60 protein-coding genes (1 of these 60 running past the window's edge) are annotated in these 57,671 nt (G+C 37.7%); 11 read left to right on the forward strand and 49 right to left on the reverse strand.

Annotated elements, in window-relative coordinates; all coding sequences use genetic code 11:
* Positions 1–247: 247 nt before the first annotated feature.
* A complete protein-coding gene (locus U9M49_RS15225; RefSeq protein WP_095370448.1) occupies positions 248–1,198 on the reverse strand; it encodes an NAD(P)H-dependent flavin oxidoreductase in 951 nt (316 codons plus the stop codon).
* Between the two features lie 82 nt (positions 1,199–1,280).
* Between U9M49_RS15225 and U9M49_RS15230 the strand changes: the two genes are divergently transcribed.
* Positions 1,281–1,811 carry a gamma carbonic anhydrase family protein gene (locus U9M49_RS15230; protein ID WP_307314825.1) on the forward strand — a complete coding sequence of 177 codons (531 nt, stop codon included), beginning with the start codon at positions 1,281–1,283 and terminating at the stop codon, positions 1,809–1,811.
* Between the two features lie 8 nt (positions 1,812–1,819).
* Here U9M49_RS15230 and paaX read toward each other — a convergent pair whose 3' ends face one another.
* The 13 genes from paaX to U9M49_RS15295 all read right to left on the reverse strand — a co-directional run bounded on the left by paaX (position 1,820) and on the right by U9M49_RS15295 (position 13,514).
* Positions 1,820–2,704, reverse strand: a complete 885-nt coding sequence (gene paaX / locus U9M49_RS15235) for a phenylacetic acid degradation operon negative regulatory protein PaaX (protein WP_095370450.1) — start codon at positions 2,702–2,704, stop codon at positions 1,820–1,822.
* 71 nt (positions 2,705–2,775) lie between these two features.
* Positions 2,776–3,552 carry an enoyl-CoA hydratase-related protein gene (locus U9M49_RS15240; protein ID WP_095370451.1) on the reverse strand — a complete coding sequence of 259 codons (777 nt, stop codon included), beginning with the start codon at positions 3,550–3,552 and terminating at the stop codon, positions 2,776–2,778.
* A 295-nt stretch (positions 3,553–3,847) separates the two neighbouring features.
* Positions 3,848–5,053: a thiolase family protein gene (locus U9M49_RS15245; RefSeq protein WP_307314830.1), complete on the reverse strand. Its 1,206-nt coding sequence runs from the start codon at positions 5,051–5,053 to the stop codon at positions 3,848–3,850.
* Position 5,054: 1 nt separating this feature from the next.
* Positions 5,055–5,924 carry a 3-hydroxyacyl-CoA dehydrogenase gene (locus tag U9M49_RS15250; RefSeq protein WP_095370453.1) on the reverse strand — a complete coding sequence of 290 codons (870 nt, stop codon included), beginning with the start codon at positions 5,922–5,924 and terminating at the stop codon, positions 5,055–5,057.
* An 81-nt stretch (positions 5,925–6,005) separates the two neighbouring features.
* Entirely contained in the window at positions 6,006–7,523 is a 1,518-nt protein-coding gene (locus U9M49_RS15255) for an aldehyde dehydrogenase family protein (RefSeq protein ID WP_322910080.1), read from the reverse strand.
* Between the two features lie 17 nt (positions 7,524–7,540).
* Entirely contained in the window at positions 7,541–8,314 is a 774-nt protein-coding gene (locus U9M49_RS15260; protein WP_095370455.1) for an enoyl-CoA hydratase-related protein, read from the reverse strand.
* A gap of 14 nt (positions 8,315–8,328) precedes the next feature.
* A complete protein-coding gene (locus tag U9M49_RS15265; protein WP_095370456.1) occupies positions 8,329–9,105 on the reverse strand; it encodes an enoyl-CoA hydratase/isomerase family protein in 777 nt (258 codons plus the stop codon).
* On the reverse strand, positions 9,102–9,407 hold the full coding sequence (locus U9M49_RS15270) for an EthD family reductase (protein WP_095370457.1): 306 nt from the start codon (positions 9,405–9,407) through the stop codon (positions 9,102–9,104). The genes U9M49_RS15265 and U9M49_RS15270 overlap by 4 nt, the downstream gene beginning before the upstream one ends.
* Before the next feature lie 15 nt (positions 9,408–9,422).
* Positions 9,423–9,923 carry a 1,2-phenylacetyl-CoA epoxidase subunit PaaD gene (gene paaD / locus U9M49_RS15275; protein ID WP_224934585.1) on the reverse strand — a complete coding sequence of 167 codons (501 nt, stop codon included), beginning with the start codon at positions 9,921–9,923 and terminating at the stop codon, positions 9,423–9,425.
* A gap of 31 nt (positions 9,924–9,954) precedes the next feature.
* A complete protein-coding gene (gene paaC, locus U9M49_RS15280) occupies positions 9,955–10,764 on the reverse strand; it encodes a 1,2-phenylacetyl-CoA epoxidase subunit PaaC (protein ID WP_322910081.1) in 810 nt (269 codons plus the stop codon).
* A 1-nt stretch (position 10,765) separates the two neighbouring features.
* Positions 10,766–11,104 (reverse strand): 1,2-phenylacetyl-CoA epoxidase subunit PaaB, encoded by a 339-nt coding sequence (gene paaB, locus U9M49_RS15285; protein ID WP_095370460.1) that lies wholly within the window; start codon positions 11,102–11,104, stop codon positions 10,766–10,768.
* A 13-nt stretch (positions 11,105–11,117) separates the two neighbouring features.
* Positions 11,118–12,068 carry a 1,2-phenylacetyl-CoA epoxidase subunit PaaA gene (gene paaA / locus U9M49_RS15290; protein WP_322910082.1) on the reverse strand — a complete coding sequence of 317 codons (951 nt, stop codon included), beginning with the start codon at positions 12,066–12,068 and terminating at the stop codon, positions 11,118–11,120.
* A gap of 120 nt (positions 12,069–12,188) precedes the next feature.
* A complete protein-coding gene (locus U9M49_RS15295) occupies positions 12,189–13,514 on the reverse strand; it encodes a phenylacetate--CoA ligase family protein (protein WP_095370462.1) in 1,326 nt (441 codons plus the stop codon).
* Between the two features lie 492 nt (positions 13,515–14,006).
* Between U9M49_RS15295 and U9M49_RS15300 the strand changes: the two genes are divergently transcribed.
* Positions 14,007–14,252, forward strand: a complete 246-nt coding sequence (locus U9M49_RS15300) for a ferredoxin (RefSeq protein ID WP_095370463.1) — start codon at positions 14,007–14,009, stop codon at positions 14,250–14,252.
* 310 nt (positions 14,253–14,562) lie between these two features.
* On the opposite strand, the gene U9M49_RS15305 is transcribed toward U9M49_RS15300, so the two are convergent.
* From U9M49_RS15305 to U9M49_RS15330, 6 genes are all read right to left on the reverse strand, one after another.
* Complete coding sequence (locus U9M49_RS15305) at positions 14,563–15,240, reverse strand: hypothetical protein (RefSeq protein WP_322910083.1); 678 nt, start codon at positions 15,238–15,240, stop codon at positions 14,563–14,565.
* Positions 15,183–15,950 (reverse strand): hypothetical protein, encoded by a 768-nt coding sequence (locus tag U9M49_RS15310; protein WP_322910084.1) that lies wholly within the window; start codon positions 15,948–15,950, stop codon positions 15,183–15,185. The genes U9M49_RS15305 and U9M49_RS15310 overlap by 58 nt, the downstream gene beginning before the upstream one ends.
* A 281-nt stretch (positions 15,951–16,231) precedes the next feature.
* On the reverse strand, positions 16,232–17,215 hold the full coding sequence (locus tag U9M49_RS15315; protein ID WP_095370465.1) for an ABC transporter substrate-binding protein: 984 nt from the start codon (positions 17,213–17,215) through the stop codon (positions 16,232–16,234).
* A gap of 15 nt (positions 17,216–17,230) precedes the next feature.
* Complete coding sequence (locus U9M49_RS15320) at positions 17,231–18,541, reverse strand: NtaA/DmoA family FMN-dependent monooxygenase (RefSeq protein WP_095370466.1); 1,311 nt, start codon at positions 18,539–18,541, stop codon at positions 17,231–17,233.
* A gap of 239 nt (positions 18,542–18,780) precedes the next feature.
* Positions 18,781–19,686, reverse strand: a complete 906-nt coding sequence (locus U9M49_RS15325) for an ABC transporter ATP-binding protein (RefSeq protein ID WP_289432908.1) — start codon at positions 19,684–19,686, stop codon at positions 18,781–18,783.
* Positions 19,687–20,364 carry an ABC transporter permease gene (locus U9M49_RS15330; protein ID WP_095370468.1) on the reverse strand — a complete coding sequence of 226 codons (678 nt, stop codon included), beginning with the start codon at positions 20,362–20,364 and terminating at the stop codon, positions 19,687–19,689.
* A gap of 145 nt (positions 20,365–20,509) precedes the next feature.
* On the opposite strand from U9M49_RS15330, the gene U9M49_RS15335 reads away from it, so the two are divergent.
* Genes U9M49_RS15335 through U9M49_RS15345 form a run of 3 tightly spaced genes read left to right on the forward strand, consistent with a single transcriptional unit; the run spans position 20,510 to position 22,917 of the window.
* Positions 20,510–21,217, forward strand: coding sequence for a response regulator transcription factor (locus U9M49_RS15335; RefSeq protein ID WP_095370469.1), 708 nt, complete (start codon positions 20,510–20,512; stop codon positions 21,215–21,217).
* A complete protein-coding gene (locus U9M49_RS15340; RefSeq protein ID WP_322910085.1) occupies positions 21,214–21,492 on the forward strand; it encodes a hypothetical protein in 279 nt (92 codons plus the stop codon). The genes U9M49_RS15335 and U9M49_RS15340 overlap by 4 nt, the downstream gene beginning before the upstream one ends.
* A gap of 27 nt (positions 21,493–21,519) precedes the next feature.
* Positions 21,520–22,917 (forward strand): HAMP domain-containing sensor histidine kinase, encoded by a 1,398-nt coding sequence (locus U9M49_RS15345; protein WP_322910086.1) that lies wholly within the window; start codon positions 21,520–21,522, stop codon positions 22,915–22,917.
* A gap of 94 nt (positions 22,918–23,011) precedes the next feature.
* Here the strand turns inward: U9M49_RS15345 and U9M49_RS15350 are convergent, their stop codons facing one another.
* Together U9M49_RS15350 and U9M49_RS15355 are read right to left on the reverse strand one after the other, a co-directional pair.
* On the reverse strand, positions 23,012–23,773 hold the full coding sequence (locus U9M49_RS15350) for a TerC family protein (RefSeq protein WP_095370471.1): 762 nt from the start codon (positions 23,771–23,773) through the stop codon (positions 23,012–23,014).
* A gap of 390 nt (positions 23,774–24,163) precedes the next feature.
* Positions 24,164–25,846 (reverse strand): hypothetical protein, encoded by a 1,683-nt coding sequence (locus U9M49_RS15355; RefSeq protein WP_095370472.1) that lies wholly within the window; start codon positions 25,844–25,846, stop codon positions 24,164–24,166.
* Positions 25,847–25,976: 130 nt separating this feature from the next.
* Here U9M49_RS15355 and U9M49_RS15360 point away from each other — a divergent pair, with 130 nt between their 5' ends.
* Entirely contained in the window at positions 25,977–26,681 is a 705-nt protein-coding gene (locus tag U9M49_RS15360; protein ID WP_322910087.1) for a polysaccharide deacetylase family protein, read from the forward strand.
* A 185-nt stretch (positions 26,682–26,866) separates the two neighbouring features.
* Here U9M49_RS15360 and U9M49_RS15365 read toward each other — a convergent pair whose 3' ends face one another.
* The 3 genes from U9M49_RS15365 to U9M49_RS15375 form a co-directional block, all read right to left on the reverse strand.
* Positions 26,867–27,823 (reverse strand): hypothetical protein, encoded by a 957-nt coding sequence (locus U9M49_RS15365; RefSeq protein WP_322910088.1) that lies wholly within the window; start codon positions 27,821–27,823, stop codon positions 26,867–26,869.
* A 229-nt stretch (positions 27,824–28,052) separates the two neighbouring features.
* Positions 28,053–28,970 (reverse strand): macrolide 2'-phosphotransferase, encoded by a 918-nt coding sequence (locus U9M49_RS15370; RefSeq protein WP_322910089.1) that lies wholly within the window; start codon positions 28,968–28,970, stop codon positions 28,053–28,055.
* 13 nt (positions 28,971–28,983) lie between these two features.
* The gene (locus tag U9M49_RS15375; protein ID WP_307314868.1) at positions 28,984–30,447 is read right to left on the reverse strand and encodes an Msr family ABC-F type ribosomal protection protein; all 1,464 of its coding nucleotides are present in this window, start codon (positions 30,445–30,447) and stop codon (positions 28,984–28,986) included.
* 390 nt (positions 30,448–30,837) lie between these two features.
* On the opposite strand from U9M49_RS15375, the gene U9M49_RS15380 reads away from it, so the two are divergent.
* Positions 30,838–31,221: a nuclear transport factor 2 family protein gene (locus tag U9M49_RS15380; RefSeq protein WP_307314869.1), complete on the forward strand. Its 384-nt coding sequence runs from the start codon at positions 30,838–30,840 to the stop codon at positions 31,219–31,221.
* 32 nt (positions 31,222–31,253) lie between these two features.
* On the opposite strand, the gene U9M49_RS15385 is transcribed toward U9M49_RS15380, so the two are convergent.
* Positions 31,254–31,778, reverse strand: a complete 525-nt coding sequence (locus U9M49_RS15385) for a dihydrofolate reductase family protein (RefSeq protein ID WP_307314872.1) — start codon at positions 31,776–31,778, stop codon at positions 31,254–31,256.
* 177 nt (positions 31,779–31,955) lie between these two features.
* Between U9M49_RS15385 and U9M49_RS15390 the strand changes: the two genes are divergently transcribed.
* The 3 genes from U9M49_RS15390 to U9M49_RS15400 all read left to right on the forward strand — a co-directional run bounded on the left by U9M49_RS15390 (position 31,956) and on the right by U9M49_RS15400 (position 34,510).
* A complete protein-coding gene (locus tag U9M49_RS15390) occupies positions 31,956–32,369 on the forward strand; it encodes a VOC family protein (RefSeq protein WP_095370479.1) in 414 nt (137 codons plus the stop codon).
* A gap of 418 nt (positions 32,370–32,787) precedes the next feature.
* The gene (locus U9M49_RS15395) at positions 32,788–33,318 is read left to right on the forward strand and encodes a TetR/AcrR family transcriptional regulator (RefSeq protein WP_322910090.1); all 531 of its coding nucleotides are present in this window, start codon (positions 32,788–32,790) and stop codon (positions 33,316–33,318) included.
* Between the two features lie 67 nt (positions 33,319–33,385).
* Entirely contained in the window at positions 33,386–34,510 is a 1,125-nt protein-coding gene (locus U9M49_RS15400) for an MFS transporter (RefSeq protein WP_322910091.1), read from the forward strand.
* 693 nt (positions 34,511–35,203) lie between these two features.
* Here U9M49_RS15400 and U9M49_RS15405 read toward each other — a convergent pair.
* The 8 genes from U9M49_RS15405 to U9M49_RS15440 all read right to left on the reverse strand — a co-directional run bounded on the left by U9M49_RS15405 (position 35,204) and on the right by U9M49_RS15440 (position 42,991).
* The gene (locus U9M49_RS15405) at positions 35,204–35,581 is read right to left on the reverse strand and encodes a hypothetical protein (RefSeq protein ID WP_322910092.1); all 378 of its coding nucleotides are present in this window, start codon (positions 35,579–35,581) and stop codon (positions 35,204–35,206) included.
* A gap of 36 nt (positions 35,582–35,617) precedes the next feature.
* Positions 35,618–36,313, reverse strand: coding sequence for a hypothetical protein (locus U9M49_RS15410; protein WP_322910093.1), 696 nt, complete (start codon positions 36,311–36,313; stop codon positions 35,618–35,620).
* A gap of 109 nt (positions 36,314–36,422) precedes the next feature.
* Positions 36,423–36,665: a hypothetical protein gene (locus U9M49_RS15415; protein WP_322910094.1), complete on the reverse strand. Its 243-nt coding sequence runs from the start codon at positions 36,663–36,665 to the stop codon at positions 36,423–36,425.
* A gap of 29 nt (positions 36,666–36,694) precedes the next feature.
* Entirely contained in the window at positions 36,695–37,327 is a 633-nt protein-coding gene (locus U9M49_RS15420; RefSeq protein WP_307314891.1) for an HNH endonuclease family protein, read from the reverse strand.
* Between the two features lie 502 nt (positions 37,328–37,829).
* Positions 37,830–38,303 carry a GNAT family N-acetyltransferase gene (locus tag U9M49_RS15425; RefSeq protein WP_307314894.1) on the reverse strand — a complete coding sequence of 158 codons (474 nt, stop codon included), beginning with the start codon at positions 38,301–38,303 and terminating at the stop codon, positions 37,830–37,832.
* A 12-nt stretch (positions 38,304–38,315) separates the two neighbouring features.
* On the reverse strand, positions 38,316–39,983 hold the full coding sequence (locus U9M49_RS15430) for an FAD-binding dehydrogenase (RefSeq protein ID WP_322910095.1): 1,668 nt from the start codon (positions 39,981–39,983) through the stop codon (positions 38,316–38,318).
* Positions 39,984–40,014: 31 nt separating this feature from the next.
* Positions 40,015–40,782: a DUF4037 domain-containing protein gene (locus U9M49_RS15435; RefSeq protein ID WP_095370488.1), complete on the reverse strand. Its 768-nt coding sequence runs from the start codon at positions 40,780–40,782 to the stop codon at positions 40,015–40,017.
* A 196-nt stretch (positions 40,783–40,978) separates the two neighbouring features.
* Positions 40,979–42,991 carry a methyl-accepting chemotaxis protein gene (locus U9M49_RS15440; RefSeq protein ID WP_322910096.1) on the reverse strand — a complete coding sequence of 671 codons (2,013 nt, stop codon included), beginning with the start codon at positions 42,989–42,991 and terminating at the stop codon, positions 40,979–40,981.
* Positions 42,992–43,216: 225 nt separating this feature from the next.
* Here U9M49_RS15440 and U9M49_RS15445 point away from each other — a divergent pair, with 225 nt between their 5' ends.
* On the forward strand, positions 43,217–44,089 hold the full coding sequence (locus tag U9M49_RS15445; protein WP_322910097.1) for a glucosaminidase domain-containing protein: 873 nt from the start codon (positions 43,217–43,219) through the stop codon (positions 44,087–44,089).
* Between the two features lie 152 nt (positions 44,090–44,241).
* On the opposite strand, the gene U9M49_RS15450 is transcribed toward U9M49_RS15445, so the two are convergent.
* The 15 genes from U9M49_RS15450 to U9M49_RS15520 all read right to left on the reverse strand — a co-directional run.
* Positions 44,242–45,405 carry a Ger(x)C family spore germination protein gene (locus U9M49_RS15450; RefSeq protein ID WP_322910098.1) on the reverse strand — a complete coding sequence of 388 codons (1,164 nt, stop codon included), beginning with the start codon at positions 45,403–45,405 and terminating at the stop codon, positions 44,242–44,244.
* The gene (locus U9M49_RS15455; RefSeq protein WP_095370493.1) at positions 45,402–46,844 is read right to left on the reverse strand and encodes a spore germination protein; all 1,443 of its coding nucleotides are present in this window, start codon (positions 46,842–46,844) and stop codon (positions 45,402–45,404) included. Before U9M49_RS15455 ends, U9M49_RS15450 begins: the two co-directional genes overlap by 4 nt.
* Positions 46,822–47,922 carry an endospore germination permease gene (locus U9M49_RS15460; protein WP_322910099.1) on the reverse strand — a complete coding sequence of 367 codons (1,101 nt, stop codon included), beginning with the start codon at positions 47,920–47,922 and terminating at the stop codon, positions 46,822–46,824. The genes U9M49_RS15455 and U9M49_RS15460 overlap by 23 nt, the downstream gene beginning before the upstream one ends.
* Before the next feature lie 175 nt (positions 47,923–48,097).
* The gene (locus U9M49_RS15465; protein ID WP_322910100.1) at positions 48,098–48,346 is read right to left on the reverse strand and encodes a hypothetical protein; all 249 of its coding nucleotides are present in this window, start codon (positions 48,344–48,346) and stop codon (positions 48,098–48,100) included.
* 6 nt (positions 48,347–48,352) lie between these two features.
* Positions 48,353–48,601, reverse strand: coding sequence for a hypothetical protein (locus tag U9M49_RS15470; protein ID WP_322910101.1), 249 nt, complete (start codon positions 48,599–48,601; stop codon positions 48,353–48,355).
* Between the two features lie 554 nt (positions 48,602–49,155).
* On the reverse strand, positions 49,156–50,034 hold the full coding sequence (locus tag U9M49_RS15475; protein WP_322910102.1) for a hypothetical protein: 879 nt from the start codon (positions 50,032–50,034) through the stop codon (positions 49,156–49,158).
* Between the two features lie 13 nt (positions 50,035–50,047).
* A complete protein-coding gene (locus U9M49_RS15480) occupies positions 50,048–50,998 on the reverse strand; it encodes a hypothetical protein (protein WP_095370498.1) in 951 nt (316 codons plus the stop codon).
* Entirely contained in the window at positions 50,991–51,866 is an 876-nt protein-coding gene (locus U9M49_RS15485) for a cell division protein FtsX (protein WP_322910103.1), read from the reverse strand. The genes U9M49_RS15480 and U9M49_RS15485 overlap by 8 nt, the downstream gene beginning before the upstream one ends.
* Positions 51,856–52,503, reverse strand: a complete 648-nt coding sequence (locus U9M49_RS15490) for an ABC transporter ATP-binding protein (protein ID WP_322910104.1) — start codon at positions 52,501–52,503, stop codon at positions 51,856–51,858. The genes U9M49_RS15485 and U9M49_RS15490 overlap by 11 nt, the downstream gene beginning before the upstream one ends.
* 2 nt (positions 52,504–52,505) lie before the next feature.
* Positions 52,506–53,114, reverse strand: a complete 609-nt coding sequence (locus U9M49_RS15495) for a hypothetical protein (RefSeq protein ID WP_095370501.1) — start codon at positions 53,112–53,114, stop codon at positions 52,506–52,508.
* On the reverse strand, positions 53,111–53,746 hold the full coding sequence (locus U9M49_RS15500) for a phosphate starvation-inducible protein PhoH (RefSeq protein ID WP_322910105.1): 636 nt from the start codon (positions 53,744–53,746) through the stop codon (positions 53,111–53,113). The genes U9M49_RS15495 and U9M49_RS15500 overlap by 4 nt, the downstream gene beginning before the upstream one ends.
* A 3-nt stretch (positions 53,747–53,749) precedes the next feature.
* Positions 53,750–54,544 carry an ABC transporter ATP-binding protein gene (locus U9M49_RS15505; protein WP_095370503.1) on the reverse strand — a complete coding sequence of 265 codons (795 nt, stop codon included), beginning with the start codon at positions 54,542–54,544 and terminating at the stop codon, positions 53,750–53,752.
* Positions 54,541–56,229: a dipeptide/oligopeptide/nickel ABC transporter permease/ATP-binding protein gene (locus tag U9M49_RS15510; protein ID WP_218971973.1), complete on the reverse strand. Its 1,689-nt coding sequence runs from the start codon at positions 56,227–56,229 to the stop codon at positions 54,541–54,543. The genes U9M49_RS15505 and U9M49_RS15510 overlap by 4 nt, the downstream gene beginning before the upstream one ends.
* The gene (locus U9M49_RS15515; protein ID WP_095370504.1) at positions 56,222–57,235 is read right to left on the reverse strand and encodes an ABC transporter permease; all 1,014 of its coding nucleotides are present in this window, start codon (positions 57,233–57,235) and stop codon (positions 56,222–56,224) included. The genes U9M49_RS15510 and U9M49_RS15515 overlap by 8 nt, the downstream gene beginning before the upstream one ends.
* A 15-nt stretch (positions 57,236–57,250) precedes the next feature.
* A protein-coding gene (locus tag U9M49_RS15520; protein WP_322910106.1) for an ABC transporter substrate-binding protein crosses the window boundary here: on the reverse strand, positions 57,251–57,671 show its final stretch. Its footprint extends 1,226 nt past the window's final position; only the last 421 of its 1,647 coding nucleotides appear in the window; its start codon lies off the right edge, out of view; it ends in the stop codon at positions 57,251–57,253.

A 57,671-nucleotide genomic window follows, 5' to 3' on the forward strand; every position in this document is an offset into this window, starting at 1 on the left:
TAAAGGGAAAATTGAAAATGAGTCCGGTACAATACCGAACTCATTTTGAACAAGTTGCCTCATGAAATAACTGTGTCTAACTTTTAGGGGTCACTACAATGCCGAGGAGGCTCAGCCCCTCCCCGCGGAAAGCGAGTGTCTGTAGTGCAATGGAACGGACTTTTTTGCAAATGATTTTTTATAAACTATATTTTGTTATTGTTCGTTTTTGAAATTAGTTCATCTAGTAATGTCGTGACTCTTTTACTTATTTAAATAACTGCTGATGAATTTTACTTACCTGCGCTTCTAAATCCTTCATCATTTGTTCAATTAAGGCTTTCACAGTCGGGATTCTGTCAATAAGCCCAACAACCTGCCCACCATTTATGAAGCCGTTTTCAAAATCACCCTCAATAGCGCCTAATACATGCTGTGTTTCCGATGTTTTTGCTAAATATTGTTCAACTGAATCATTTTCCTGTTCTGCTAGTACTGTTTGAGTGTACGGCACAGTGATGACTCTTCTTACTTTCCCATGTGGTCTGCCTAATATCATTGTTGAAAGGTCATCACCCTGAATGATTTTTTTCTTATAGTTTTCATGAAAAGGTGCTTCTTCTGTGGCAATAAACCTCGTTCCCATTTGGCAACCACTTGCTCCTAACATCATAGCTGCTGCTAATCCACTCCCATCACCAATACCACCAGCTGCAACAACCGGAACATTTACAGCCTTGACGATTTGTGGAATTAACGTAAAAGTCGTAAGTTCTAAGCTTGAGTTAATTCCCGCTGCCTCAAAACCTTCCGCTACTAATATATCCGCTCCTGCTCGTTCCGCCTTCATAGCATGCTTCACTGAAGCGACAACGACAATGACTTTTATCCCCACCTCATGTAGCTTAGCTATGTATGGTGCTGGATTCCCTGCTGAAAGAGAAACAATCGGCACTTGCTCTTTTATAACCAATTTCATCATCCCTATTACGTCTTCTGTAACAGTCAGGGGAATATTGACGGCAAACGGTTTTGTTGTCATTTCTTTCACTGCTTTAATCTTTTCGGCTACTTCTTCAACGGATGATGTCCCACAACCGATCGTCCCTAAGCCCCCTGCTTCAGATATAGCCGCTGTTAATTGTGCAGAGCTGATATTGCCCATCCCTCCTTGAATAATGGGATATTGAATATTTAAAAGAGTTGTTAAGTATTTCATTTTTTCACCACCTGTAATAATTATGTTATAATAAATTTTAATGTATGACAATTCTAAAAAATATAAAAGTGAGGAAAAAATAATGATCATACCTTACCGAGACAAGAAACCTTCTGTAGATCAAACCGTATTTCAAGCACCAGGATCTTATATTATTGGCGATGTAATCATTGGGAAACAATCCTCTGTTTGGTTTAATGCTGTCATTAGAGGAGATGAAGATAGAATAATCATTGGAGAACGGTGTAGTATTCAAGATAATGCAACCATTCATCTATATGAAGGTTCACCAACAATTATTGAAGATGAAGTAACAGTAGGCCATAATGCTATTCTTCATGGTTGCCATATTGGTAAGCGCTCAATTGTAGGTATGGGATCAACCATTTTAGATGGGGCACACATTGGAGAAGAATGTATTATTGGTGCCAATACGCTTATACCAGCCAATAAAAAAATTCCACCACGCTCCCTTGTGATCGGCTCACCCGGAAAAGTTGTACGTGCAATCGATGATAAGGATCTGGCGTTAATACAACTTTCTATTGATAGTTATGTGCAAAAAGGCGCAGAATTTCAAGGGCAACAAGTAAAAAACGATGGCCAGAAATAGCCATCGTTTTATTCTTCACTCATTAAAGGATGCTTCGACACATCATAATCGGCATCTTTTCGTTTGATATCATTATCCTTCCGAAAAATCTCTTCGAAGAATTCATTTGCAGGTTCTGCAAGTAATTTATAATATTGCGTAAATAAAAGTGCTGCATGGTTCCCATTCCACTCTACAGGAAGGAGCTCCTTCGGTAGACCTGGATCGATAAACAGAAATTTACGGTATTCATGAACAAGTAATGTCCTTTCGACAAAACACTCTGCTTTCGTCATTTTCCCATCTTGAATCATACTTTGATGAATAATATATTGCTTACTATATGTAGAAATAAACTCTTCATACTTTGCTTGAATTTCATCTACAGGCCAACTTCTCTCCACTAATGACAGGCTATCTTGAGGCCCCTTATATTCCGAAACAAAGAAGTCAACATAAGACTCTATCTCATACTTCTTAACAAGTTGCTTGACTTCTTTTTCTAGGTTATTTGGTGAGATCCAAAAACCATTTTGAAAACTACCGAATCCACTCCAAACAAGCTCTTTTCTGAACTCATCACGAACCTGGCGTTTTTCCTCTGGAATCGAATACATAAGAAAACACCATTTACCTTTCCAACTATGCGGGTTCAGTTTAAATATCCTACCCGCAGCTTCCTCCATCCGATCTTCTCCACGCGGGGTCAAATAGTAATAGCTTTTATTCCCTTTCTTCTCAGACTGAACCCAGCCTTGCTTGTACATTCGGGACATGGCTACTCTTGTTGACTGCTCATTATGGCCAAATTCTTTCAGTAGGTGAATGAGCGTACCTATCCAAATCTTATTGCCATAATGACGCAAGTAATCTCCATATATCGTAAAGATTAAAGATTGCGTATTATTGCCCATTTCTATCACACTCTTTTTCCATTCGTACTTTATCTTTTATCTTATCTAAAAAAGACAAAGAAACGCAATAGTTATTTCCCTTGAAACACCGGTTGTCTTTTTTCACTAAATGCTTGCAGTGCCTCGACACGATCATTTGTCGGTAACGTTAGTTCATATGCCTTCGATTCAATCGCCATCCCAGTTTGAATATCCGTGTTCATCCCTTGTGAGATTGCATATTTTGCCTGGATGAGCGCAACAGGCCCGCTTTTCAACATTTGTTGTGCGAAGTTGATGCAAGTCGATTGTAAAGCCTCTTTCTCTACTACTCTTGTCAAAATTCCTAATCCATATGCTTCATTGGCAGATATTTTCGCGGCTGTGAAGATTAACTCCTTCGCTTTCATTTCTCCAACCACTCTCGGTAAGCGCTGTGTACCACCAGCACCTGGAATGATTGCCCAGCTCGTTTCAGTTAAACCTAATTTAGCATCTTCTACTGCGAGAGCAAAATCACAAGCAAGAATCAGTTCGAACCCTCCACCAAAGGCATATCCGTTTATTGCAGCAATCGTTGGCATCGGTAGATTTGCAATATCATTGAACACATCACGAATTAAGCGGACATTTCTTCTTGTTTGTTGTTCATTCAATGTTTTTCTTTCTTTTAAATCTGCTCCAGCACTAAAGGCTTTATCTCCTGCCCCTGTGAAAATAACCACACGTACATCTGGATTTATTTGCATATCCGCTACCGTTTCTTGAAGCTGTTTCAGTGTAGCATAATCAAAACAATTAAGGACGTCTGGACGATTAATCGTAACCGTTGCAATATGATTCTCTAGCTTGAATAATACGTTTGTCATTGAGTTTTCCTCCTTTAAAGGATACTATTTGATAGATTTAACCGCTGGATGTTTAGCCTAGTGATACCATAATTTATGGATTGTTAATATCAGGATTTTGCCATTGCTATAATGCCCTCTTTTGTGAGGCTCTCATTTACCAAGAACGAAAATTTTACACTTTCGACGTAGCGTGGATCACTTTCCTCTGATAATGGTTCTTGCCTTTTCACTTATTAACACAAGATTTACTCCCTATTAAATGCTGCAATGTCCCCTTATACATGAAGGGGACATTGCCAAACAATATCATTCTTTATTCCTCTACATTTTTCACAATAGCAGCAATTCCTTGTCCCACTCCAATACACATCGTTGCTAGTCCATATGTTTCTTTTCTACGTTTCATTTCATATATCAATGTCGTAAGAATTCTCGCACCACTTGCCCCTAATGGGTGACCGAAGGCAATCGCCCCTCCGTTGACGTTGACTTTGTCTGTATCTAATTCAAGTTGTTTCACGCATTCTATTGATTGTGATGCAAAAGCTTCGTTTAGTTCAACCAAGCCAATATCAGCTGTAGATAAATTGGCACGGTCTAGCGCCTTTCTTGATGCATAGATTGGGCCGAGTCCCATGACTGCTGGTTCTAGTCCGGCTGTTGCACCAGCAACATAGGATACTAATGGTTTTAGTCCTAACTCTTTTGCTTTATCCGCACTCATAATTAACAATGCACTTGCACCATCATTGACACCAGAAGCATTGCCTGCAGTAATTGTTCCGCCTTCAAAAATGGGACGTAGTTTAGCTAACTTTTCTAATGAGGTATCGGGACGTGGGTGCTCGTCCGTATCCACTACTACTTCATTTCCTTTACGATCGTGATAGACAACAGGGACCATTTCCTCTTTAAAAATATTAGCGTCCATAGCGGTTTTTGCACGTTGTTGGCTTTCGTAAGCAAATCTATCTTGATCTTCACGAGAAATATTGTAACGTTTGGCTACATTTTCAGCTGTTTGTGGCATCGAGTCTGTACCATACATTTCATGAAGCTTTTTATTCGTAAAACGCCAACCAATCGTTGTATCGAACATTTCCATATTACCTCTTGGGTAGTCTTTACTCGGTTTAGCCATCACAAATGGTGCACGCGTCATACTCTCTGTACCACCAGCAATATAAACGTCACCTTCACCAATGGCAATCGCACGTGCTGCATATAAAACAGCATCTAATCCGGACCCACAGAGGCGGTTCAATGTTGTACCTGCAACATCAATAGGTAAACCTGCTAAAAGGGCTGACATACGCCCAACGTTCCGATTGTCTTCTCCCGCTTGATTGGCATTGCCTAGGACAACCTCTTCTATTTGCTCAGCAGGTAACCCAGGGTTCCGATCGACCAATGCTTTAATGACTGTTGCACCTAAATCATCGGGACGGACATCCTTTAATGCGCCTTTATAGCGACCAATTGGTGTTCTTACTGCATCAACGATAACAACTTCTCTCATTTTACAGGGCCTCCTCGGGTTTTTTCGTGTAATCATAGACGCCTTTGCCAGATTTTCTTCCCAATCTGCCAGCTTTGACGTATTGTTCTAGTAATGGAGCAGGACGGTATTTTTCACCTAATTTTTCATGTAAATACCTTAAGTTGTTTAATCTTGCATCCAAACCTACCAAATCGACTAATTCGAATGGCCCCATCGGATAATTCAGACCTAACTTAATCGCTTTATCAATATCTTCTGGCGTCCCTAATCCTTCTTGAAGCATGTAAAATGCTTCATTTCCGACGAGCGCACTCATTCGACTCGTTACAAACCCTGGAAACTCATTTACAACAACTGTTTCCTTACCCATTTTGCCAGCAACACCTTCAATAAAAGCAACTGTGTCATCATTCGTTTCTAATCCGCGAATGATTTCAATTAGCGGCATTTTATGTACCGGGTTGAAGAAGTGCATGGCGATTGTTTTTTCTGGACGGTTCGTATAGGAGCCAATTTCCGTCGGGCTCATTGTTGATGTATTGGAGGCAAAACGACAATGTCCAGGTGCAAATTGATCAATCGTTTCAAAAATGTCCCTTTTAATGCTCGCAATTTCTGGAACAGCCTCAATAACAAGATCCGCATCAGCCACTACTTGTTTCAAGTCTGTTGCATAGCTTAGATTCGCTTGAGCCGCGGCCGATTGTTCACCCGTAATTTTCCCACGAGAAACACCTTTTGCAAAAATACTTTCAATCTCTTTTTTTGCACTGTTCAACGCTTCTTCCTTTATATCATTCAAGACAACTTCGTATCCACCGACTGCACTCACATAAGCAATCCCTCTGCCCATCACACCTGATCCGACAACAACAATTTTACTCATCATGCTCTCCTCCTCTATTTCCCATTAATAAATGAAGGCGGATGCCAAGCGTCAATAGTCTTGGCATCCGCATATGTGTATTCCTTAAATGCCGAATGGGTTCAGCGGTTTGTTCCCAAAATAAGAAATAATACTTTTTGTTTCTGTATAAAGATCTAATGTTTCAATACATAGTTCACGACCGAAACCTGACTGTTTGTAACCACCAAAAGGTGTACCAGGGAAAGCAGAGAATGGGCAGTTCACCATAACAATTCCTGCTTCAATTTTGTTTGCTACTCTAGTTGCTTTTGCTCCGTCTTTTGTCCAAACAGCTGAGCCTAAACCATACACAGTATCATTCGCCAGTTTAACTGCTTCTTTTTCATCTTTGAATTTCATGATGACAACAACTGGCCCAAAGATTTCTTCTTTAACCACTTTCATCTCATGATTCACATTAGCAATCACTGTAGGCTCATACCAAAAGCCATTTTCAAATCCTTCTACTTGCGCACCTTTCCCACCCGCAAGAATTTCAGCGCCTTCTTCTTTGGCAGATTGCACATAACCATCAATGACATCCCATTGGTTCTGATCAATAATGGCACCAACATGTGTCCCTTTATCAAATGGATTACCTAATGTTAATGACTTTGTTTTTTCAACAAATTTCTCTACAAATTCATCGTAAATATCCTCATGTACATAGAGACGAGAACGAGCTTCACAAGATTGACCTGTGTTATAGTAAATTCCGTAGATCGATCCTACAACTGCTGCATCAATATCCGCATCATCGAAAACGATATTTGGTGATTTTCCACCTAGCTCTAATGTCACACGTTTTAATGTATCTGAAGCTTTCGCCATAATATCTTTACCAATTGGTGTTGATCCTGTGAAAGCCACTTTATCCACTTTATCGTGCTCTACTAAGTAATTCCCTACATCTTTACCTGATCCAGGAACGATATTTACTACTCCTGCTGGGACACCTGCTTCGATGCAGATTTCTCCTAAAATAATCGCTGTAAGTGGTGTTAAGCTAGCTGGTTTCACAACGATTGAACATCCAACTGCAATCGCAGGAGCAACCTTCCAAGCAGCCATCATTAGAGGATAGTTCCAGGGGATGATTTGTGCACAAACCCCTACAGGTTCCTTTTCAGTATAGTTGTGAAATTGTCCTGCCATTGGATTGACTGTTCCGCGGTGGCCAACAATCGCGCCTGCATAAAATTCAAAATCCTCAATCGCTTGCATCACTTGTCCTTGTGCTGTGCTTAATGTTTTACCCGTATCAAGCATCTCTAATTCAACAAGTTCATTAAATCGACTACGCATAATAGCAGCGATTTTATTCATAATACGCGATCTTTTATTAACGGGAAACTTCTTCCACTTTCCGTTGTCAAATGCTTCTCTTGCTGCTAAAACTGCTTTTTCTGCATCTTCTTTTGACGCTTTTGCCACCTCTGCCAATAATTCACCAGTAGCAGGGTTATAAGTTTTGATTGTTGCTCCGCCTGTGCTTTCTACTTTTTCGCCATTAATTATCAGGTGATAGTAATCTCTCTTCATTGATACTGCTTCTTTAGCTGTTTCTTGAACTGTTGCCATGTCTACCACTCCTAATTTTATTGTCCGATATATTCAGGTTGTCTTTTCTCTATAAATGCTTGAACGCCTTCTTTTGCATCCTTTGTTAAACCAGCAATTCGTTGCCCTTCTGCTTCTTTTTCTAAATAAGCATCTAGCGGGAGATTCTCTGCCAGTGTTAAGTATCTTTTAATTAAGCCAATGGCTTTTGTAGGCATTTTCGCTAATTTAATTGCAAATTCCTCTACTTCTTTTTGCCAAGTATCTTGTGGAATGACGCGATTAATCACACCCAGCTCCAAGGCTTTCTGTGCAGGGATTTTTTCCCCTAGAACAGAAATCTCTAGCGCTTTTGCTCGGCCAACTAAATGGCTAAGAAAATGTAAATTACCAGAGTCCGGAATTAGACCAATATTAACAAAAGCATTGATAAAACTAGCTTTTTCTGAAGCAAGACGGAAATCACACGCTAAAGCTAAACTAAATCCAGCTCCTGCAGCTACGCCATTCACCGCCGCAATAATAGGTTTTTCGCAAGCCATTATTGCTTTTACCATCGGTGTGTAATGATTTCTTAGTAAATCACCGTGATTCGTATCATCATTTACCTCAGCTAAATCTTGCCCGGAACAAAACGCTCTACCTTCACCAGTAATAACGATGCAGCGTACTTTTTCATCTTTACCCGCTAGCTTTACTGCTTGTGTAATTTCGCGATTCATTTCTGCAATAAAAGCGTTCAATTTATCGGGACGATTCAGCTTGATCCAACTGATTCCTTCATGACATTCATAATTAATTGTATTGAACATTGCCAACCTTCTTTCTATTTTCCGTGGAATTTGGGCTTTCTTTTCTCAATAAAAGCATTCATTCCTTCTTTTTGATCTTCTGAAGAGAAGAGTAGATAGAAGTTTTTTCGCTCATATTGCATGCCTTCATATAAAGAATAATCAACCGCTTTATTAACGGAATCTTTAATGAGGCGGATGGCTAGTGGCGGCTTTTCTGCAATCATTTTCGCAAACTTTAATGTTTCTTCTTCTAATAGTTCGCCAGATACAATTCTATTTACAAAGCCATGAGATTGCGCCTCTTCTACTTGAATACGTTTCGCACTCCATATCCACTCTAATGCGAGCGTGCGACCTACAAGTTTGGTTAAACGCTGTGTACCTCCAGCACCTGGCATCACACCTAGATTAACTTCAGGAAAGGAGAATTCCGTACCTTCAGCTGCAATCAATACATCACAACTTAAGGCCAGTTCAAATCCCCCTCCGAAAACAAAGCCTTGTACAGCGCCGATAATCGGTTTTTTTATCACTGAAAGACGATCCCAATCTTGAAATTGGTTTAGCAGCTCTAGATGAATGGGATCATCATTCGACATTTCGTCAATATCTGCGCCTGCTGAAAAAGCTCTTCCTTTGCCTTTGAGTAAGATGACTCTCACGGTATCGTCCTGATCATAACGCTCCATTACCTGAACAATTTCTTTCATCATTTGACGATTAAGAGCATTCAATTGCTTCGGACGGTTTAGCTCAATGATGCCAATATAATCCTCCACTTTTGTTTCTATAAACGCGTATTCACTCATTCGTCTTCTTCACCGATAGCAAAGCTAACCAGTTTACCTGCAAACCCCATTACATCTTTCGCTGATGCTTTACCTTCAGGTGACTTCATACCATTTTTCAATGCTTCATGATTTTCATAGTACATTTCACACATTAAATAAAATTTGGGCTCATCACCGGTTGGTGTACCGACCATTTTTGTTACTTTCATTTTTTGTAATCCAGGAATTTTTTCAGTAATTGGCACGTGTACATTGTAATAATGCTCATCGAATGCTGCCTTATCTTCAGGTTGCTTGTAAAATGCGATTAATTTGACCATTGTTTATATTCCCCTTTACATTAAGTTTGATATTGGTTTCATTGCTTCAAATGGATTTTTACATGATTTACAATATAAAATACTTCTGCAAGCTGTCGGTCCAAATATATTATCAAGCGTGACATAGGTTGATCCGCAATAGGGGCAATCCACATGCCAAGAACCGTCTTCTGTAAAATGCTTTGGAGGTGGAGCAATACCAAACGCCTTTAGTCCTTTTTGTCCTTTTTCTGTAATGCGATCTGAAGTCCATGGAGGTGCAGTTTTAAATAATACTTCTACTGCTTCTACCCCCGCTACACTTTGGATTTGTTCGACCACATTCTTCTTGATGATTTCAAGTGCTGGACACCCTAAAAAGGTTGGAAGCATCGTAATCGATACATGCGAATCATGTATTTCTACACCCTCGATCATCCCTAGGTCTACCACACTCACTGTGCTAATTTCAGGGTCCTGAACTAATTCAAGCGCTTCCATAATGTCCTTTTCAGCTACTAAAGTCGGTTGATACATCTCTATTCCTCCTCACATGTTCTAAAAAGTCTTACCAAGGAACAGCAGGATTGAGGCGATAAACCTCTGATAACGTACTTAACGCACGGTCAAGTTCCTCAGTGTGTTCTCCTAAACGTCCATTTCGATCTGGTTGCTGTATGATAGGCGATTCGATATGAAGCGCTTTCACTACTTCTTCAAGTGCTGCTTCCCATCTTTGTTTTAATACCGTTGCATCTTCAATTAGAGCAAATTCTTTAAAGCTTTGAGATGCATTACCATAAGAGAAAACATCACCAAAGTCAGCCATTACTCCTTCAATTGCTTTGTTCATACGCTCTTTAGCCTCGTCAGATGAAGACAATAATTGCGTAAACCATGTCCTCCAGTGTATATGATGATAAAACAATTCCATGCTAACTTTTGTGGCTACTTCAGCTAGTGGCTGATAGGTGGTTTTTTTCAATGAATCTACTTTCACTTTTTTTGCTAGCGTATAGAAATAATTGCGAACAACTGCATATGCCCAATCATATCTTGGTGTTTCCATATAGTAGCCTGCACCATTTTCGCGTTCTACTAATATACTATTCTTTCTTTCCTTCGCCGATCGTCCATGTGCTAGATCATCTATCTTTCCATACCCCAGCTCTTCTAGTAAACCGAAATACATTTTCGCATGACCCATCGTATCTTGACTGATGGAAGATGAAGCAACATCTTCTTCAATATGAGGCGCCAGCCCTAGCCATTCTGAACCGCGGTAAGATAGGAGAAAGTCATCATCAGCAAGCTGAAATAAAAGCTCAGCAAGTGCTTCTTTATGCGCTGGTGTCATTTCCACTGCATTTGTGCTCATCTTACTTCTCCCCCCATGATAGAATCTCTTTTTCATCTAACATTTGTTGCTCGTAATGGCGCCATTTTTTCTTTAAGTAGCCATACCCTTTTGTTGTTCTGTATTCCTTATTATCTAACCGGTTCAACATCTGCTTTTCTTCATAATTTAAACCACGAATTTCTTTACGATTAACCACCCAAATATCTGCTACAGGTTCACGGCGCAAAAAGTTCTCCTGTGCCATAACCATAGCCATTTCAGCATTAGGGGCAAGCAAGCTAAATTGATGTTGAAAGGCTGCTTTTGATGTCTTTTTACTAAATACTTCGAATTCTTGAAAAAATTCATTACTACCCATCTGACTTCCTCCTTTAGCTAATCTGACCTAATGCTTCTCGCACCCAAGCATTATTTTCGTAAGATACGCGGCGAAGATTTAAGCGTTCCTGAGATTTAGGACCATTATTTCTCATGATTTCTTTTAATTTCGACCAATCAGGTTGTTGATAGGTCCATTCTTGCTTCTCTTCATCAAAACGGATGGTTGGATCAGGAATCTCTAAGCCAAGAGATAGAATTCTAGGTACATATTTTGTGAGGAACGCTTGACGCAATTCTTCATTTGTTTTTGGTCTGATTTTGTATTTGATGGTAATATCTTGTTTTGACTTGCCTACTTGGGAACTTGGGGGTCCGAAGAATAACAGAAGTGACTCCCACCATCTTGTCACAGCATCTTGCACCATTTCTCTTTGTTCCTCTGTTCCCTCTGCTAATGCCATGATAATCGATTCACCGTGTTGAGCGTGGAAGACTTCTTCCGCACAAATACGATGCAATGCTCTCGAATAGGGTGCATACGAACTGTTAAGCATATTGGTCTGTGTGATGATAGCCGCACCATCTACTAACCAACCAATTAAACCTGCATCTCCCCAACTCGGTGCCGGCATATGAAATACATTGTGAAATTTCAATTTTCCTGTAAAAAGATCCTGCATAATGTCATCTCGTGTTTTGCCAGTAGGCTTAAGTAAGTCTTCAGCGACACGCAATAGTAATTGGCCATGCCCCATTTCATCTTGTACCTTTGCCATGATGCCGAGTTTTCTTTGTATAGACGGGGCTTTAGGTACCCATTCTTTCTCTGGAAGCGCTCCCATAATCTCACTGATTCCATGCATAGAAATCAATTTAATTAATGCATTGCGATAATCTTCAGGCATCCAATCATCAGCTTCGATTTGTTCACCGCGATTAATCCGTTCCATAAACTGTTCATACTTTTGTTCTTCTGTTTCCGCTACAACTGAACTACTCATCTACCTTCCCTCTCTTCTTTGAGTTATTTTTTATTTTATATAACGTTTATATAACGATATTATATATTATAGTTATGTTATAAAGCAAATTTATTTTTCTGATTATTCATTTTAATCTTTTCACAAGATGACTTCGACTTGTCGCTTATCAACGATTCTAACAGCTTTCCCTTCTGATCTCGGGATACTCCTTGGTGGATGTACTTTAACTTTCATCGAAACTAGACAGTTATTTTTCATGGAATGCTGTACTTTTTTCATTAAACCTAAAGTATATCCCTCTAAATCGACACCGTTCGATTTTTGATACATAACTTCATCCATTTCTACATGAAGTTCTACACTATCCAGTACACCATCATTGAGTAAATGTACTTGATAGATAGGTGCCAATTCTTCTATTTGTAATAAATAATGCTCGATTTCAGAAGGAAATACATTTACACCGCGAATAATCATCATGTCATCGATTCGCCCTTTAATTCGGGACATTTTTTTCGTTGTTCTACCACAAGAACAAGTACCAGATTTTACTGAAGCTAAGTCTCCTGTACGATAACGAATAATTGGAAACGCTTCCTTCGTTAAACTAGTAAAAACAAGTTCGCCGATTTCTCCTTCAGCTACTGGTTCTAACGTATCAGGATCGATTACTTCTACCAAGAAATGATCGTCAGCAATATGCAGACCTTGTTGTTCTTCATGACATTCCATCGCTACACCTGGTCCCATCACTTCACTTAATCCGTAAATATCACTTGCCTTTATACCGAACAACTCTTGAAGTTTTTTACGCATACCTTCTGTCCAAGGTTCTGCACCAAAAATGCCATATTTTAAGGAACTCTTAGCTGGATCTTTGCCTTGCGCTTTCATTTCTTCTGCAATTTTCAAAATATAAGAAGGGGTACCTGCAATCACTGTCGGTTTGAAATCCTCAATAATCATTATTTGGCGATCGGTATTGCCACCAGATACCGGAACTGTCGCCATTCCTAACCTTTCTGCACCAAAATGAATCCCTAATCCCCCAGTAAATAGCCCATAGCCATAGGCATTTTGGAAAATGCCATCCGGTTCACCACCAGCTAAGGCAATCGCACGAGCAGCTAAATCAGCCCAGTTATCAACGTCATTTTGAGTATAACCAACTACCGTTGGTTTCCCACTTGTACCAGATGAAGCATGTACGCGAAGGACATCCTTCATCTCTACCGCAAACAAGCCATAAGGGTAGTTATCTCTTAAATCGGATTTTTTTGTGAAAGGAAGTTTACTTAAATCATCAAGCGTTTGGATATCATTCGGAGTAATATTTAATTCTTGAAACTTATTTTGATAGAAAGGGACATGTTCAAATACTCGATTCACAGTTTTCTTTAATCCTTCTAACTGTAGCGCTTCCATTTCAGACTTACTAAAGGTTTCAGCTTTGTGTAGAATCATCTTTTTATCTCCTTATTGGTTATTGTGGCTTTTTCTTTTTGATAGCTACTCATATAAGTAAATTATTTTAATCGTTGAAACACCCCAATGAACAGTGTTGTTATGTGGAGATTGTGTAAGTATTTTTGTAAAAAAGCTTTTGAGCACCAGCCTTCTATAGAAAAAGCCCGTTTTTAAAACGCTTTCATTTAAAAAACATATATAAATATAACCTTTTACAAGTTTACAACCGTAAAAAAGTTATATTTATTTTCACTTAAATTATCACATAATTTTTTAAATGTAAATAAAAATCAGATATTTTAAAATAGAGGTAATATAATTATAATAAGTCAAAAACATTGGTAATTAAGGTTATAACCGTAAATTATTTATTTCTAAAATATTTGACAAATCATAATTATCCAATTATCATTCCGTATATAACATTATTAAGTTAACCGTATTTTTTTAGTTATAATTAGTATCTAAACTTTTATTGGAGGTTATATCATGGCCAAATATACGATTGTAGACAAAGAAACTTGTATTGCTTGTGGCGCTTGCGGTGCTTCCGCTCCAGATGTGTATGATTATGATGACGAAGGAATCTCTTTTGTCATTCTCGATGATAACCAAGGAAATGAACCAATACCTGAAGATCTCCTCTTTGACGTTGAAGACGCCATCGATGGATGTCCAACAGATTCGATCAAATTGAGTGATACACCATTTAACGGTGTGCCCGTTGAATCATAAAGAATTAATTGCTCGGGTACCTTGCGTACTCGGGTTTTATTCTTGTAAAATAGTTCGCTCACTTCGTAATATATAAACCTTGCTAATATTTTTTGTGGTCTTATTTAAATGGCGAATTATTTCTTGGTAGATTCAAGATACTGTCTGTTTTTCGTCGCTTATACTTTCGAATAATTTTTTAAGGGCAACGATCTTTACCATTGTAATGATTAATAATCCATATAATTGTAAATATAGTAAAATAAGTAATAATAAATTAATATCATTATATAATTTTTCTATAGTAAGAAACTATTAATTACGGGCTCATTTATTTGGAACTTGTTCCAAAGATAAAAATTATACTCAGATCACCTTTTGCGAGGCACTCATTCCAGGGTTTCTTTCGGAGTTGACTTGCTAACACTTTTTGCGAGGCGCTCATCTCCGAGTTTGCTTCTGAGTGACCTGCAAACACCTTTTGCGAAGCGCTCATCCACGGATTCCTTTCTGAGTAACCTGCAAACACCTTTTGCGAGGCGCTCATCCACGAGTTCCTTTCTGAGTGACCTGCAAACACTTTTTGCGAAGCGCTCAACTCTAGGTTTGCTTCTGAGTGACCTGCAAACACCTTTTGCGAAGCGCTCATCCACGAGTTTCTTGCTGAGTGACCTGCAAACACCTTTTGCGAGGCGCTCATACCCGAGTTTCTTGCTGAGTAACCTGCAAACACCTTTTGCGAGGCGCTCATCCGCAGTTTCCATTCTGAGTGATCTGCAAATACCTTTTGCGAGGCGCTCATCCGCAGTTTCCATTCTGAGTGATCTGCAAACACCTTTTGCGAAGCGCTCATCCGCAGTTTCCATTCTGAGTGATCTGCAAATACCTTTTGCGAGGCGTTCATCTCCGGGGTTCTTGCTGAGTGACTTGCTAACACCTTTCGCGAAGCGCTCATCCGCAGTTTCTTGCTGAGTAATCTGCCAACACCTTTTGCGAAGCGCTCATCCACGAGTTTCTTTCTGAGTGACTTGAAAACACCTTTTGCGAAGCGCTCATCTCAGGGTTTCTTGCTGAGTGACTTGCAAACACCTTTTGCGAGGCGCTCATCTCAGGGTTTCTTGCTGAGTAACCTGCAAACATCTTTTGCGAGGCGCTCATCCCCGAGTTTCTTGCTGAGTGACCTGCAAACACCTTTTGCGAGGCGCTCATCCCCGAGTTTCTTGCTGAGTGACCTGCAAACACCTTTTGCGAGGCGCTCATCCGCAGTTTCCATTCTGAGTGATCTGCAAACACCTTTTGCGAGGCGCTCATCCGCGAGTTCCTTTCTGAGTGACCTGCAAACACCTTTTGCGAGGCGCTCATACCCGAGTTTCTTGCTGAGTAACCTGCAAACACCTTTTGCGAGGCGCTCATCCGCAGTTTCCATTCTGAGTAACCTGTAAACACCTTTTGCGAAGCACTCATCCGCAGTTTCCATTCTGAGTGACCTGCAAACACCTTTTGCGAAGCACTCATCCGCAGTTTCCATTCTGAGTAATCTGCAAATACCTTTTGCGAGGCGCTCATCCGCAGTTTCCTTTCTGAGTGATCTGCAAACACCTTTTGCGAGGCGCTCATCCGCAGTTTCCTTTCTGAGTGATCTGCAAACACCTTTTGCGAAGCGCTCATCCCCGAGTTTCTTTCTGAGTGACCTGCAAACACCTTTTGCGAGGCACTCATCCCCGGATTCCTTTCTGAGTGACTTGCAAACACGCCTTCTTTTTAGAAAATGATTAAATACCGGCAGAGACAAATGAGGCCACCCAAAATATTGGGTGGCCTCGAAATTCTATATAGAAAAAGGTAATCTAGTCAATTATTGTCCATAATGGATATATAGCTCAGCACGTCGGAAAGGGGGTCCATAGGCGAGAGCGAAAAAAAATATGGATGGTGTGTATATGGGACAATAACTGCTAGAGTACTATCATCTTTTGATGATATTCCTTATTCCTGCGATATTATTTAGATAAATCTTCTTGTAATGCTTTTAAAAATTCAACACGGCTATTTGCAGGGCCGCCTTCTAATAGTGGATCAATCGTATTTACATATACTTGATCTTCTTTAAATGCCGTAATGTTTTTCACAATAGGATCGTTTTGTAAATCTTCTAAAGCGTTTTTCGCCTCTGCATTTTCACTTTCAGCAAATTGGATGAATAGGTGGTCTGGATTCATATCTGCTAACTGCTCAATTGAAAGTTGTGCTTGGTTCTCTGCTGCTTCAATCTCTGCTGGTACTTCTAATCCTAATTCACTATATAAAACAGGATTGACGAATACATCTTGTGGATAAACAAATACTTGACCTGCGCGGATACGTACAGCTGCTACTTTTTTACCTTCTAATTCTCCAGCAATAGATGCTTTTGCAGTTTCTACATCTTCTTTATATGCATTTAATACTTCTTCTGCTTTATCTTCTTTTCCAGAAATCTCACCCATTAACTTTAAGTTTGCTTCCCAATCAGTAGAGATATAAGAAACAGGAATAGTCGTAGCAATTTTCTCTAATTTCTCTGTTACATCTGCAGGGAATTTAGATGTTGCTAAAATAACATCTGGTTGTAACTCAAGCACTTTTTCAAAGTTCGGTTGTCTTTTTTCACCGATAGATTCAGCTTTATCTGTGATAGAAGTATAAATTTCAGGAAATTCTCCTCCAACTGAAATAGCACCCACTGGATGTACATCTAATGCTAACGCATCTTCCATTGCTTCCATGGCACCAGTAATTACGATTCGCTCTGCATTAGCAGGGATTTCGTATGATTTACCTAAGTACTCAATTGTTTTTGTACCATCTTCACTGCTTTCTTCGGTTTTTGCATCATCTTCCTCTTTGTTCGAAGCATTTGACTCTTCACTACTACCTCCACCACAAGCGGCTAATACTAACATGATGAACATCATTAAACTAGCTAACATCCACTTTCTATTCACTATTATTCTCTCCTTCTAGTTCTTCTTCTTTGTTAGATTTGTTATAAATGTATTACTTTCATACTCTTCTCTGAACAATCCTTTTTCTACAAGTAATGGTAGCAGCTTATCGAAAAATAGTTGTAGTGACCTTATTGAACCACCTGGTAAAGCAATAAAACCATCCATTGCTCCTTTATCCAGCCAGTATTCAATCTGCTGTGCAGCCTCCTCGACTGTGCCGATGATTATCCAATGAGCCGAACTGATAACCTCTGGCCTTGATAGTAATTGCTGAACTGTTGGTTCATTTTTGATAATGTAATCTTTTAACAGTCCTGCATGTGTTTTGCTATACACTTGTCGATCATTATGCGGTATGTGCGCTGCAGTTACTTTGTCATCTTTAGCAAATCCACTCAGATCCAGGCCCAGTATACGCCGTACCATTGCCAATTGTTGCTCCAGACTTAGATGTGCAAAAGCATCACGATAAAGCGCTTTTGCTTCAGCAGTTGTATTTCCTAAGAAAAGTGATAATCCTGGTAATACAACAATATCATCAGCTTTTCTACCTTTTGACTTTGCACGATTGCGCAAATCTTGACGATAACTTATCGCTGATTCGATTGTAGGTGTGGCAGCAAAGATTCCTGATGCTACACCAGAAGCAAACTCACGCCCAGCATCAGAAGCACCTGCTTGAAATAATGGTAATTCTCCAGCAAGATGAGCAGGTAAATTCAGCGGTCCTCTCACATCATAGAAATCACCTTGATAATCAATTGGATGAATTTTATCTTTATCAGCAAATATCCCTTCATCCCGATCAACTAAGAAAGCTTCAGCAGGGTAACTCCTCCACAACCTATGAATAACATCTACGCTCTCTTTCGCACGATTATATCTTTCCTCTGAAGAAGGCATATTCTTATGGCCAAAATTATCTCCACCTTCAATAGAAGTGACAATGTTCCACCCTGCTCTTCCTTCACTTAATCGATGAAGAGTCTGTAATTGCCTTGCAATCACGTATGGTGGGTTAAAAGTAGTCGAAACAGTTGTGACCAATCCAATCTGACTTGTGTGCTCTGCTAGCATCGTCATCAACAATGTCGGATCTAATCCTCCCATCGCTGGTGATATATTGACTCTTTCTGGATGCAAAAATAATGCATCTGGTTTGAATACAAAGTCCAACTTTGCTTCTTCTGCTTTTTTCGTCAGCTCTATGTAAAAATCAGCAGAAAATATACGTTCTGCACTACTATCTTTTTTGCGCCAACCCCAGCCATTTAACCAAGTAGGTGATAATGATAACCCTATACAAAGATGCTTCTCACTCATTACTATTCAACCTTCCCTACAGTTGCTGCCACTAACATTCCCATATAAAAAACGATTTTCATTCAGAGATTCTGTTTGATAATGAGAATCATTTTCATTATAGGATGGAATGAAAAAAAAATCTAGTGTTATTTTGAAATTATTTGTTAATTTTTTCTTTAGCTCAAATGTAAAAAATAAAAGGTAGCCCGAACCAAGAATGGTTTTATAGGCTACCTTTATGATACTTAAAATCCGGTCTATCCTTCTAAGAATACTTCCTCAAGGCTAGGCTCATCTACCTCAATACGAAAAATATCAATTTTATATTGGTTAAAAGCTCTTACAATTTGAGCAATTTGTTCCTCCTTTTCTAAAGTTATTATTGTTTTCTCATCTTCTCGTTGTATCTCTTCACTCATATTATTTAACCATTGGATGACCGTATGTTCTTGATCTTGCGGAAAAATTGAATGTTTCATTGTCACAATCAGCTTCGACCGGTAATACGCTTTAAGTTCAGCAATTGTACCAAGTTTCTGTAGCTTGCCATCTTTCATAATTCCAATTCTGTTACAGAGCTTTTCAACTTCATATAAATTATGCGAAGTTAAAAATATCGTTTTCCCCATTTCCTTTAACTTAATGATTAATTGTTGAATTTCTATCGCAGATTCAACATCTAATCCCGAGGTTGGTTCGTCTAAAAATAATACTTCCGGATCATGAATAATCGCTTGAGCTAACCCTAGTTTTTTCTTCATCCCAAATGAGTATTTACCCACTCTTTTATTCGCATCTAAACCAAGTCCAACCCATTTTAAGACACGTAAACATTCTGCAGTCGTCACTTTTTTTCCAGAAATATTGGCAAAATATTTTAAATGAGCAATTGCATTCATATGATGATAGAATGCCGTATAGTCAGGCAATACTCCGATTCTTTTTTTCACTTCTTCATTTGGTACCTTTTCTCCTAGAATACTAAATGAGCCAGAAGTTGGTCGAAGAATACCTGTTAATATATTTATAAAAGTAGATTTTCCTGCCCCATTTCTACCAAGAAAACCGAAAACCTCTCCTTCTTCTACTTTTAAGTTTATCCCTTTTACAATATCGACTTTACCAAAGCGCTTTACTATATCTCTCGTTTCTATCACATTCATTTAACAATCCGTCCTTTTAAAAATAAAATAAGTCATACTATACATAACAGCAGCTTGTAAAAAAACGATAAGAAACTTAAAATCTTCGTCTTGCATATAGAATAGCGGCATCAAATATTTTAGATAGCTATACCATGCTGTAGATTCTAATATAACCATTTGAAAGATTGAAAAGGCCATCCCAAAAATCACACCAATAAACATTGTATATTGTGGACTCTTAATGACAATTGATAACAATAATGTAATAACGACAAGGTAAGTTAATAAACTTACTGTTTCCAAAAATAATCGCCCATCAAATGACTTAGAATAAAACAACGTTATTACATAACAGACAGTAAAACAGACAAACCAAAAAATCCATACTCCTAAAAATTTACCAAACAGAATATTTGCTTTGGATGTCTTCGTGACAAGAAAGCGCATCGTACGCTCACTCAATTCTCGATTTAAGACATCATGTGATAATGACATCACGAATAATGGACCAAAAAGTAGCAAGATTATCAGTAGACCACCCGCATACCAACTTGAAGTTTGTTCTAACTCCAGAATTGGTACTAATTGCTCCGTATACTTTGCAAAATAATAAGAACTGACTAAAAGAACAACAATCATAATAATCGATTTCACACTTTTGAATAATTGAAAGAATTCCTTCTTTGTAATTGCCATCAATGTTATTCCCTCCTTACGAACTACTATAATAGACTCACCTTACCTAATGAGTAACATCACCTTAATTCTACCTTAAATTTCCACAATCGCTTCTTAAAAATGATATGATATATGCGGAATACTAGCTAGGGGATGATAGAAATTGTATGATAGCAGACTATTAATAGTAGACGATGAACAGTCAATCTGTACGATGTTAGTGACGATTTTAAAAAAAGAAGGCTTTAACCATATACATACGACTGGCACAGCAGAAGATGCTTTATCATTATGTGAAAATAACGAGTATGATTTAATCCTTTTAGATGTGATGCTTCCATGTAAAAGTGGTTTTGACATCTGTCCAAGTATACGTGCGATCACTAATGCACCCATTTTTTTTCTAACGGCGAGAGCATCCGATCTAGATAAGTTATCAGGTTTTGCCTTAGGCGCTGATGATTATATTACTAAGCCCTTTAATCCACTTGAAGTCGTGGCACGGATACTTGCCCATTTACGTAGACAACAAACTCATTTACCATCAAAAAAATTAAAGCAATTCAACTTTGGCTCCCTTGAGATCAACATTCATTCAGGTGAAGTATATAAGAACAAGACAAAAATCGATCTCTCAGCTCAATTATTCCAATTACTCGTTTTCTTATGTAAGCACCCTAATCAACTATTCAGTAAAGGACAGCTTTATGAGCAAGTTTGGGGGGAGCCTTACTTAGGAGAAGATAATACGGTAATGGTTCATATTCGAAAGTTAAGAGAGAAAATCGAAGACAATCCTAGTGATCCAAAATGGATTGTGACTGTACGAGGGCTTGGCTATAAGTTTGTTAGTAGGGATACCCCAAAATGAGTATTCATCGACGTTTTATTACTCAATTTCTTTTGCAGTTGTTTTTTTATTTTATCTTCATTTCTTTTATTCTTTTAACCTTTACTGTTTTCTTTGGTTATTATTTATCAAAGGCGGAGATTGAAGGGAATGTTGGGAAAGCTGACGAACTATTTTTAGAGGATCAAATACAACTAAACAATGGGCATGTCACCATCCAATCAGAGTTAAAAGAGCTAGTAAAAAAGCAATCTGGATGGTTATTAATATTTGATAATAAAGGGCAGCTAATATAGCATTTATACTCGCCTAAAGAGTTAGAAATGAACTTCTCAGCTTTGATAGATCATAAGGAGGATTACGATCGATATTATAGTTGGCAGTTATATAATGATAGTGAACAGCCACTCATTGTCATGTTTGGGCAAAGAAATAAAGCTGAGAAGCTCATTGATGAAATCGCCTCACATATGAACTGGACAACAGATGAATTGCAATTACCAAGGGATCTTCAACATGAAGTAATGAGTGTAGATGGATCCGTGTTTTTATCTACACTGGATGGGACAGTCTTGAATACCTTCAACAATGAGCAGAGACTGTCTATTAAAGAACTTTATCAATTAGGTAACAATAATAGCTTTTTGACAAAGAGTATTTCCAATCAGGAATCTAATAAGACACTCATTGTCTCTGTCCCTAATCCGATAAAAGAGGATGTTGAAGCAACAACGTTTATATATCATTTAAAATATCCACTGATCGCTCTCCTAATCGCTTTATTACTCACTTTTATTATTAGTGGCTTTTTATATTCGCGTAAGTTCGCATCACCTGTAACGACAGTGATCCAATGGATTGAAAATTTAGGGAATAAACAATATACGTCTCCTACAAATATTAGACATCAACAAAAGCTCTATAATAAGTCTGGAGTTATTAAGCATAAATATAGACTTTATAAAGAAGTAATGGAAACACTCTCTGCTGTAACCATCCAACTAGAAGAAAATGAAAAAATGCGAAAAAAACAAGCTAAAACAAGAGAAGACTGGATTAGTGGCTTATCACATGACTTGAAAACACCGCTTTCTTCTATTGTAGGTTACACAAAAATGTTAAATTCCGATCAATATCAATGGAGCCTAGATGAAAAAAAACATTTCATTGACACAATCGATGAGAAATCCCATTACATGATGGAGCTTATCGAAGACCTAACTTTAACTTATCGTTTACAGAATAACAGTTTACCTATTATAGAAGAATCAATAGAATTGAACGAAACGATACGTAGGACAATTATTCAGACAATGAATATGCAAGATGAGTATGCCTATACTTTTGATCTGCAATCAGAAACAAAGCAATTGATTATTTCTCTCGATCCTAAATGGTTCCAAAGAATTTTAGATAATCTCATTATGAATGCTGTGAAATACAACCCAAAAGGAACGACTATAACGATTACGACGCAGACGTTAGAAGAGAGATTGGTCATCATTACCATTGAGGATAATGGAATTGGTATGGACGATGAAACATTAGATAACTTGTTTGATCGCTACTATCGTGGGACAAATACGACTGATTCTTCTACTGGTACCGGATTAGGAATGGCAATCACTAAACAACTCGTCAAACTTCATGGAGGGTCAATTAAAGTACACAGTGATGTCGGTGTGGGGACAAAAGTGAGGATTATCCTTCCCATTAATTAAGACACAACAAATTTCTTAGTGGATATGAATACTTCATTATATCCACTGCTTTTCTTTTTTAGCATGTACTTAAAACATCCTCTATAAACACAACTCATGCTGGGTTTTTACTAGAAGAAAACCAACCTATTACTGCGATCGCAAGTAATATGCCATAAAATATGATTTGCCAAAGGGCTGAATGGGCAAATCCTTCTGGTAACCAAGCAATGTCTTCGTGTGAAAGGACCATTACGAGTAGCTTCACACCTACCCAACCGACAATCAGATAAGCGGCCCCCTCAAGGTTCGGACGTTTATGAAGTAAATCAACAAAGATATTAGCAGCAAAACGCATGAGAAGGACACCGATCAGTCCACCAATAAATACAACAAGGAAATGCCCTGTGTTCAGTCCACCAATATGACCCCAATCTGTTTCAGGTAAGGTTACACCTAAAGCAACGGCAGCTAAAATAGAATCAATGGCAAAGACTAAGTCTGCACATTCTACTTTAAATACAGTCCACCAAAACTCTTTCTGAGTAGCTTCTTCTATGACTTCTTCCTGTTGTTGAGAATGATTGTTCTTTTTCATTCTCAACCAAGTATATAGATTTTTAATTGACATGATTAATAAATATATCGCACCTAAGGCTTGAACTTGCCAGACGTTCACTAAGAAAGAAATAATAAATAATGACCCGAAACGAAGAACCATTGCACCAACTAGGCCATAAAATAAGGCTTTTTTCCGTTGTTTCTCAGGTAAATGACTGACCATTAATGCTAATACGACCGCATTATCAGCAGCAAGTAATCCTTCAAGACAGATGATAACGATTAATACACCTAAATATGGTAATAACAATTCCAATCCTTTCGACTCCCCTTTTTTGCATGATGCGTAACAAAATTTTGTTCACACATGAAGCAGTAGCAAAACAAAGAAATCCCATAGCGAGCTGTTCAGGATGGGCGGAGTCCCATGTTCTCTTCTCTAAACGGCAAATCTCTTTTATAATGTCTCAGGCAGTTACTGCATACTTATTTTTCCTAAATTCCTCGATTTCAACCTATTAATCCTCTATAAATTTGTTATTCATAAAATAATTTAGTAAATAACGGGTGAAAAACCATCCTCACTAAAGAAAGAGTAAAAAATAGTTAGACAATGGTTAAATAGATGAAATTGGCTACCAAATAAAAAAACGCACACAAATTCTGTTTTCATAACAGAATTGTGCACGTTTTAAGTAAAGCATTGTTATTCTAATCCATTAATGGTCATTTCTTTAACAGGTAAAAACATTTCACCTGTATTTAAATAGGTCATCTCTACTTCATCATCTTCTTGCAAATAGATCGCTAGCGGATTGTTTTCAGTAGAGGCAATGAAATTCTTACCATCTTCCAAAAGGAAGGATACGTTTGTTGATTCCCCTACTCTTTCTTTATATACCCTAACTACTTTTCCTGTTAATTGGACTTCTTCAGCACTAGAGCTTCCTTCAACACTTCCACTACCACGTTGTAGAGCTGTTTTATATTGCTTCAATGCATCATTTGGTGTACTAGCATAAACAGCAATTTCCGGATTCGCAGCTGAAACGATAAAATAGTTTTGCAAGAAGCCATTTGTATCTAATACCGGTGTTAACCAGCTTGCTTCACCATAGAAATTATATAGGATTGGCATTTTACCATACCATTTTTTCTCAATGAATTTCTTTTCGATAATTTGTAATGCCCCTTGAGAATCCATATAAGACTCTTCAAGATTCCCCGTATAATAAGTCGCTTCACCTGTTCGAGAGTTCGTCAAAGAATATCCTAGCATAGAGTCAACGCCCTCTTTCGGACTGGTGAAATCAGTGAAATAATACATATCGCCTTTTTCATCAAAAATAGGACTCACATTCGCTTCTGTACCTTCATCTGATGGTAACTTCACATCAGATTTTCCAAATAAACTATTCCAGTAGCCATTCACATATTTTCCGAAGTAGCTATTATGCAAGCTAACTGTCTCCGGCGAAACAGCTCCGTCAATAAAAGCAGGTACATCTTTTAATTTATATTGCTTAGCAGCTCCTGTTAACGGGTCAACCATCACTATCCCCAATGGATTAAAACCGTTTCTTGCGCTAATAAATTCACCATAGGTGCGAATATAAAAAGGCTTACCATCATCATCAATTTCTAATTGCACATCACCATAGAAAATATAATCAGGGTATTGCATTCGAATCTGGCGATAAATATCTTTGTTTAAGAAGGAAGATGGTGTATAAGCCATTTCCGATTTAATAAACTTTGGATTGGCACTAGAGTCTGTTGCACTTACAGTAAAATACCCTGGTGTAGTATCACCTTGTATCCATTTAAAGAAACCGGAAAATTCTACTGGTGCAATATACACATATTGCCCATCTACTTTTTGTATTTGTAAACTCCCAAGTTCATAATAGCTCGTGTTTGGCACTTGCCCAAAAGCTTTCTTCATTTTATTACGAGCAAAATCAGGCGGCACACTTGCTGGTGTTTCATTCTCATCAAATGTTTCAATTTCTTCTTCGACCTGCATTTGTGCTTTTTCAAATTTCTTATCTGCATTAAAGACAAATGCGAAAGACATATAAGCGATAGCTATGATACCTATTAAACCTAGTACTAATTTAACCTTACGTTCTATACCTTTAGCAAAGAAACCGCCAAGTACAGCTAACACTGTTAAACCGATAACAAGACCATTCATATTGCGATCTAAATTAGTGAAGTAGTAAATACTAAAGATAATAATAAAGAGGAGAATGAAGATAAAAAGGAACCCGTTAATTGAAGGGCTTTTTTTCTTTTCTTCCCCCTTTTGAAATAAAGATAAGATTGGAAACAAAATAACTGCGCTTACCACAGCGATTATAAGTGAGAATATAAATAGTTCTCCCATGGAGTATCCCCTTTCGTTATTGCAATGTTCTACTATGTTATACGGATCTACACGGAAATAGTTTCAGTCCTTTTTCATTTTTTTGTTATAATCAAGACTAATGAAATCTAAAATGTGAGGAAATAGTAATGTGAGAAAAAAAACATATCTTAAAATCCTTTTGTCGTTACTGTTACTTTGTTTGCTTTTATTCGGTAGCTATGAATTAATGAATGCAAGATCATATCAATTATTCGGAAACATAACAAATAGCATTGAAACCGATGAAAAAGTAGTTGCTCTTACTTTCGATGATGGTCCAACTAAAAATGTGGAACAGGTTCTTCACTTATTGGAACAATACAATGCAAAGGCCACTTTCTTTCTGATTGGTCAAGATATAGAGAAGTTTCCCGAAGAAACGAAAGCAATTATTGAAGCTGATCATCAAGTTGGTAATCATACATTTTCACATGCAAGAATGATTTTCAAGTCACCGACATTTATTAAAGAGGAAATTGATAAAACCGATGAACTCATCCATGAAGCGGGATATAAAGGCGAGATAGACTTTAGACCACCAAACGGCAAAAAATTAGTATTCTTACCTTATTATCTCAAGCAACAAGAAAAAGAAACGATTACATGGAATATTGAACCTGATACTTTTTTCACTACACCAGAGGAAAAAATCGACTATGTATTAGAAGCAATCCACCCTGGTTCTATTATTCTCCTTCATCCAATGTATGATCAATCTGGTGACGAACTTCAAGTGATCGAAGAAATTTTAAAAGCTTTAACGAAAGAAGGCTATCGATTTATTACTGTCGATGACCTACAAGCATTGGAATAAAAATCATAAACCTTTCGCTTCAAGGAGTTTTTTCACCTTTCATTCTATCTATTAAAAAACTTGTACTAAAATAAAGGGCTGGTATACCAATGACTAGATAAAGCCAGCTCTTTGGCATCAAAAGGTTATAGAAATAACTAAATAATACAACCCAGCTAAATAAAATAATAAAATAAGCTAACTTTTTAAAGACTGTTCTTACCTCCTGTCCTTAACCCTTTCAACATATCTGTATGTTGACAATATAGCTTTCTCCCATATTGACAGATTTCCTTATAATGTATATTCAACCATTTATCCATATCTTTTTGTTCATTTTTCTTGAAAAAGAATGTAGATAGTTGCTGCATGATTTGGTAAGATGCATAGTTATGTGGAATATCATTATTTATGGCTTGATGGATTAACCTTTCTAGCAAACGATGGTCTGAGTAATAGATGAGCTCGATTAATTTTGCGCGATACTCCAGCTCCTTCCCGCTTAAATTCGGATAATGTTTATAATCGTTGATATGTTGAGCTTCATGCTTTAAAAATGAAACGAGGAACTGATCTTCATTTAAATATTCTCTATAGCGAGGAAGTATACAATAGATCCCTTCCTTCGATGCCCATCCACCTGCTCCTATTTCTCCAAAAGTGGCATAGTCTAGCCAACCCAGCATCAAAAAATCATCGAGGAAAAATACTTGAACCGTTTCTATTTCATTTAAAAGTTCAACATCTACCTTTTTACTTTCTGTAGTTTGCCAAATATATGGACCATAATGTGGAAATGTCCTTCCTCCGACGAATGAATAGCCTTTCTCTTTAAATATTTGTCTCAGCTCTTCTTCTATTTCTTCCATCGACTGAGCATGGCTAAATGTTGATTTACCTAAACCTATTAATAGATCACTTTCCGCTTGAGAAACATCTTTTCTCCTAGTTAAAACATCTATAAAATAGCTGTGATAACAATTAACTACATTTGCTATCCACTTATCAACATGTTGAAAAGGTTCATTCTTCTGAAAGAAGCGCTGTTGATAACTTTTCAACATGGCTTCCTCTTCTGCAGTACGATGCTCCTTTCTTATTAATTGTTGATAGATTTGTGTGATCTCACCCTGAATACAGAGTTGATAGAGTAAATGTGCCACCCGAAAAACCTCCATTTGCTGTTCTTCCTATGTGGGATTCGACATTATTCTTCTATTACCTTCATTATTCTTAATGGTTCAGTTCAACTATGGATCACCTACGGATAATCGTCGTATGTTGCTTCACCCTGTTTTCAAATGACGATTGTAGATTTCAAACGAATGATAGTAAAAACAAACGAGCAAATCTTTTCACAGTCTTTGCTCGCTTGTTGAGTATCTCTAGGATTTATTTGCTGCTCTCCTCATTATCCCCATCTACACCAAGCATCGTTTTTGCCATCTTCTCCATTTCCTCCAAGCCAGAGAGTTGAGCAAATTCAGCTACTCCAACGGCTGCTGCACTGACAAGTTCGATGATATGCTCTTTCATAAATGGCCATGTCCTGCCGCCCGCTTTTTCATAAGCTGAGATGACTGCATCTAACCCCTCTTCTCCAAAAATTAAATAATGAGAAGTAAAGTCTATAGATACATCACCGACAGCTACTTCAGTCCAGTCTATCAATCCTGTTACCTCTTTCTCTTTATTCACAAGAATATGCCCTGGATGCACGTCACCGTGAAGCAATCCTGTATGATTGGGCCATAGGCGATCATTCGCCAACCACTTCTGCCAACGTCTCCAAAGTTCATCTTTTACCCCATAAATCTCCTTTACCTTATTCATTCTTGAACTCATTTCCTCTTTTGCTTGGGAACTATTAAAAATTTTAATACCAATATCCTCCACATAGGGAATCGGCGTTCGGTGAAGTTCTGCCAGTATTTCACCTAACGTTGCGTGATACCTTGTCAAATCACTTTCCTTATCGAAGCTCCAAACATAGTTTTGTATCTCATGATCGATTGTGCCAGCTGGTATACCGTCTAATTGTTTGTAGGCCATACAATCATTCGTAAAAACCTCCCAATGCGGTGCTTTAATGCTCGTATGTTTATAAAGTACTTCAAGTACCGCATGCTCCTGTTTTGAACGAGTCATTGAATCTTCACGGCGTGGTATACGTAATATCCACTGATTATTTTCCTTATCCACAACATGTGCAACTAAGAAATCCATACCTGATTCATTTATTTTAATTTCTTCCTCATCAATCATTAATCCATGTTTGTTAGCTAGTCTTTTCACTTCTTTTTTATCCATTTTTATCTCTCCTTTATTTCACTTGTTTTATTTGTTGCTCTTCAATTTTAAAAATATGATCCGCCACTCTTTTCACGAAAGTTCGGTCATGACTTACCAGCAGTACAGTCCCTTCATATGCATGAAGAAAACTTTCCAATGCTTGTATGGCTCTTATATCTAGAAAATTGGTTGGTTCATCTAAGATGAGTACATTATTACTTCCTAAAAATAGCTGACATAATACAAGTCTGGTTGATTCTCCACCACTTAAGGTCATTACCGATTTCTGCAAGTCATTCCCTTCAAAACCCATAGAATGAAGGACTGTACGAACTTTACTTTCAGCATATACACTGTTTTCATTCATAAATGCTAAAACCGTTTGTACACCTTCTAATAAATAATTATGCTGATGATAAACACCAAATGATACATTAGGAGATAGAACTATTCCATCCCCATTGGAGACGATATGTTTAAGTAAAACCGTTTTACCGGAACCATTCCTTCCCTCAATGGCAATGATCTTTCTTAATGGGAACTGGAAACTGGCATGTGTTAATAATCGTTTGCCATCAACAGATAAAGAGACTCTATCTCCCATTATTGGGTATTTATTATGCATTTGAAGAATTTTTGATTGTGGGAAGTGGTGCACACGATCAACTTCCGGTGTCTTTACCTCTCCTAACTGATCTATTCTTTGTTCTATTGCCTTCGCCTGACGATGAATGTTTCTTTGACTTGTATCTTTTGATTTCGTCATGAACATTCGGTTCGCTTTTGCTTTTGCCTCTTTTTTCGACATTGAACGATTGGCTTGATTCACTTTTTCTGCTTGCTTCATTTTTTCATCCGCTGCTTGAATTAATCTTTGTTTTTCTTTCTTATATTGTTCAAATGCTTGAATATGCTGATTGTGAGCTAGTTGTTTCTGTGACTCATAGTCAGAATAGTTGCCCACATATTCTGTTACGTGTCCATCTTCAACTTCCCATATTTTTGTTACCAATTGATCGAGCAAGTATCTATCATGACTAATAATAATGAGCGAACCGTAATAATACATAAGCTCATCTATTAAAAAATCTATGCCTTCACTATCCAGATGGGTTGTCGGTTCGTCGATAAGCAATCCTTCATAATAGGTGGAAAAAAGTTGAGCAAGTTTTAATCGTGTCTGTTCACCACCACTTAAATGATTCACATCCTCATTTGGTACGGATAACCTTGATAATAACTCTCCGTCTGCTTGCCTTGTTTCCGGCACTTCTTTTTGCTCAAAGTAGCCAAAGTCAATCTGTTTACTCACACTTCCTTTTAAAGGATAGATATCCCCATACATAAGCTTTAATAGGGTCGTTTTACCACTACCATTCTTCCCAACAATCCCAATTCGATCATACTGGTAGACTGATAAATAAGGAATCTCTAAAATAATACGATCTAGATATGTCACCTCAATATTTTTTATTTCTAATGTTAATTGTCCCACGCTGCCACTTCCTTTAGTTGAGTGATTAAAGGAATGTGATCATAAAAAAACACAGACGCGCTCGGTTGTCTGTGTTTAGGGTAAACGTATATGGTGGTATTTGTTTTAGAGATAACAAAAAAACACAGACAATCTGCGTTTTCTGTTCGAAATTATCACGATGAAAACCATTAAAAATGTGCAGACTACTCCCGTTTACCCTGTTTATGAAAACAGAGCCTTTGAACATTATTCAATTAGCTGTTCAAAGTAACGTGGCGTAATCTCATACTTGCAGTCATTTTTAATGATCCTCCCTTCTTTTATTAATAATAACTATATTATGTTCTCCATAGATTTGTCAATCAGGCAAAAAATCCGGTAAGATACATAAAAAGGAGTGAAAGTATAATGGACTTTACCTTTACTTACCCAAAAGATTGTAGCAATGCACCAAAAAAAGAGACGATTAAAGAAATGATACATGCTTTTGCTCGTAAAGATCCCTCCCAAGGTTCTCACTATTTGTCAGAGGATATCCAATGGCAACGAGTGAACCATCAGTCAATCATTGGCAAAGAGAGCCTATTTCATTTCTTTGCTAACACTGAAAATAATCATGTTTTATCTCTACATATTGAGCGAATTATCACCCATGGAAAACTTGCGTCAGCGGATGGCACTTATACTATGTCAGATGGTTCAACATTTTCTTTTTGCCATATCATTACCTTCACAAGTGCCGGAAAAAATACAATTAATACTGTCAAAACCTTTTTAATTAAACACGATTGAATGATTTTGACAGAACATTAATTCTCGAAACATTACCTTTCCACAACATAATGTAATTCAACAAATTGATTAAAGGTTCTCGTGCTTATTAAAGAAAGATTGAATTGATAATCACCTGCCTTAAAAAGGGGAATGCCCTCACCAATGATTCTTGGTGCAACAGTAACAATCATTTCATCTATAAGATTTTCCTGTAAGAATGTATAAAGTAAGTCACCCCCACCGATTAGCCATATGCTTTTTCCCTCACCATTTTTCAAATGATTTGTAAATGCTTTAATATCTGGATGAATAAATTTCACATATTCCGTATCTTCATTCACTGATCGGGAGAACACAAAACATTCCTTATCCTTGTATGGAAATTCTCCCTTTTCTTGTTCCATTACCCAATCATACGTACGCTTTCCTATTAAGATTGTATCCACACCGTTGATAAACTCACCGTAGCCATTATCTCCTTCTGACTCCACACTAAATAACCAATCTAGTGAATCTTCTTTTGTTGCGATATAACCATCTAAACTTTGAGCAATATATAGTACTACTTTTCTCATCATAACCCTCCTAAAAAGAACAATTGTTCGTATATTTTAACATACATCTTCATTCATATCATCTACACCGAATAGATAATCATACATATTTAAATCAATTGATATTTAAAAATTTAAAATATTTCACTTTTTGTATTATTATTATTATAATTAAGCCAATTTTTTAGGAGGAAACCTATGTTTAAAGTCGGTAGCATTTTTATTCCTGTGTCAGATATTGAAAAATCTTCTTCATGGTACGTAAAATACTTAGGTGCGACGAAAATTGACGTTTGGGAAGGGGGCGCGGGATTTTATTTACCTACTGGGTCAACTCAGTTAGCTTTAATCAAAGTGAATCGTCCACAACCGACGGAATTCACTATACAAGATAACCAAAAAAACGCCTATTATAATTTTGTCGTGGATAACATCGTAACAGTTCATCAGTATTTTAATAAAAATGGAGTCATAACGACTGATATTCAACATATGGGAGAGATGGCGTTCTTCGATTTTTTCGATATAGATGGTAATCCATTTAGTGTAGTAAATGAAGTAAAAGATTCACCGTATCATTCAGAGAATGTAAAAAGAATGCAAGAAAAGTAAGAAGGAAAAGAGGTTAGGATATCAGTATGCTAGCTAAGGATTTATCGAATGATTAGGTATATCTAACAGCTAATCATTCGGGTTTTTTGTAATTTATCTTTTTATATGAAGTAAATAGTGGACCGGAGCGGAAGACACTCGACTCCTGTGGGAAATAGAGGGGGAGCTTGTGATCCCGCAGGTAATGCCCTAGGAGGCTCAAGCCCCTCCCCGCGGGAAGCAAGTGTACGCGAGGGCAATGGAATTTTTGGTAAAAGGAGTTTTATAAATCATAATTTGTAATTGTTCGTTTTTGATTTTAGCTCATTTTGTTATGTTCCTACCTCCTTTATCCAAACGAATCAGCTTAATTGAAAAACCCCTTTTAATGGTTTACTATTTATATAATGAACGTTATATCTAAAGGATGTGTGGGTAAATGAGTAAAAAGAAAGAGCAATTACTTGAAAAATCAGAGAAATTATTTGATCAGCACGGCTTTCATACAGTTGGCTTAAAACAAATTATTAAAGAATCTAATGTGGCTCTTATGACAATGTACAACCACTTTGCATCGAAAGAAGCGCTTATTTTAGAAGTGTTACGTAGAAGAGAAGAAAGATATTTTGACATTTTAGAAAATGCCTTATCCAATCAGGGCAACTTAGCTATTCGATTAGCCGAGGCACACATCAATTGGTTAAGAATAAACGGTTCAAATGGTTGTATGTTTCTGCGGGCTAGAGAGGAGTATTCTTTAGAACCTTCATTTAATGGTGAGATTGTCAGTTTTACTGAACAACATAAAAGACGGCTCATTGATTTTTTCACAAGTAAAGGATTGAATAGCAACGAGGCACTAAGGCTTGAATTGTTATTTGAAGGAGCTACCGCTTTGGCAGAAGTATTTGCTATAGAGACTGTAGCAACAGAATTTCATCATTCAGTATCGAGTTTGTTTTCGGAATAGAGGGTCTCGCTCTTTATTTCAAGAAAATATAATGAACGTTATATCTATTTGAATGAGGTGAATAAACATGAGAAAAGTAATACTACCTGGATTAGCAATGATTGCTGTCACATATGCACTTGCCCGCTTAAGTTATGGCTTATTTCTCCCAAATATCTCGAATACATTGGGCATGAGTGAAGGTGAAGCTGGGCTAGGGAGTTCCATTGCATTTATCGCCTATGCACTTGCTTTATTACTTTCAGCCTTATTGATTAAACATTTTGGCTACCGGAAAGTGAATCTCTTTGCTGGTTTTACAGCCGTTTTTGGACTACTAGGGATGGCTAGTGCGCCATCTATTTTATACTTAAATATAAGCCTATTTATAGCTGGTTTAGGTAGTGGATTAGCTTCTCCAGCATTAAGTCAAATGGTGCAAAACACTTTATCAAAAGAAAAGCTCGACCAAGGAAACACATGGATCAATAGTGGAACCAGCTTTGGTATTATTTTGAGCGGACCCATCGTTATTTTATTGACTGATCATTGGCGATTAGCTTACTTACTATTTGCTGTTATTGCTGCTCTTGTATTGATTTGGAATCATTTTTCTCTTCCTCCTGATGAGAAAAAGGAATCGTTATCAGATAACAATATTAAATATCTATCTGCTATAAAAACAGCTAAATATTTATTAGTTGCTTCCCTTTTAATCGGCGGAAGTTCTTCAATTTACTGGACTTTTTCAAGAAGCTTCATAACTTCAAGCTATGGACTAGGAATCAATGAAAGTGTGATATTCTGGATTATCATAGGATTGGCTGGCATACTTGGAGGCGTTTCAGGAAACTTTATTCAAAAACTGGGATTGTCCCTGTCTTACCGATTACTTGTCTTTTTACTAGCAACGTCTATCTTTCTATTAACAATTCCAAGCGCTGTGGCTATTTACCTTTCGGCTGGTCTATTTGGCAGTACCTACGTTTTCCTCACGGGACTATGTATTGTCTGGGCCACGAGGATTTTTCCCGTTTTGCCGGCTTTAGGAGTAAGTTTATCCTTTTTCGCACTGGGAATCGGGCAATCATTAGGTTCCTATCTCGCCGGTATATCCATTGAAATGACTTCCTATCCTTTTAGTTTCAACATATTTGCCGCCTTTTGCTTAGTCGCTTTGTTTGTCACAACGAAGAAGAAGTCAACGTCATGAGTAGGATCTGCTTTTTCATAGGTAATCACCGCTACACGAAATAAAGAATAAGCATCAGTTATTGTTGCCTCAAACAATAACTGATGCTTATTCTTTGTTCAGAACTTTCATTCAATTCTAGAGTTGCTTAGTTAGGATGGATGTTACCATTCACACTATCCACTTTTAAACTCGCTACCCTTTGTCCTTTAGATTCTTCCAATAAGCATTCCTTATAAATTGGGTTATTTTTAAATTGTTCTAAGACTCTATGAAAATCTTTCTCCTGCTCGTATTCTATACACTCAACTAATTGTCCTCTGTTGTTGGTTATTTTTATCGTATGCATACTCTTTGTTGTTTCCCCCACCTATTCTTATTTATTAATATTTATACTATTAACCTGTATATTTTCGTTTCCTCCTTATACAGTAACACATTCAACTTTTACTTTGAATGACATTTATAAGACAATATTAACATTAATTTTAACAAAATTAATCAACTAACGTCAAAATGCATACAATGAATGATTATACAACATTTGAGAATACTGGATTACTCTAACCCTTAAAAATCCTCCACAATAAAATGTAGAAGTAAGGCGACCTGATTAATCTAGTGATTAGTTGTCCATGTACTAGGATTATTTCTGCCATCCGCAAAAAAAACCTATTATCCATGAAGGTAATAGGTTATCTCTAACAAGTTATTTTATTCTTCTTCTTCTTCGACAACTACCTCATGTTCACCTATATAAATGGGGCCATTGGCATGATCAATTCTAATCGGCCATTCATAAGGAACAGCCAGTCTTTTTGCTACTGTTCTCCAAAACTTTGTTGAATCTCTTTCGAACTCTTGGAAATCTTGCAATAATTCTTTATAAGAAGAACCATCGAACTGTACATACATCTCTTGTAATCTCATAAAAGCCATATGACGTATTTCTAATTCGGCTGCTTGCTCCATTTCTTCTTCTGTTGCTTCAGCAATAATCGTACCTGGAGGGGGTAATATGGTATAAATATTATCTATTTCCACTTCTTGGTCAACTGTTTCTACGTTTTTATTACGATTACGATTAAACATAAGCATCTTCTCCTATTATCTATTATCTCATTCATATTAGCTTAAATTAGAAACAATTGGAAGTGGAATTTTATTACGATACACTTCTAATCCAACTACATCATTCGAATTTTCATTTACCCAAAGAACGAGATCTCCAGCCATTCTACTAAATGTGCGAATAGTATAAGATGTGATTAACTCATCCTCTAGTTGCCAACCAGTAGGCTGAAGGAGAATCGATTCCTGTTGAACAAAAAAGGTTGCATGAAAAAAGGAGAAAACTTCTTCCGTTTCTCTTGAGCTTAATTGTGCGATTTTCTCTTTATTGATGAGATAATATTTTATTTTTTGTGGTGTATCTGAGAGTTTTATTCGTTTTCTTCTATATAAATCTTGGATAGCCGGATACCCATTCTTTTGGAGATGCTTTTCTATAATGATCCTTGATTCTGGTTTCAAATGAAATAAATTCATTTCCTTTACCCGTCCAGCAATAATGGTTTCTTTTATTTCCTCATAATGAGGAGCAGCCATCTCCATCACAAGCAATCTCGCCTGTTCATCAGGTATTGGATAGACCATCATACTAGACTCTTCATTAATGATATCGACGGCGGCGAATAACTGACAAACAGCACTCATCATTTTCGGACTTTTCTTTACAATTATTTTCCTCATTCTGAAATCTTTTATTTCTCCCTCATCTATTGAACAAGGATGTCCTTCTATTTCAGTTAGCCAATTAAACATCGGTACTCCTTTCCATGGTTTATTGAATATGGCTATCCTTCAATTTAATTAAAGCTTGAATACCTTCACGCCGACTTCCACATTCAAGAACGCCACATTACATATATGATTATTGCCTGTTTAATACTGCAATTAACATCCGGTGTATCACATCATGGTCCCGAGTGTCATGTAACTGATAGTTTCCCCCTGGAAGTGTGTACCATTCATCCGCATCTACATAAGTAATCGCAAGAGTGAGGTTACCTTCTTTGTCAGATGTCGTTCGTAATTCAAGATCCCCACTGATGACACCAACCTCAGTAGTCATAACACCATGAGTTGCCTTAAACACAGATGAGATTGTATCCATTTAATTGACTCCTTTCATTGGTTGATTGTTTAATAGGAGCAACTATTGAGCATTCCTTGAAGAGCTGTTTTTTCAGAACTCTGCAAATGCAAACTCCAATTGTATTTTGTATTGATCCACATTTTAGCATAAGCACAATTTGCACCTGCACGAGGTGGTTGCCATGTGGATGGATCTTGGTCACCTTTGGAACGATTGGAGCTGGCTGATACTGCGATGAGTTGTGGTCCATTGAGGTCATTGGCGAAGTCCTCTCTTTTAGCAGTTGACCAACTGCTTGCCCCAGAACGCCATGCTTCTGCGAGTGGAACGACATGGTCAATATCTAATTGTGAGGGGTCATTGAAAGTGATGCCATCATAATAGCTATACCATTTACCTGAAGTCACTGGACAATTACCACTATAATTGTCGGCATCACGCTTAAGGATTACTTGTCTTGTATCACAACCATCCCCTTGACTAATCCAGTGAGGGAATTTTTCTCGACTATAGCCACTCATGGATCCCTCATTTTGTACATTTAACGAATTAAGTTGTGCTTGGGTAGTAGATTTGGATGGCAGATCTGGAGGCAAAGCAGAAGCAGGTAATAAATCATACTGAAAAACAAGCAATGATAAAACAAGAGACAAAGAGAACAGCAACGACTTTTTCAACATAGAATTCCTCCTCATTATAATGGTTGTCTATATCAACACTCTAATAAGAGCTGCTAATACCAATCTTAGATAGGACTTTCTATGAGTTTTTCAAGCAATAATCACTTTGAAATAATTATGTATCTACTTATTTATGGTATATCATAATTAACATCAATTGAAGTTACAATATTATTAATATTTTGTTAATTTGACTTCTTTGAAGACTACATACTAGAGTTGAAAGATGTGCTTCTTCGAAAGATAATAAGCAAATTAGAATGATGTGTGGGGAAATAGGGGTATGGCATGTTGACACACAAAATCCACAAGAAAAGCAGTTGAATATATGGTATAAATCCCCGGAGAACCAAATCTTTTTGTTCTTCCTTATTAAAATTGGGGTCGATAGGTTATCATTTATATGAGAGCATTGGTTTCTCTTTATACAACGCCCTCACCCCTTCCTATTTTTTCAAACATAAATGCCGTAATCTCCTCTCACCTAGTAACTTGTATCCAACTACCGATCCCACTGATAGTAAATAAAATTTCCCTCTTCTCCTTGCATGACAAAGTTATTTCTCTCTAATACTTTTTGAGAAGAAATATTATCTTTCGTTGTTTTGGCCAAGAATTGATTGATTTTCTTATTTTGCTGTAGAAGAATTTGCAATGCATGACTCGCTATCCCTTTCCCAGTGTATGTCTCACCTATGCGATAGCCAAGATAACCCTTTTTCTCTCGCCAGTCTATATCTACAATATTTATTCTACCGACAATTTCATCTGTTTCATTTCTAATAAGATAGAATAATGATTTATTTTCGGCTTGCTCCTCTAATAATTCTATTAAAACTTGTAGGAACAGCTCATATATCTCATAACTTACAGGTCTAGGTGGAACACTTTTCTCAAAGAATTGTTTATTCACTTTTTCAAATTTGAACAGTTCTTTTGCGTCATCATTAGCAAGTCTTGTCAGTCTATATGTCATCGTATAAGCTCCTCATATCGTTTCATTATCTAATGCTGCCACGATTGCTTGGCCTGCCACTTTTCCTGTAAAAAGACAGCCACCAACAAACGTTCCTTCTAATGAGCGATAGCCATGCACTCCACCTCCGCCAAAGCCGGCTACTTCTCCTGCTGCATATAAGCCGTGAACAGGGGATCCCTTTTCATTTAACACCCTTGCTGATAAATCGGTTTGCAAACCACCTAGTGTTTTTCTACTTAAGAGATTTAAACGAACGGCAATAAGCGGGCCGTTTTTTGGATCAAGAATTTTATGAGGCTTAGCCACTCGTATTAATTTATCCCCCAGATAGTTTCTTGCTCCTCTAATAGCTGTCACTTGCAAATCTTTTGTAAAAGCATGATCAATCTCACGGTCTCTTGCTTGAATTTGTCTCTCAATTTCATCCACACGCAGCAAATCATTGCCAGAAAGTTTATTCATTGCAGTGACAAGATCACCTAGTTGACTAGCAATAACAAAATCTTCCCCTTTATCCATAAATGCTTTTACAGGCGTTGGTACACGTTTTAATGCTCTGCCAATCACTTTACTAATGCTTTTACCCGTTAAATCTGGATTTTGTTCGGAGCCAGATAAGGCAAACTCTTTTTCAATTATTTTATGAGAAAGAATAAACCAAGAATAGTCATAGCCTGTTTTTTTAATTGCCTCTAGTGTACTAAGTGTATCAAAACCTGGATAGTTAGGCGCTTGAAAACGTTTTCCATTTGCATCAAGCCAAATAGAAGATGGTCCAGGAAGAATACGAATCCCATGGTTCTCCCATACAGGCTGCCAATTCTTAATTCCCTCTGTGTAATGCCACATGCGGTCACGGTTCACAATCCTTCCGCCTGCTGCCTCTGTAACCGAAAGCATCCTTCCATCCACATGTGCCGGAACTCCAGAAATCATCTGTTGAGGTGGCTCTCCAAGTCTACTTGGCCAATTTTTACGAATCAGCTCCATGTTCGCACCGATTCCTCCGCTAGCGACTAAGACGAGTTTTGTATCATATTTAAAGCGACCTACTACTTCTCTATTACTTCCTTCCCCACGTTTCGCTTGGCTAGCCTTTAATACGGAGCCACTTAATCCAACAATCATACTACCGTCTGTTATTAATTGCTCCACACGGTGACGCGGTTGATATTGGACCAAGCCTTTTTTCATATGTTCCCGTACTCGGCGTTCAAATGGCTCAACGATTCCTGGACCTGTTCCCCAGACAATATGAAAGCGTGGTACAGAGTTACCAGGGCCATCAGCTAACTGTCCCCCCCTCTCTGCCCAACCGACTACTGGAAAAAAACGAACCCCCATCTTGTGTAACCATGCCCGCTTTTCTCCTGCTGCAAATTCAACATAAGCTTTAGCCCATTGCAATCCCCAATAGTCCTCATCTTCTATCCGATCAAAGCCAGCTGTCCCCTGCCAATCCTGCCATGCTAACTCCTTAGAATCCTGGATTCCCATTCGACGCTGTTCAGGGGAATTGACTAAAAACAGTCCACCAAATGACCACCATGCTTGGCCACCTAAGGATGCTTCTGGCTCTTGGTCTAAAAGTAATACCCGCTTCCCACCATCCGCTATTTCTGCCGTTGCCACCAAACCAGCTAATCCTGCGCCAACCACAATCACATCGTAATCCATTGAACTTTCCTCCATTCATCCATTTATTTAGTTATAATGACTGTTTATTGTTTGTAGGGCAAGTTAACATACTTTTTTGTTTCGCTTCATTTAAATCTATCTCGGGATACGCTCTTTCTACTAATCTATATGTTTCTACTAATATTTTTTCAAGTTCTTGTAAATCTTTCATAGTTAATTGCCCTATATGAATTTTCTCTGACCTCTCGAGAAAATTTGATGGTTTAACTTTCAATGCGTTGACCGATTTCCTTAACCATTTAAAACCAGGGTGTTGAATGAACTCTTTATTCAATACAAATAATAATATTAAAATATTCTTTTCAACTGAAAAAAGAACTTGTTGTAACATATACCAATCATTTCGCGCTAGTAATCCATATCTACTATGCCAGCTATTTGTTACTTCTTTATACTCTTTAATCAAATTTATTGTGAGTGCTGTTGGATATCTATCAATTTGTCTTCTTGAAGCTTTAAATATGTCTTTACCAATGAGTGGAATACCACTTTGTAGGCTTGCAAGTAATACTTGTTTTTCAATATCTGCTTCTTGCTTGATTAGAAGGTCATCGATGATCCGCTGAAAAGTTATCGTGCGAAAATTACTTATTTCATATTTTACGTTAGAGACTATATACGATTCGGACCATTCTTCATCTTCAAATGGGAAAAAGTCGAGAACTTTACCCCCTCTTTCCTTTATTGGGTAAAGTCGTTCATCATCCGTATGATCTTTATTCCATAAGACGTTGATTTCAATATCGGAATACTCGTCTTCCCTACACGGGAAACAGATTCAGAAATATATACTATATCAGCATTATTCTTCGATAATATTCAGTTACTTTTTTAGCCTCCTCGATCAAAATCATGCATACCATTCTTTTACAAATTTTTATTAACAAACCTTAAAATACTTCACTATATACCAACCCCTAACATTCGTTAAAAAAAGAAAAAAATCCTGCTTTCACAGGATTTCTTCTTCTATGTTAAAGTTTAAAGCGACCAATTAATGATTGAACCTTTGTCGCTAAGTTATTTAAGTGTTGTGCACTTTCAGTCACATTTTCCATCGAACCGCTTACTTCTTCTGCCGATGCAGATGTTTCTTCAATGCCCGCTGCTGATTCTTCTGTCACAGAGGCGATCTCTTCAATTGTACCGTTCATTTCTTGACTATTTGCTGTAATATCGTTAAGATTTTCTGCAATTTGAGCAATACTTTCTCCCATTTCTTGCAGTGATAGGCGGATATCATCAAATGTTTGATTGGTTTCATCCATTTGCTCTTTTCCTTTTTCAACCTCTGTATATCCCGTCTGCAAGGAAACAACGACTTCTTTTGAATCAGATTGGATGGTCATGACAATAGATGTGATATCTTGGACAGATGCTGCCACCTGTTCTGCTAGTTTACGAACTTCTTCTGCAACAACGGCAAACCCACGACCATGTTCTCCCGCTCTCGCTGCTTCAATAGCAGCATTTAATGCAAGTAAATTCGTTTGCTCAGCTACTTCTTTTATCACAGCAACCAACTTTGTGATATCTTGTGTTTGCTGATCCAATGTTTTCATTTTTGCTGTTGTTTGGCTGACAATGTCATGAATTGTCTCCATTTGTTTCGTTGATTGTTGCATATTTAACGTGCCTTTTTCCGTCATAACAAAAACATCTTTTGTCTTTTCTTGAATCCATTCACCATTCGCATTGGTCTCATCAATCTTTACAACAAAATCATTCATAAAGGAAGAAATGTCACTCGCACTTTTCGCTTGTGCTTCTGAACCATACGCAAGCTCCTCCATTGTTGTAGCAATCTGTGAAGTACCTGCTTTTACTTCTTCAGAAATTAATTTCAATTCCTCACTTTTGGCTGTTACTGTGTGAGATACATCTTGAACATCAACGAGAAGCGTTTTTATTTGTTGATTCATCTCATTCGTTGCTATTACAAGGTGACCAATCTCATTTTTATGTTTAATAGGAAGTGGTTCATGAGTAAAATCTCCATCTGCCATACTTTTCATTCTGCCTACTACATCATGCATTGGCTTTGTTAAAGCTCGGGTAATGAAGTACGAAGTAACAATCGCTAACAATAAAACCACACCAATAGTAATTAAATTAGGTAACACGATTGCTTCCCCTTGTTTTTCTAAATCTCTCGTATTGACTATACCGCCTATGGTCCATCCTGTTGTAGGATTCTCAATATAATGAACAATTTCCTCATCTACCTGAATACTTCCCTGTGATTGTTCATTAGAGTCTGTGGACAAATCTAATGAAGCGGCTTGTCCAATAAGTGCTGAATCAGGATGAGCAACATATTTACCAAAAGGATCGACAATCATGCCATATCCTGTGTCACCTACGTCCATTTTATTGACCATCTCAATTAATGTGTCAACAAGTACATCAGCCCCAACAACACCTACTAATTGATCATTTTGGTAAACGGCTTCAGAAATCGTTATAATCGTTTCCCCTGTACTACCATCTTTATATGGTGCTGTCCAAACGGGATCACCTTTTGCAGCAACTGCCTCCTTATACCAATCTCTTTGCTTTGCAAGGAAATCATTTCCTAAATCAGCTTCAGGATAAATCACTACTTCACCCGTACTCTCACTAGCTGAATAAAGGTTGATGACAGAGTCCGTTGTTTCTTGTGTTTCGCGGAAATAGGCTAATACCTCGTCATTGTCACCTTCTGAGGGAATGATGTCCTCATTCATCGTCATTCGAGTCATGATTTGATGTTTCTGAGTAAAGAACATCTCAAAAGTATCATTTAAACTCGTTAATTGTTCTTCTACTTTTTGGTTGAGGATCGCTGTCGTATTTTTAATACTAAAATGGTAACTAACATAACTAACCGTCATGACTGCAATGATAATTAGCGCTAAGAACGGCAGCAATATTTGAAATTGAATAGTGGATGTTAAGCGGTTTAGGAATGAGTTTTCCTTCCCCTTTCGATCGAATAACTTGCCCATAAATATTCCCCTTTTTATCTAAAATGCGTGATTAATGACCTATCAAAAATAAATAACCACATCTTTTGTCCTGTTATTTTTATCGGCAGACTAGGATAACCTTTCATGTTTATCTATAATGGCAGAAAATTTAGTTTATTACTCTTATAAAGAGGTGTCACTGGAAGAATGAACATGATTCAAGTTATATTAGTAGAAAGTAATATGGAATAAGGGGACATTCTAATGAAAAAGAGCAAGTGGATTTTATTTACACTCGTTTTGTTTATAGTGGGCATCTACTTTATCGCTATGAATAAAGAAAAAAGTATCTCCATTGACCAAACAGGACAAGTTCAAGCAGTTGTTGATGAAACGAGTCGTGGGAAGGCTCAAGTTGATTGGCGCTATGTTTCAGCTATGGCAGAAGTGAAGTATGGCATTGAAGAAATAAGTAATGAGGAAATAAAACAACTGACAAATCAATTTATTACCGAAGAAAATGATGATTTTAAAATAAAAGAGATTGATAGAGTATTAATCGAAAATGAGTACAGCCAAGAAGAAAAAGAAGAAGTGAAAAATTACTATAATCAATTAACAGATCAAATTGAAGCAGCAGACAATAATAACCTAAAAAAAATGCAACGAAACTTTATCAATGATATTGAAGCAATTGCAATAGAAAACTATGAAACCTATCGTATCCTGCCATCAATTACGATTGCTCAAGCCATACTTGAATCCGATTGGGGTAGATCGACCCTCTCATCCGAATATAATAACTACTTTGGCATCAAGAGCCATAATTGGGACGGAGAATCAGTAAACCTAGAAACGAAAGAGTACTATGATGAAACAATTGAGGATGCTTTTAGGGTATATGATCAAATGGAGGATTCCGTAAAAGATCACGGAGAGTTCTTAGCCACTCACGATCGCTACAAAAAAAATGGGCTATTCAATGGCACAACTTATATGGAGCAAGCAGTAGCATTACAAGACGCTGGATACAGTACAATTGAAAATGAACAAGGCGAAAAAATCTATAGCGACCAATTGGCGCAGATTATTCAGCAACACCAATTGCAATTGATTGACAGTAAAGTATATCAATAAAATGTCCATTGAAAAAAAGGATGGGCGACAACTACAAATTCGTACACTAAACATGTACGAATAGATATTGATAAAACTCCCTTATAAGTAGCATCTTTATAATCTCTGTCTACTTATAGGGGAGCCAATCTACTTAAGTTTCAACCAGGTTCTTAGTCTGTCTTCCCTCTTTCTTTCAGTTCTTCAAACCGTTTGTTTTTAAATGCACTTGCATGTTGAATCGTTACATCTGCTCTTACTTCTACCTCACTTTTAGCTAAGTAATTTTCCTTGTCCTTTTCCCAGCTTTTAAAGTCATTACGATAGAGAATATGACCCAGGTCAAGAAAGTCTATACCTTCCTCTACCCCTAATTGGAATAGATCTTTAATTTCCTTTGACAAGTTTTCTTTTGTTTCTCTAAGTAACTGGTTATATGTCTGGTCATTTACCTTATTCCCAAGACTCGCTTTTACTTCTAGTTGTACTTCAAATTGATATTTGCCCTCTTTACTATCTACAAGTTTCTTCTTCGTCTTGATATTATCAATAACAATAATCGTTTCCTGATTTCCCCCATCAGGCACTTTCAATGAAGACCTTTCTGTACCCTTGGATACCCACCTTATGCCTTTAATTGTATCTAAATTAAAAAAACCTATATATTTAATATCTTTAATAAAAAAGGCGCCACTATAAGTCAATTTAGGCTCTTTCTTTTCGTTACTCCTCCATTGGCTCTCTGTGATTGTGATACCAGGTAAATAAGTCGTTTTCCCAGGTTCAAATATTTCTCTAAAGAATTGATAAAGCTTGATCGGTCTTACCATTGTACTTTGTTTACTTGAACGATCCGGATGATGTAATAAGGTTTCTAGAGAAGACTGTTTAAATAAACCTAGTGTGGACAACACCTTATCGATTGGATCTTTGGTAGCAAATATCCAAGGCGTTTGCCTATATTCATAATATCTCGTCAACTCGTCCAACACATGGTCAAGACCATGATTTAAAATCGCTTCACTGACAACTATTGTTGAAATATGCGAAAATATAATAACTTCCTGTTCAGATTTATATAATTCAAAATACGCATCTAATAAGGTTTCTCCAGAAGATATAGAAATATATGTTTGAGCATAGCTTGTTTCACCCTCGGTTTTTGCGACAGAATCAAGTCCAACAAGTTGTATATATAATTGGTATTTCCCATCTTTAAAGTCTACACCTAAGGCAGTTGCAAAATTCAAATTCTGTATTTCTTTCATGTCAGACTTACAGGATGCACATGTCACTAGGAGAAGGAGACATAATAACGAAAGGAAGAGCTTTTTCATTTGCTCTTTCTCCTTATACTTGCAATCCAGTTTTCATTCTTTCTTCTGCGAAAAGGATTGACCATGAAAGCGGACAAAAACTCACCAAAATTCAGAGATGTTATCGGCTCTAAATAAGACACTTTAAACGATTCAAGTCTTGTTAAGTAAACAACAATACTGATGAAGCTTAAGGCAAATCCATAAACGCCTAAAAAAGTAGAGAAAAGCATCGTATATAATCGGAGGATCGTTACAGTACCAGTAAGCGATTGATTTACTAATGTAAAAGTGGCGACTGCCGCCACAGCGAAAACAACAAGCAATGTTGGAGAAGCAAGCCCTGCTCTAATTGCCGCATCTCCAATAATTATACCCCCTACAATAGAAATCGTTTGCCCTAAGGCAGTCGGCATCCGAACTCCCGCTTCTTTTAGTAATTCAAAAAGAAGGAGAATGAGAAACGATTCTAATGGTAAGGAAAAGGGTAATCCATGGCGCGAAATGACGATGGTTGCAATTAAAGGATAAGGTAGTTGGTCAATATTAATATTCGAGATAGCAAGGAAGAAAGACGGCACGAATATAGCAATAAATAAACAAACGACTCGAAGCAATCTTTGAAAGGCAACAATATAATAAGGAAAGTGAACATCTTCAGGAGATTTGATTATTCCTAATAGGTTCATCGGCCCTATTAATACCGTAGGTGACCCTTCAACAATGATAACAAATCGACCTCTAAGTAAACATTGCGCTGCAAAATCCGGCCTCGTTATATAATCTAAAAGAGGAAAGAGCGAAAATGTCTTATCTGATATCCATTGTTCAAGTTGCCCCGCACTAATAAGGCTTTCTACATCAACTTTTTCTAATCTTTTTCTCGCTTCATCAATCACATTTTGCTTAGCCTTGCCCTCTAAATAGACAAGCACTGTTTTTGTTTCTGTTTCACTTCCAATTTGAAAGACTTCACTCTTTAACTTTTCTGTTTTAATTCTTTTTCTAATCAGAGCCATATTTGTATGTAATTCTTCCGTAAATCCGTCCCTTGCACCTTTTAAGGCAACCTCCGTTTGTGAATCTTCAGGTGAGCGATGTGGAATTTGAGCGATATCGATAGCAAAATAATTCCTGCCTCCGTTTACATAGAAGATGACATAACCACCTAGTAAATGACTCACCATATCCTTTGTTTGATGAATTTTTAAAAATGTTGGCCATTGTGATGCCATTTCTTTCGAGCGGTATCCTTCATTGAAATAAGTCACAATCGCATGTACATAACGGTTATATTGTTCTCTACTAATCATTCCATCAGCGTATAAGGTGAGGACATTTTGTTGTGTAACCAAATGGATATCTGATGTCTGATTAAATAATTCCTCTAAATGCCGACTGTTTAGCTTTCCGGTATCTAAAAGTTTATCTAATTGTTTATATTGACTTTCCACGGTCATACTCTTTTTCACCCTTTCGGCTAGGAAGATAGCTGACGAACAATAAAATAATGGTCATAACCACCCCAAAACATAGGGCAACCTTGTAAAAATAATGTTTAATGATATGAAAAACAAGAATATCGCTCGTCTGTAAGGAAACGATGCCATATAAGATAAGAGCTGTTAAAGTTATGAGAATAACCTTCCACCACTTTTTTTGAATATGGATTATTTCCGGAATAAGAAATAAACAAAGTGAGACTCTGATGGTTACACCACTTAATAATTGAAACACAGCTAAAGCATCCACATGGGATATTAAATCCCCAATTGATACAAGTCTCCATTGTTCAAATGCAGGAAACCGCATATTAGCAGCCATACTTGGACCAAATGATGTTAATGAACCAATGGTTGGTCCCATAATAAGCATCGTTAAAACAGTTAATAACAACATTAAATACCAGTATGGTATCTTCTTTTCAAAATAGTGATGAATGATAAAGAAGATAAGTAAATCCACACTCCCACCTAGCACGATGATTACACCTTCAATAACAGAAGCGTCTTTATCAGCAAATAACGGCAAAAGATAGGAATAATCTTTTTCCTCTAATGTGGCAATCGCGACAAACATACCTAATCCCCATACAATAGGCAAGAGAATGGTCGAAGTATAGATGATCGTTTTGATGCCTGAACTGGCTGCCCACACACATAACAAAATAAAGGGTAGGGCGACAATCCATATAGGTGTAAATGGTAGGAAAAAAATATGCACTGATTGGATCAAATCAAAAAATGAAACAATACCAGCAACACTAAAATACAAGAGAAACAAACTCATAATACTATAGGAAAGAAATGTCCCAACTCTTTTTTTCATCCAAAGGAAGGTATGTTCGCCAGCTTGATTTTTAGATAAGATGATCTTATATAAAAATATCCAAACAAACATAATACCGTAGGCGATTAAAACGCTTAACCAAGCATCTCGTTTAGCCAAACCCAACAAATGGGGTAAAATGAGCACATGATTAGATATGCCTATAAATAAAATAATGACAAAAGCAAGTTGAAGGCGAGAAAACTTCATTGATCCACCCTCTCTATCTTCCATAAGATATTGGTATTATTTGTTTAATTGGCTAGCTTATTCCTATAAACTTAAATTAATATTCAGTTGGAAGATACATGTTTTTTGGTGGCTTTAATTGTTCAATCACAAAAAAACTGGAGTTACATTGCAGAGGAGAGGCCTAAACAGAAGACTAATTGCAGCAATAAGTGAAATTACTTGTGTGGCTGAAGGGAATGATTTTTTGAACCAGGGTCACGCGCAAACTACATTTGCAACGCTTTCTTTTCTGTTTTCGGATTTGTGTATGACTTGCTATCTCCTTTTGCTGCGCTCTCATTTTGGTTTGCTCTTCTGAGTGACTCGCTATCTCCTTTTGCTGCGCTCTCGTTTGGGTTTGCTCATTTGAGTGACTCGCTATCTCCTTTTGCTGCGCTCTCATTTTGGTTTACTCTTCTGAGTGACTCGCTCTCCCCTTTTGCTTCCCTCTCATTTTGGTTTGCTCTTCTGAGTGACTCGCTATCTCCTTTTGCTTCCCTCTCGTTTCGGTTTGCTCATTTGAGTGACTCGCTATTGCCTTTTGCTTCGCTCTCGTTTCGGGTTGCTCTTCTGAGTGACTCGCTCTCCCCTTTTGCTTCGCTCTCGTTTGGGTTTGCTCATTTGAGTGACTCGCTCTCTCCTTTTGCTTCCCTCTCATTTCGGGTTGCTCTTCTGAGTGACTCGCTCTCCCCTTTTGCTGCGCTCTCGTTTGGGTTTGCTCATTTGAGTGACTCGCTATCGCCTTTTACTACGCTCTCGTTTCGGTTTGCTCTTCTGAGTGACTCGCTCTCCCCTTTTGCTTCGCTCTCGTTTGGGTTGGCTCATTTGAGTGACTCGCTCTCCCCTTTTGCTTCGCTCTCGTTTGGGTTTGCTCATCTGAGTGACCCGCTATCGCCTTTTCCTTCGCTCTCGTTTTGGTTTCCTCATCTGAGTGACTCGCTCTCCTCTTTTGCTTCCCTCTCGTTTGAATTTTTTCTTCTGAGTGACATGCAACAACTTTCTTCTACTCGGCTTTCAATCTCTTTCTTCACTTTGAATAATGCGTATATCTTAAATACCCAACTCTTTAACTTGTGTGAACAAATGATAAGAACGACTTAATATCTTTTAAATTCTTCAAATATCACTAATTTATCACCACCTCTAAACAAATAAAAAACCGTAACAGAAACGTTTAATCAGTTTCTTGTTACGGTTATAATCCCTCTCTAACTATTTCCTTTTTTTCATATACAAACCGACAACGATAAGAACGACAACAGCAACTAAGCCGATAAACAACCAATTGGCATAATGATTACCTTTCTCTTCTTCAACTACTTCAGCTTTTTCTTTCTTACTTTCTTCATCAATAGAAGATGTTTCTTCCTCAACTACTTGTTCTTGTACAGGCTGCTCTTCAGATATAGATAAGAACTGTGTCACCTCTTCACCGTTATCATGAGGGTCTTCCATTAGTAATGAAGTTGTCACATACATTCCTTCCCAAACAGTAGGATCAACAGATGGTGCATCTACATATGGGTGAGCAGCAAGTATGATTGTTTCATCACCTATTTGAATATGATATTGGTGAGTATCTTTCCCATCAACACTTATCTCTTTTTGTTCGACAGCTTCAACTTGACCAACTGGCCCTTCAGTAAAGCCAGCCTCCTCTATTAGCGAACTTCCGTGTTCACTAATAAACATAGCAAATGCTTCTCTTGTTAAGCCCTCAGAACCATTTTCAATTGCCAGTTCACCTGCAAAGAAAGCTTCATTTACATCAGCAAATGTCGCGTTCCCCTTGAGTGAAGAGATCCATCCTTTTTCCACTACTTGTTGGGCCGTATTTTCCCCTTCAAGGTGGTAATATGCTGCGACAAACTCAGCCAATTCTTCCATCGTCAAACTGTCATTTGGTCTGAAAGTGGCAGTTTCATCTTGACTATTCGTCATCCCTAAAGCGGTAATAAACAATATCTCACCTTTTGCCTCTGTATAATTTAAATCATTATAAGCATTATCAGCATTCATCACATGTGCATGAGCTTGTGACGTTATCAGTATAAATAACACCGCACATATACTGACGATTTTCTTCCACATCTCTTTTCTCTCCTTATTTGGTTTGTAATTGTAGATAACCATCTTTTTGTGTAAGATATGGTTGTTCCACGCCATCTAAGTTTTTTAAAGTTTCATAGGATAAGGTAAATGGAATCAATTCTTCTAATAACTCTTTCGGTAAGAAAAATCCATTATAAAAGCCTTCTTCTAATATCAAGCTTGCGGATTGTCCATCCTTATTCTGTAAGACTTGCCCGATTAAAATAACATGTCCCTCTGGACGCTCGTAAACCATATACACATGATCCGCCCGAAAATAATAGGATAAATCACTTTCAGTATTTAACCATTCTCCTGACAATCGATACGTACCATCAGGTTGAGCCACTACCCAATGAGTCAACTCCTCATTAATTCGCTTATTATCGCGCTCAATACCGGCAATAATATGATCCTCTATTTCAGCCGTCCAATCAATATCTAAATAGTTAGCGATCTGTTCTAATCCTAACCCTTCATTTTCCGCTAAATAGGTCGCTCTAGCTTGGATATTTTTCTCAATCATCCCTAACAACTCTTGATGTCCTTCTAACGCATTCTTTGCTGCCTCTAGTTGCTTAAACGACAGATAGAGTGTATTTAATTCCTCTAAATACGCATCAATCTGCTGCTCTATCAGCCAATAATTCCCTTGGATATCAACTATATCTTCACCATTTTCAGTCATAGCTAGCCATGTATCTAGACCAACATCACTATAAAATTGCAGCTGATCAACGGCTAGTCCTTGATCTTGCTTAAATGCTGTTTCTAGTGATTCTACCTGTGGCTCTAGTGCTGCAATTTCCTTCTCTGTTGCCTTCATCTCATCCTTTAGCTTATCAATCGTTGATTCATCATAGACAATGGCAAGAAAGTCAGCAAAAGCGCCTGTCAGGTGAGCATAAACAGGAAGTGCGAGTCCCATAACAAGCATAATAGTGAGTATGACTTTTTTAAACATCACGAATCAACTTTCTTGTTGCAAGAAAACTTGCCCCAATGCCAATCACTATACTTACAATACATTGCAAACTAAAGACGATGATCCGATTAGAGCTATCTAACTGTATTAAAAAAGGCACTGCTTGTTCAATTGGATGTAGGACAAGTTCAAATAGAGCAAAGGTAGAGAAAAGGCTCAAGATACCACCCACTAACCCTAATAAAAACCCTTCAATTAAGAATTGTAATCTAACATGAGCAGGATTCGCTCCTACTAATAGCTTTACACGAATTTCTTTTTCTCTTTGATATAATGCTAGATGAAAGGCAATGTAGGCAACCATACAAGCAATGATTAAAAGTATGATAGCAATGATACTACCATATGTTTCAACTTTCTTAATCCACTCGTACAGTGTCTGAGCCATCTCTTGTGGATAGATGACCTCTGCAATGCCCTGCATACCATCTAAAGACCGAGCCACTTCCTCTATTAGACTTGCATCTGTCACATGGACTTTAATAGCATCATTCATCGCCCCATTGGTAAAGGAATCCAACAAATGCTCTCTATTCATAAAAAAATGTGAGAGACCAGCTAACACTTCATCGCCTGTTTCTACTTCGACAGATTGAATAAAATCATTCTCTACAAGCACAGAAGATAGTTGTTCGGTATCATACCCTTTCTCCACGTACACCTTCATTGAGATTTGCGACTCCACATAAGTGATAGTATCTTCAAGAGCAAGCCTCATTAAAAGCAGACCACCGATTAAAGTGACAGCTACAAAGATAAGAATAATAGATGCAAGCGATGCACCTTTATTGCGCTTCAGTCCAGATTGGACATCGTCCCATATATAGCGGAATGATTCAAAGCTCATAAACCTTACCTCCCTCAATCACCCATGACTTCTCATTCATTTGTTGAATCAGTTGTTCAGAGTGAGTGATGACCAACATCGATACACCTTCTTCTTCATGTAGCTCTTTTAACAAGGTTAATATTTCGAGAGAAGTTTCTCTGTCAAGATTACCAGTTGGTTCATCAGCTAGAATGAGCTTTGGTTTATTCAATAAGGCACGAGCAACAGCTGTGCGTTGTTGCTGCCCTCCTGATAATTGCTTCGGAAAATGGTGGAGATGGTCTGCCAGTCCTACTCTTGTTAGAAGACGAACCGCTTCGTTTTCTATCTCCTTTTGTGGTTTTCCTAAAATCTTTCCTGCGAGCATGACATTTTCTAACACTGTCTTTCGCTCTAATAATTCAAAGGATTGGAAAACCACACCCATTTTTCTCCTTAATTCATATTTCTTCATTTGTCCAATCTCTTGCCCATCAATCAGAATGTCTCCACTATCTCTCTCTATTTCTCTGTAAAGTAATTTAATTAACGTACTTTTTCCAGATCCAGATTTCCCTTTTAAAAATGCGAACTCATTCGATTGAAGCTGAAATTGGACATCCTGTAAAACCTTTCTGTCTCCATAACTCTTTGATACACGATTTAATACAATCACGATTAAATCTTACCTTCCTCAAGCCAAGGAAGAAATCCCCTTAAAAAACGTTCTGTTGCCGGCATAAAATAAGAACCGTAATGATAATCAGGATCGAGCGTCGTATTAATCCATGTTCCTTTCGAACTTACTTTATCAATATAAAATACCGCTCCACCATCTTCTGTCGCTACTAATACTTCACTGCCTTCGGGTGGCCAGTACACACCGTGTTGATGCCATGTTGCATCAGATAATGTTAAATAATTTTTGAATAGATCATGGTTTTCTCCTGCTAATACAAGACCGCTTTTCGCATCTTTCTCTAACCACCACCAAAAATTCGTAATTCGGAATTCCCAATCATGTTTAGGTAACCAATCAAAGCCTTGCGGACCAAACGTCACAACAATCCCACCATTATCTGCATAGGCATGAATTTTCTCGACATTTTCCTTTAAGAGTCCTAAATGCGTTTGTGATGGAATGAGCAAAACATCGATTTCTTCAAACGATGCCTCTGCTAATTCTCTAATAGGGATTAATTGATGGAAATGTTTAGCGAACTCAGACGTTTTGTATGTGCGGTGGTGCTGCGAACTTCCTCCGTAAACAACAGCAATCTTTCTCATGATTGTACCCCCTGAATTGTTTTACTATATTCCTCTTCTACCCATTTTCTTAATTGCGGAGAAATGCGTGACGTAGTTTTCTCTAGATCATTACTTCCCATATAGCCGAATAAATCAAAGCCTACATGAACAAGAATCGTCCCGTTTGTACTTTGTCGATCGATATATGTAATCGGTTCTTTTCCATCCAATGTAAGAAGCACCTCTGCCCCTTCTGGTAACGGATGATGACCGCGAGCAAAAAATCCAGCAACTCCTTTATTAAAAGTCATATCATCCTCTAGTACTCCTTCAAAAATTGGGTGAGTTGATTCAATTTTGACTGCATAATCTTGAAAACTCTTAATCTCCTTCGGCACAAACGGGCGACCGCCTGGTAACCAATCAGTGACTAGATTGCCTGAGAATATGACAATTTTCCCCTCATCTAAAAATGATGAAATTATGTCCTTATGCTCTAATAAAAAGTCCTGATCACACATACCCCCAATAACTAAACATCCATAAGGAGTGAAGTCTGTATATGGTAACTGGTAAATATCTACATGTGTAAAGCCAGTTGAATCTTGATTTTCTAAACGAGTTTGGGCAAAAACACCACCAGCGTTTAATGAGATAAATTGAATAGTCATTTTTTAACCTCCATGATTTTCTAGTATTAATAAGGCTTCTATTAAAGTTTTCGTATAAGGATGTACTGGATTCATAATGACATCTAACGTTTCTCCAGTTTCAACGATTTCTCCATTTTTTAGAACAATCAATCGATCGCAAAAGTCACGTGTTAACGCAATATCATGTGTAATAAATAAATAGGATGTACCTTCTTGTTGATTCATCCTTTTCATTAACCTAATTAAATCCAGGCGTAAAGATGTATCTAGCATAGAGGTCGGCTCGTCAGCTAATATCAGTTTCGGTTTACACACAAATGCTCTTGCTAACCCCACTCTTTGTCTTTCTCCACCGGATAATTCATGTGGATAACGATTCATATAATAGTCCGGGTCGAGATTCACACTACGAAGGGCCTCTTTAACTAATTGGGTTCTTTGCTCAAGATTGCCCTTTTCAATTTGTAAAATATGTAGGGACTCTCCAACAATCTCATGAATCTTCATTCGACTCGACAATGCCTCATATGGATCTTGAAAGACCATTTGAATATCTTTCGCTAATTGACGACGTACTTTCGTCTTCATTTTAGTTAGGTCATCACCAGCAAAAAGGATTTTTCCACTATCTGCTGTTTCTAAGCCACTTATTATACGACCAATCGTGCTCTTGCCTGCCCCACTTGCACCAATTAAACCGACAATTTCCCCTTCCTTCATGGAAAAAGAGACATCGGATAATACTTTCGTTTGCAAGGAAGATGAACGATAGAATGATTTCTTTAAAGAATTAATGCGTAATAAATCCGCACTCATCGGCTCACCTCCACTGTTTCTTTCTTCGGATATAGCGTTGGTATACTATCGATTAACACTCTTGTATAAGGGTTCGTAGATACCTTAGACAACTCAACAGATGGTCCTTCTTCTACCTTTTGCCCTTCCTTCATAATCATAAGTCGATCCGTCACGCTCAAAACGGAAGGAAGGTCATGGGAGATATAAATCATTGAAATACCTAACTCTTTTTGTAGTTTGCGTAATAATTGCACAATCTCTACCTGGACAATGACATCAAGTCCTGTTGTTGGTTCATCTGCAATAACGAGTTTGGGCTTATTAATTAAAGCCATCGCGATGATAACTCTCTGCTTCATTCCACCTGATAATTCATGCGGATAGGCGAAGCGCCATTTCTCATCCAAACCAACCTGTTGTAACACTTCAATAACACGCACATCCATTTCTTTGTTACTTAATTGATAATGCGCTCTGACGGCTTCTTGCAACTGCTTATCAATACGAATAACCGGATTTAGTGCATTCATGGCCGCTTGTGCAATATAGCCAATCTCCTTCCCGCGCATTTGTCTAAGCCTTTCATCACCAAAATGCTGTACGAGGTTACCTTCAAAGTAAATCTCACCTGACTCTTTCGCCGGTCTCTTTAATTGTTGAATAATCGCTGTAGCAATGGTTGACTTGCCACTTCCTGACTCGCCAACAATACCTAGCACTTCACCATGCTTAACTACGAAACTAACATCATCAACAACAGAGCGATAATCACCTGATTTTGGATATGCAACTGTAAGACTCTCAACAGACAGCAGAATACCTTTTGAAGATTGATGTTCTTTTGTTTTGACAGGTTGTTTCTTCCTTTTTTCTCTTACAGAATAATCGCCTAAACGTGGATTGAATCTTTCTTCTAAGTAGTAGCCCATCAATGAAAAGGCTAAAACAACAATCACGATACATACGCCTGGAGGAATAATCCACCACACCCAAGCTTCTGTTAAAAAAGCACTTCGGCTATTCGCATAAAATAAAATACTTCCCCAACTCTTTGTTAACGGATCACCCATTCCTAAAAAGCTTAAAGACGATTCCATTAAAATAGCTGCATTCACTCCTGTTACGAACTGAGGAATAAAAATTGGTACCACGCCAGGTAAAATATGTTTATAAAATATATAAAAGTGGCTTGCGCCCATTGTTTTAGCTGCTAAAACAGGGCCAGTATGTTTGATAGAAAGGGTTTGTGCGCGAATTTGTCTCGCTTTACCTGCCCACATAACTAATGTAATAACAAACACTAAAGTAAAAATCCCAGCTCCCATATAAACTGCTACAACAATCATTAACGGCAGGAAAGGTAAGGTAAGAACGATATCTATTATTCGTAATACTACTGTTTCAAATCTACCGCCTATATATCCAGCTAACACACCTATTAAACCACCGATAAAAACTGCTAGAATAGCAGAGGCAATACCAATAAAGAGCGAAGTCCTAGCACCTACGGCCAACTCCGCCAATATATCTTGCCCCATATCATTTGTACCTAATAGATGTTCAAGATTAGGAGATTGAAAGGGAGGTCCAGATGCTTTATAGGCATCGTAAGGAATAAGCATAGGTCCAAAAAGGGCAAATACCAACATGGCTGAGAATAAAACTAAACCCGTTAAGCCAATCCACTTTGTTGTTTTACGCATGAGTGATCTCCTCTCCCTTCTCTTCCTTCCTATTCCGCACACGCGGATCAAATAATGGATACGTTAAATCGGCAATTAAATTGGCCAATATGACACCCATTGTCACAAGTAAAAAGACACCTTGTAGCATAGGGAAGTCTCTAGCCGTTACGCTTTCATACAACAAGCGGCCAATCCCAGGGTATGAATAGACCGTTTCAATGACAACCGCTCCACCAAGTAGTGTTCCCACACTTAATGTGAAATGGGTGTAAATTGGTAACAAAGCATTTCTTAATGCATGCTTAAATACGAGTGCTCGTTTCTTAATTCCCTTCGCTTCAGCCACGGTCATATAATCTTGTCCTAATGATTCCAACATACTGGAGCGAGTGAGTAAATAATTAGAGCCGACTGTAGCTAACGTAATCGTAATCACTGGTAATATGGCATGGCTGACGACATCCTTGATATAACCCCAAGTGGTACCATCCTGTACCATTGAAACCGCTCCGAAAGTAGGAAACCAACCAAGCTGGACAGCGAATATCGATAGAAACATCATCCCGATCCAAAATCCAGGAATAGATTCCAATGTCAGCATGCCGGTTAATATGGTTAAATCACGTTTCTTCCCTCGGTTCCATGCCGAATATGCTCCCGCACTTACACCAATTACAAGACTAAGAATTAAAGCCGTCCCTACTAACAATAATGTCCATGGAATACGTTCTGTTAACACTTCTGTTACCGCGACACCATATTTTATTGAAGTGCCAAAATCTAAAGTGAAAACGCCTTTTAAGTACGTCCAATATTGCTCCCATAAAGACCCACCGAGGCCCAATGAATGTAGGGCCTCTTGTTTTTGTTCTGCTGTTAATTCATTGATTGTTGTTTCACCAAAGAAATATAATAACGGGTCACCCGGAGCGAGACGTGGCAAAGCAAAATTTATCGTTAAAGTAACAAATATCACTAATATATATTGACCTATTTTGTTTTTCACCTTCGCCAAATGCTTCATTTTTATCTAACTTCCTTACTCTACTAATTGCACTGGTGTAGTGGAGGAAACTTTACGTGCTTCTTCAGGTAAAAAGCTGAATTTATTTATAATACCAAAGCCTAAAGACTCAACATATTGATCATATACATCGGCGTTATACGCATAGATTTCTTCTGGATAATAAAGGGCAATCGCAGTTGGTTGCTCATTATATAGTGTTTGCATATCAAAAGAGATTGCTTTACGATCTTCGATTGTAGTCGCGTTCATCCAGTTCGATACTAACTCATCCATTTCTGGATAAGGTAGATCTTTTGTCCAAAGATAAGAAGATCGATGAGACATAATGAACTGATCCGGGTCAGCTACACCATGAGGACCAATTAAACTTACATAAGAATCAAAGTCATCTTCAGATACAGCCGCTGTATAAGTTGTTGGATCCATTGTTTTC

Origin of the sequence: Cytobacillus sp. OWB-43 (assembly GCF_034651445.1) — a bacterium.
GTDB classification, from domain to species: Bacteria; Bacillota; Bacilli; order Bacillales; family Cytobacillaceae; genus Cytobacillus; species Cytobacillus kochii.

Coding starts and splice junctions, on each gene's coding strand:
- U9M49_RS15340 (WP_322910085.1), top strand. CDS start 21,214: ATGAGTATTCATCGACGTTTTATTACTCAATTTCTTTTGCAGTTGTTT.
- U9M49_RS15245 (WP_307314830.1), bottom strand. CDS start 5,053: ATGAGAGAAGTTGTTATCGTTGATGCAGTAAGAACACCAATTGGTCGC.
- U9M49_RS15255 (WP_322910080.1), bottom strand. CDS start 7,523: ATGGCAACAGTTCAAGAAACAGCTAAAGAAGCAGTATCAATGAAGAGA.
- U9M49_RS15355 (WP_095370472.1), bottom strand. CDS start 25,846: ATGGGAGAACTATTTATATTCTCACTTATAATCGCTGTGGTAAGCGCA.
- U9M49_RS15330 (WP_095370468.1), bottom strand. CDS start 20,364: ATGGCAATTACAAAGAAGGAATTCTTTCAATTATTCAAAAGTGTGAAA.
- U9M49_RS15345 (WP_322910086.1), top strand. CDS start 21,520: ATGAACTTCTCAGCTTTGATAGATCATAAGGAGGATTACGATCGATAT.
- U9M49_RS15495 (WP_095370501.1), bottom strand. CDS start 53,114: ATGAGAAAGATTGCTGTTGTTTACGGAGGAAGTTCGCAGCACCACCGC.
- U9M49_RS15225 (WP_095370448.1), bottom strand. CDS start 1,198: ATGAAATACTTAACAACTCTTTTAAATATTCAATATCCCATTATTCAA.
- U9M49_RS15455 (WP_095370493.1), bottom strand. CDS start 46,844: ATGACCGTGGAAAGTCAATATAAACAATTAGATAAACTTTTAGATACC.
- U9M49_RS15240 (WP_095370451.1), bottom strand. CDS start 3,552: ATGACAAACGTATTATTCAAGCTAGAGAATCATATTGCAACGGTTACG.
- U9M49_RS15460 (WP_322910099.1), bottom strand. CDS start 47,922: ATGAAGTTTTCTCGCCTTCAACTTGCTTTTGTCATTATTTTATTTATA.
- U9M49_RS15370 (WP_322910089.1), bottom strand. CDS start 28,970: ATGGATAAAAAAGAAGTGAAAAGACTAGCTAACAAACATGGATTAATG.
- U9M49_RS15385 (WP_307314872.1), bottom strand. CDS start 31,778: ATGAGAAAAGTAGTACTATATATTGCTCAAAGTTTAGATGGTTATATC.
- U9M49_RS15390 (WP_095370479.1), top strand. CDS start 31,956: ATGTTTAAAGTCGGTAGCATTTTTATTCCTGTGTCAGATATTGAAAAA.
- paaB (WP_095370460.1), bottom strand. CDS start 11,104: ATGGGTAGTAATGAATTTTTTCAAGAATTCGAAGTATTTAGTAAAAAG.
- U9M49_RS15410 (WP_322910093.1), bottom strand. CDS start 36,313: ATGTTTAATTGGCTAACTGAAATAGAAGGACATCCTTGTTCAATAGAT.
- U9M49_RS15515 (WP_095370504.1), bottom strand. CDS start 57,235: ATGAAGCATTTGGCGAAGGTGAAAAACAAAATAGGTCAATATATATTA.
- U9M49_RS15250 (WP_095370453.1), bottom strand. CDS start 5,924: ATGATGAGTAAAATTGTTGTTGTCGGATCAGGTGTGATGGGCAGAGGG.
- U9M49_RS15320 (WP_095370466.1), bottom strand. CDS start 18,541: ATGAGTGAGAAGCATCTTTGTATAGGGTTATCATTATCACCTACTTGG.
- U9M49_RS15475 (WP_322910102.1), bottom strand. CDS start 50,034: ATGTGGAAGAAAATCGTCAGTATATGTGCGGTGTTATTTATACTGATA.
- U9M49_RS15415 (WP_322910094.1), bottom strand. CDS start 36,665: ATGGATACAATCTCATCTGTGTTTAAGGCAACTCATGGTGTTATGACT.
- U9M49_RS15395 (WP_322910090.1), top strand. CDS start 32,788: ATGAGTAAAAAGAAAGAGCAATTACTTGAAAAATCAGAGAAATTATTT.
- U9M49_RS15450 (WP_322910098.1), bottom strand. CDS start 45,405: ATGAAAAAGCTCTTCCTTTCGTTATTATGTCTCCTTCTCCTAGTGACA.
- U9M49_RS15510 (WP_218971973.1), bottom strand. CDS start 56,229: ATGCGTAAAACAACAAAGTGGATTGGCTTAACGGGTTTAGTTTTATTC.
- U9M49_RS15230 (WP_307314825.1), top strand. CDS start 1,281: ATGATCATACCTTACCGAGACAAGAAACCTTCTGTAGATCAAACCGTA.
- U9M49_RS15420 (WP_307314891.1), bottom strand. CDS start 37,327: ATGTTGAAAAAGTCGTTGCTGTTCTCTTTGTCTCTTGTTTTATCATTG.
- U9M49_RS15445 (WP_322910097.1), top strand. CDS start 43,217: ATGAAAAAGAGCAAGTGGATTTTATTTACACTCGTTTTGTTTATAGTG.
- U9M49_RS15260 (WP_095370455.1), bottom strand. CDS start 8,314: ATGTTCAATACAATTAATTATGAATGTCATGAAGGAATCAGTTGGATC.
- U9M49_RS15485 (WP_322910103.1), bottom strand. CDS start 51,866: ATGAGCTTTGAATCATTCCGCTATATATGGGACGATGTCCAATCTGGA.
- U9M49_RS15470 (WP_322910101.1), bottom strand. CDS start 48,601: ATGAGAGGGAAGCAAAAGGAGAGAGCGAGTCACTCAAATGAGCAAACC.
- U9M49_RS15465 (WP_322910100.1), bottom strand. CDS start 48,346: ATGAGAGCGCAGCAAAAGGAGATAGCGAGTCACTCAAATGAGCAAACC.
- U9M49_RS15505 (WP_095370503.1), bottom strand. CDS start 54,544: ATGAGTGCGGATTTATTACGCATTAATTCTTTAAAGAAATCATTCTAT.
- U9M49_RS15380 (WP_307314869.1), top strand. CDS start 30,838: ATGGACTTTACCTTTACTTACCCAAAAGATTGTAGCAATGCACCAAAA.
- U9M49_RS15300 (WP_095370463.1), top strand. CDS start 14,007: ATGGCCAAATATACGATTGTAGACAAAGAAACTTGTATTGCTTGTGGC.
- U9M49_RS15425 (WP_307314894.1), bottom strand. CDS start 38,303: ATGACATATAGACTGACAAGACTTGCTAATGATGACGCAAAAGAACTG.
- paaC (WP_322910081.1), bottom strand. CDS start 10,764: ATGAGCACAAATGCAGTGGAAATGACACCAGCGCATAAAGAAGCACTT.
- U9M49_RS15430 (WP_322910095.1), bottom strand. CDS start 39,983: ATGGATTACGATGTGATTGTGGTTGGCGCAGGATTAGCTGGTTTGGTG.
- paaX (WP_095370450.1), bottom strand. CDS start 2,704: ATGGGCAATAATACGCAATCTTTAATCTTTACGATATATGGAGATTAC.
- U9M49_RS15500 (WP_322910105.1), bottom strand. CDS start 53,746: ATGACTATTCAATTTATCTCATTAAACGCTGGTGGTGTTTTTGCCCAA.
- paaA (WP_322910082.1), bottom strand. CDS start 12,068: ATGAGTAGTTCAGTTGTAGCGGAAACAGAAGAACAAAAGTATGAACAG.
- U9M49_RS15405 (WP_322910092.1), bottom strand. CDS start 35,581: ATGTTTAATCGTAATCGTAATAAAAACGTAGAAACAGTTGACCAAGAA.
- U9M49_RS15270 (WP_095370457.1), bottom strand. CDS start 9,407: ATGGTCAAATTAATCGCATTTTACAAGCAACCTGAAGATAAGGCAGCA.
- U9M49_RS15295 (WP_095370462.1), bottom strand. CDS start 13,514: ATGATTCTACACAAAGCTGAAACCTTTAGTAAGTCTGAAATGGAAGCG.
- U9M49_RS15325 (WP_289432908.1), bottom strand. CDS start 19,686: ATGAATGTGATAGAAACGAGAGATATAGTAAAGCGCTTTGGTAAAGTC.
- U9M49_RS15310 (WP_322910084.1), bottom strand. CDS start 15,950: ATGAGTGCCTCGCAAAAGGTGTTTGCAGGTCACTCAGAAAGAAACTCG.
- U9M49_RS15400 (WP_322910091.1), top strand. CDS start 33,386: ATGAGAAAAGTAATACTACCTGGATTAGCAATGATTGCTGTCACATAT.
- paaD (WP_224934585.1), bottom strand. CDS start 9,923: ATGTATCAACCGACTTTAGTAGCTGAAAAGGACATTATGGAAGCGCTT.
- U9M49_RS15480 (WP_095370498.1), bottom strand. CDS start 50,998: ATGTTTAAAAAAGTCATACTCACTATTATGCTTGTTATGGGACTCGCA.
- U9M49_RS15440 (WP_322910096.1), bottom strand. CDS start 42,991: ATGGGCAAGTTATTCGATCGAAAGGGGAAGGAAAACTCATTCCTAAAC.
- U9M49_RS15265 (WP_095370456.1), bottom strand. CDS start 9,105: ATGAGTGAATACGCGTTTATAGAAACAAAAGTGGAGGATTATATTGGC.